Source organism: Mesorhizobium sp. WSM4822, assembly GCF_055811155.1.
Map to the genome: position 1 here is coordinate 1 of NZ_JBVVQM010000006.1, position 57,671 is coordinate 57,671.

Consider the following 57,671-nt stretch of genomic DNA (forward strand, 5'->3'; position numbering starts at 1 on the left):
GGCGCCGGCCGGGCGGGCGGGGGTGGGCCGCCGCAAGCACAAGCTAATATATGACCGGCTCTAATGCCTATGGTGTGATCGCGGAATCGCCTGACGGGCAGTCTAGGCCATCGGGACTAATTGCTGCGCTTTCATTCTGCCAGTAGCTTGTAGGTCTGGTCATTTAGCCCACCTTTGTGCCCAGATTGGTCGGCACGCTCACCGTCACCGGTGCTTGGTAGTTGATCGTGCCGACCTCCCTTTTTGCTACGTGGAATCGATGCCCGTGTGGCAACCGAAGAAACTGGCGAACGCGGCGCATTGAAGCTAGTCCGAGCGCTGGCGAAGGCGATCAATTGAGACCATGGAGCGTTTGACGCGAAAATAGTTGTGCCCGACAGTAACGAAATATTGTACGTTTACGACAATCCAAAATCCGAAACTAGCAAAAACTGTCACAGGTTATCGCAATGGAGCGGTCGATTCCGCGACGATGTAGCCGATATATAGCTTGCTATAGTATATCGATTTTGGGATGTTATTAACATACCTAAGTATTATACTTGACATCCTATGGTATGACGTATGCGCTTCGCTCCCGTTGCGTTCATTGGATGTTCCGTTACTTCAGCCAATCCTTATGTAGCGTTGGGCGGTAAACGAAAGGGGCCCGCCGCTGAGGACACAACTACAGCGGCGGGCCTTGCTTTTGAGACCTGGCCCGGGGTTGGAAGCCAAGCTGCAAACCCAACTTCGATTTCAGAAACAGGTTCCAGCCTTATGAAAAGATTTAACGCTTGCCGGCTTTTGCAGGTAGGCCCGCCGCTGAGGTCACAGCGACGGGCCCTGCACCAGAGCTTGGACTTGAGGGAGGGAGTGTTCTCACACCATGCAAATTCCGAACTTCGCTTGCGGATGCATGTTCCTCACGTCGGTTCGAAAAGGGATTGTCGTGGTCATCGATTTCGGTTGTGACACCCGAGCCCGCCGGCAGCATCATGCAGGCGGCAGGCCCAATGAAGAGCTCGAGACGGGGAGCGGCCGGTCGTTGCAGCCCGGGCGCGTTTCACTCCTCCCGGAATGCTCGCTGGATCTGATCGGCCAAGGGCTTGACGAGATAGGACAGCATCGTGCGGCTGCTGGTCGAGAAGAACACCTCGACCGGCATGCCGGGCGCCAGGGTCAGTCTTTTGAGTCTGGCAAGTTCCGTGCGCGGCAAAACGATATGCACGGTGTAATAACCGGCGCCGGTGCGCTCGTCGGTGCTGAGATCGGCGGAGATCTTGCTGACGGTTCCGTTGAGTTCAGGCGTTGTGCGCTGATTGAAGGCCGAAAGCCGCAGCGTCGCCTCCTGCCCCTGTTTCATCTGATCGATGTCCTGTGGGGCGACACGGGCTTCGACGGTCAGTTGGTCCGCGACCGGCACGATGAGCATGACCGGTTCGCCCGCAGTGATGACACCCCCAATCGTATGTACGGCAAGCTGGAGGACGACGCCGGCCTGCGGGCTGCGAATGTCGATGCGCTTGAGCTGGTCTTCGGCCGATACCTTGCGTTCTACGAGTTCCGAGAGTTTTGCCTGGACCTCACGCAGCTCGGTGGCGACTTCGCTGCGCAGATCCTGATCGATCTGGATGATTTGCAGGCGGATTTCCGATGTGTGGCCTTTCGACTGCGCTATCGCGGCGGTCAGCTGCCCATGTTCAGCCTCCAGCCGCACGGCCTCGCGCTCGAGAGCGGTGATGCGATCGATCGAGACCAGCTTGCGCTGCCATAGTGTGCGCATGCCCGCGAGCTCGGTTCCGATCAGCTTGATTTCCTGGCTCTTGGCGTCCTTTTGCTCGGTCAGGCCGGAGACTTCTTCAGCGAGCTGGGAGATACGTTCCGCCAACTGCGCCTTCTGGCCAGCGCGTGCCTGCCGGCGGAACTCGAAGAGCGACTGCTCTCCGGCCATTGTGCGGCTGACATCCGGATCGTCCCGCCGAGACATCAGCGACGGCGGAAAACCGATGGCGTCCGCACCGTCGCGCTCGGCCTTGAGACGTGCCAGGCGGGCATCGAGTTCATCCGCGCTCTTGGTGACAATGGCCAGATTGGCGCGGGTGACGGTTTCATCGAGATGAATCAAAACCTGTCCCGCTTGCACGGCATCGCCTTCGCGCACGAAGATCTGGCCGACCACGCCGCCGGTTGGATGCTGCACCTTTTTGACGCTGGAATCGACAACCAGCTTTCCCGAGGCGATGACTGCGCCGGAGAGGTCGGTCACCGCTGCAAGGCTGCCCGCTCCACCGACCAGAAGGATGGAGGTCGCAACGCCGCCGAGCAGATAACGTCGAATGGTCCGATCGATCACCGATGACGCCCTCTCCGCCATCAGAGCGCCGCCTCTTCAGGACTGGAGACAACTTTTAACGGAACACTGATGGGGCGGGTCACCTTGGTCATGATCTCATTCTTCGGGCCAAAGGCCTGGATACTGCCGTTCGTCATGACAAGGATCTGGTCAAGGCTTTGCAATGCACTCGGGCGATGCGCCACCACGATGGCCATGCCGCCTCTGTCGCGCACGCCCTGGATCGCCGCCGTCAAGGCGGCTTCGCCGTCGGCATCGAGATTGGAATTCGGCTCGTCGAGTATGACAAGAAACGGATCGCCATAGAGAGCACGCGCCAAGGCGACCCTCTGTCGCTGGCCCGCCGAAAGCGCCGACCCGGCCTCGCCGATACGCGTTTCATAACCTTCAGGCAGGTGAACCACCAGATCATGAACACCGGCGGCGCGCGCGGCGGCCAGTATCTTGTCCGAGGGGGGCTGGGGTTCGAAGCGAGCTATGTTCTCGGCAATGGTGCCATCGAACAACTCGACATCCTGCGGCAGATAACCGACATGCTTGCCGAGTTCTTCCGACGACCACTGGTCGAGCGTCGCACCGTCGAGCCTGACGGTACCGCGCACTGGCAGCCAGACACCGGCGATCGCTCTGACGAGCGAGGATTTTCCCGAAGCGCTCGGACCGATGATGCCGAGGCCGGCGCCCTTCTGCAGCACGAAGCCCGCATCCTGAACGACAAGGCGACGCTCGCCCGGCGGCGCCACACTGATGCCCTCCACCGAGAGGCGAAACGACGGTGGCGGAAGCGAGACACTTGTTGCTGCCTCGGGCAGCAGCCCCAGAAGCTGAGTCAGGCGCGCCCAGGCCTGTCGGGCGCTGACGAAGCTCTTCCAATGCGCGATCGCGAGTTCGATCGGCGCCAGCGCCCGGCTCATCATGATCGAACTGGCGATCATGATGCCGCCCGTCGCCTCCTGATGGATGACGAGCCAGGCGCCGATCGCCAGGATGCCGGATTGAAGCATCATGCGCACGACTTTCGATGTCGTTCCGAGCGTCCCCGCCAAATCGCTCGCCTTGGCATTGGTGCTGAGATAGTCGGCGTTGATGCCTGACCAGCGCTCGGCGATGCGTGGGCCAAAACCCATTGCCTGAAGCACCTCGACATTGCGGCGCGTCGCCTCCGCCAGCGTGTTGCGCGCAGCGGCCTGCGTGTTGGCACGTTTCGCGGGCTGCCTGGTGCGCACCTCCGCAAGCAAGGTCAGGCCAAACAGAATGACGGCGCCGAGCAGCGCGGTCATGCCGATCCAGAAATGGAACAGGAAACAGATTGCGAGGTAAAGCGGCATCCAAGGCAGGTCGAACAGCGCGGTCGGCCCAGCGCTCGACAGGAACGACCGGACCTGATCGAGGTCCCGCAATGATTGCAAGCCATCGCCGGTGAGCTTCGTGCGCAACGGCAGACGCATCAGTGCGATGTAGACCTGCCCGCTGAGCCGCGCATCGAGCGCCATGCCGATACGCACCAGCAGCCGCGATCGGATCAGTTCGAGGACGCCCTGAAAGACGAACAGCGTGCCCGCAAACACGCAAAGGCCGACCAACGTCGGCACGCTGCGGCCGGGAATGACGCGATCGTAGACCTGCAGCATGAAGAACGAGCCGGTCAGCGCCAGGACGTTGACGACCCCGCTCATCAAGGCGATGCCGGCGAATGCCCGGCGAAAGGAAGCGAATATCGCCGTGAGCGTCGTTCGCGGCGGCTCAGATGGATGGATGTGAGACATCTTCCTTCACCTCGGGTCCAACGCGGGCGCAAGCGGCAATGAACGCGTCCAAGACCGGTTGGCGAAGGGTGTCGGTTTCACTCCATCTTCCAGCATGGCACCTAGATGAACCAATCATTCAGCGCGTAGGCATGGACATAGTCGACGTGCATTTCAGAAGGGGTGGCAAGCCCGTCGGCGGGCGCTCCCGCCATGCCGCCGACAGCCTGGTTGACCAGCATATACATTGGCTTGTGCATGTCGGCAGGCGTTGGTGCGCGGGCAACTTCGACATCGTCGAAATACCAGACCAGCTCGCTTGGGGTCCAAAGCACCCCATATTTGTGGAACCCTTCGGTATCCGCTGCATATACGGTCGAGGTCACTTTCGTATGCGACCCCGTCGCATTCGAGTGGCTGGTCAGGGTGAGCTTGTTGGGATCCTGGCCGACCATCTCCACGGCGTCCAGTTCCGGCGGCCAGGAGCCATCCGCCGGAAGAAGCCAGAAGGCCGGCCATGCACCCTGCTTTTCGGGCATGTCGGCTCGAATTTCGAAATAGCCGTAGGTCTGTGCGAAGGAATGGTAGGTCGTCAACAGACCTGACGTGTAATCATAGTTGTTTATGTAGGGCTTGATCGCGTCGGGAGCCCGGGCGGCCGTAATGGTGAGAACACCGTCCTGGACGCTGAACGGGTTGACCGAACTCGTGGGGGCGTAGCTGGTGTCGATATACCACTGAAGCTCGCTGTTGGTGGTGAGCGAACTGCCGTTCGGAGCACCCCACCAGAAGTTCGTGTCCCAGGTCCCGCTAGAACCGCTGTGCAGGTTCAAAGTATTGAACTCGTCCGAGAAGGTGAGCGTCAGATGCGACTTGTCCAGGGCGAGATCGAACTGGTTGGCGCTGAACTGGTCGATGGTCTTGCTGGCGAAGACGAGAAACTCGGTTGGCGACAGGGTGAGTCGGACGTTCGATCCCGACTGCACCATGTTGGCGTGCACCTGGTCGAAGGAGGTGAAGCCGTAGCCTCCGACGCGCACAATATCGTCGGCGCCGAAGTCGAGAATGAGGTCGCTGCCATTGCCCGGTTTGACGACAAAAATGTCAGCGCCGGAGCCACCCTTGAGAACATCGTCGCCTTTCAAGCCGTCGAGCGTCTGCTGGCCGGAACCGCCGACGATGATATTGTTCAGAGCGTTTCCGAAGGCATATTGTTTATCGCCCGTGACCGTCAGATTCTCAAAATTCGCCGGCAGCCTGTAGCTCATCCAGGTCGAGATCGTATCGATGCCCTCGTTGGGCAGCTCCACCGCTTTGTTTTTCGCGGAGTACAGGTAGTAAATATCGTCGCCCTTGCCGCCATACATCGTGACGCTGACGCTGCCGTCGCCATACAGCGAATCGTTATAGATGCTGCCGTAGAGGGCCGGGCCCGAATTCGTTGCCGAGTACCACTTTGCGGAGGACCCACTATAGGGGAGCGGAACACCCTTGGCGTTGGTTACGGTGGCCATTTTACTCACAGCTCCGTTGGTTTGTTCCAAGCCCTAACACGATGGAAGGCAAAAGGAGCCGATACGTTTTGTCTTCCGACTTCGGAGGGTTACCAAAGAGTAAATGCGGGGGGGCCGGACGCGTCCGTCAGGCCGTCGGTGGGAACTTGAGACTGTTTTCGACGGCGCACTCAAACCACAATTAAGGCGTCCGAAAGGGCGGCGAACTTGCGCCAGCAACGTCAGCGTTAGCGGGCCGCCGGCGATGGGGGCCGCTCCGGGTGACGGTTGCACCACCGTCTCGCAGAAGTCTATTTGGGGCGGAATGATGCGGACCACGCGAAGCTGCGCCGGAACCCAGTCGAGCGTCTCGATGACGTAGGCGGTCGCGCCGCAGTCAGTTCCCTTCGGTTTCCTCTCGGGCCACCAAAGGCCGACGAGAATGGACATCGGTATTCACTATGATGCCGCATTCGCGGCCGCTGCCTCGAATGCGGGAAAGACCAACTGGACCGCTCGCCGATCCAAATGCAGAAAGCGGGCGCAGGCGGCCCTAGCTGCCGAAACACTGGCGTCATCCCTCGCAGTTCAGAGCCCAAGGGTCTGGCCTGTTTCCATCTGAAGGAAATCTGCCGACGAATTCCGGAACACCGCGTCTTGGAACGCGTCGACGGCAGAGCCGTGGGTGACATCGACCAGCACGGCCGCTGCGGCTTCAACCTTGTCGGCCGCTTCGTCAACCTTGTTGAAACGCATCAGCATTCGATCGTGGAGCATCGACAACCGCGTGGCGTGATAAAGCACGCTGCGCTTGTGGTAATCCGAGTCCAGCGGCTCAAACAGTATTGTCATGACGGCAACTCCTCGCCATTTCATGTCCATTCGGGGTGATTTGGAGGCCTCCCACGTATAGATATTGGTCTGGCGCTCCCGGGGCCTCCGTCACGCGCTTTTGAGCTGCCCGGATCCTGCAGCACAGGGCGATATTCACCACGCCATTTTTCCTGTCCGTTTCTTCCTTTGCGCGCTTCAACGATTTCTCGGCACGTTTGACGCGCAACCTTGAACTGCCAAGTTCGAGATCAAGAATTTCAGCCATCGTTCCGCTTCCTATGCGGTTGCGGTCCCTCGGCTGATAATTACGGCTGTTCTGTTTGGTTCCGGCCAATCGCGACCCGGCTCCAGATTTTACAGGAGCCAGGCCGATCTGGCCCTGCCGATTTAAATCTCTCCGGCAATGGGCTTGAGCGCATCTTCTGTCGCAGGCTCCAGCGGGACGCCGGCGACGTTCTGGAGCATCAAAGCGGCGCGCCGAAGGACGATCTGAAATCCGCCCCGGTCGAGGTCTTGCCGGAGATTGCCAGTGACATAGTTCTCCTGCGCCAAATGGCCGACCTTGTGGTCGTGTGCGGTGGCGATGGTTCGGTGTCGGCGGCGGCGATGGCTGTAGTGGAAAGCCGCCTGAGCATGGCGGCATGTACGTCCGCGTCATGTCCAGGGGCGCGATCTAGGCAGATACGGCCGAGACGGTATCTCGCTCGCGGAGATCCGATGTCGCGCGCTATGGTACTTCGCTTACCCAAACGGATATGACTCTTGGGATCTGATTCCCCTGCGATAGTCCCGCCAGTCCAGAATGAGGCGGGCCACCATGACTTCTTGGCTCCAATGACTGAGTACCCGCGCCTTGCCTACAGCATGAAAGCCGTTCGCAAGGCAGGCGACCGGCTGGCAAAACCTATTCAGTTCGGACGAGACATCACTGTCGGCCAGTATGTGGACGCACTCGAAATCTTCTCAATCGCCAATAGCTGGCGCGACTCGCACTTTCTGCCGATGCGCAGCGTTCGGTTCTCTGTCCGTCATCACATAAGAGCCCTGCGACTGGAGGGCGACATGGCATCCCGGCCAAAGCGCATGGCATCCATTCGTCGGAAGCTTCGAGAGTCCACCACCAATTTGGACACCATGAACGACATCGGCGGTTGCCGGGCGATCATGGCCGATATCAAAGGTGTTCGCTCGCTTCTCGCATCGATGCGAGACAAGTTCCCCCATGATATCCACTCTAGGGAGTTTAACTATATCGATGAGCCGAAGCCGGACGGGTATCGAAGTCACCATATTGTTTTCAAATACCGATCCCGAGATGCCGACACCGAGGCTTTCGACGGACGACGCATCGAGTTGCAAGTTCGTACCAAGCTTCAGCACTCATGGGCAACTGCGGTTGAGGCTGTCGGGCTATTCCGGGGCCAGGATTTGAAGCACGGAGAGGGCGACCAAGATTGGCTTCGCCTTTTCCAGCTTATGTCGGCGGAATTCGCGCACGTTGAGCAGTGCCCCGTTCATGTAAGTGTTCCGGATCACAATGACCGGGTTCGAGAATTGCGGGATCTCAACAAGCGTATAGATGCGATCGGCATACTAAAAAAAATCAAGAATACTACACGATACCCAGAGAATTTTATAAAGCAAGCGGAAAAAACTCGAAACTATTTGCTTCAATATGGGAAAGATAATAAAGTGACTGTCGATCATTTCAGGGTAATTATATCAGGCGCGCGAAAATTGAAAGAGATCGAGCAAAAAATCGAGCTAAGGGGCAGTGAGGTGAAGGCTGTCTTGGTCGAGGTGGATAAGAAAGAAAAGCTTGCTGAAATGTATCCGAACTACTTCGGAGACGTTTACTTATTTGCTTGTAATCTGAAATCCATCTGCTCGGGAAAAGCGGCTACCGAATACAGTTAGCCTGCACTGGGTCGGCTTAAGCGGCGTCGCTTCCGTATGAAGTAACCCGAGCGTTTGCCGACGATACCGTCAAGGCTGCGACCGGCCCACGCATCGTCGTTCATGCCAGGGGCTGCGCGTGAATTATGGCGGAAGCCATATTCGGAGAGGTAGCGGTGCAGATGCTTTCTGCGCAGGGCTGATAGGTGCCACGCATGCCACGCTTGAATATGCTGATGCGCCGGGTATTTTGGCAGTGTTTACTCAGCCGCCGGGGCAGGTCATTCCGATCTTGGGGTGACATCGAGCGATCGCGGCAGTCTGGCGAGTGCGGAGCGTTTCGTCGATCTTGCGCACGTGAGCGGAACCGATGACCGTGACAAATTCACCGTTTAATCGAGCATGGCCTCGACGGTGGCGACAAAGTCGTCGAGCGAGCGATCCCCGCGAATCTCGATGCGTGGAAGGTCGATGGGATCGCAATTAAGGTCCGCCGGCCCGTGTCTGCTGCCGAAGCCGATCCGATAGCCGGACTCCTTGGCCAGTCTGCCGAGCCGTCGGTCGGTGACAGAGAAGGGTGCCGCGAACGCCGAGGTTGGCCGACCGGTCCAATGTTCGATGAACATACGAGAGCGCAGCAGTTCGGCGGCCAAGTCAGAACTCGACAGACCATCGATCGCGCGATGCGTCGCGAGATGGCTTCCGAAGAACGCACCTTCGGCGGCGAGCCGCCGCACCGTCCCGGCATCCATAAGCTGCGTCGGCGGACCGTTTTCGGAATCCCACTGCGCGCTTTCACCCACCAGATCAGTCACCAGGAACACTTCCGCTGTCAGGTCGTTCGCGCGCAAGGTTGGCCAGGCATGGTCGGCAAAATTCTGGAAGCCGTCATCGAAGGTGATGAGCACTGGGCGGCCAGCGAAAGGCTGACGGTTGGCGATGGACCGTTCCAGTTGCTCGGACGTGGTCGCGTGAAAGCCATTGGCGCGCAGCCATGCCATCTGGCTGGCGAATGCGGCGGGCGTTAGCCGAAAACGGGCGAGGGCGGCCGGACCTTCTTCGGCGACGCTGTGGTACATGAGGACAGGGATACGTGGCCGCCGCTCGCTGCGCGCGACGTCGCGGCGCAAGGCCCGCGCCCCGCCCCAGACGATATTTCGGGCGACCCCGAGTCCGATAGGCGCGCGGATCGGCGCATGATCAATCCTCGGTTCCGTCACCACATCGTCCGGTGACAGGCGGCGGAATCGGTCTATGCGATAGAGCTCGGTCTGGATCGACTGCTCGAGGACGAGACCTTCGGTCGCTGCGAGCGCCTCTGAGATCGCTTGTGCCCCGAATGTGTTCCAGTCGAAGCCCGTCCTTTCAACATTGTCACGCAGCACGAATGCGTGGGCGCTGATGAAACTGCCGCCAGTCGCCAACGCCTCTGCGAATTTTTTGGCAATGCGCCGCAACTCGGCGAGATCATCCAGATAGTAGAGCACTTCCGAACAGAAGATCAGATCCATCTCACCCGGCAGCGTGTCGGCGGAGAAATCCAGTACGCCGAATTCAATATTCGGCTGATCGCTGCATCGCGCGCGGGCCCGTCCGACGGCTATGGCGGAGATGTCGGTTGCGGTCAGATGGCCCACTCGCGGCGCCAGCTGCCGCGTGAAGTGGCCCTCCGCGCAGGCCAGCTCAAGCGCCCGTCCGATGGGACCCGCAGGCAGAATCTCGAGCTGCCGCTCATATTTTTCCTGCTCATAGGACGAACCGTAGTTCCAGGGATCCTCGGTCGCGAAATAGCCATTCCAGAACGACGTGCGATCCTTGTCGTGCCTGTGCCGTGCGCGGCGCGGCGCCGCGGGAGGCTCCGCTGGTTCGGCGCTCGACCGGACCAATTCCCGCGCTTGCGCAGCCAATCGCGCGAGTTTGCTGAAGTGGCTGTCCGGATCAGGCCCGCGTTCGGCTGTGTCTGACAATGCCCCGGCTGGAAGCGTGTTCGGAGTGTTGGCGCCAGCCCCCTTTTGCGGTGCGAAATTCCGGATCAGTTCAATCCAATGATCCCTTGTCACTGTCCCGAGCACGCCGAATTTTACGACGGCCTCGATGTGGCCATCCATCATCAGGTAGGCATAGATTTGGTCGATTCCGTCCGGCAGTTCGGTCGAGGTCGGATTTCGAGCGTCGACGCGGATTCCAAGTGTTCGCGCCAGTCTGCGCGGCGCGCCAAGATCGTCGGCGTCGAGAAGCATTTGCTCAAGCTGATACTGGATGCGGCGAGCCGCCGCGGGATTGGCCCAGACCTTGCCGAGTTCGGTAATCAACTCGGTGATGGCGCCGCCGAACCTTTCCCACCTGGCAGCCAGTTGCGCCGGCACAGACAGGCTTCCCACCGCAAGGCCGTTGACGGCTACCTTGGCGATCTCACTCGCCCACTTGCGTCCGGCCGGAAGCGCGCGCAGGGACTGCGGGTTGATCGAGCCCGAGCCGCCGCCGCAATCCGACGCGGCGTTCCAAAATGCGAACCACGCGAGTGCTTCGGAAGCGGTGCGGCCATCCGCCGAGTTCGCTCCGTTGGCGTGGATAGTCACCGGGTGTTTGACTCTGGAGTCGGCAGAGAAGCCACGGGCGATCACGATTTCCGCGTCGGCCAGCATCTGAGATGAATTGCGGGTGAGCGAGTTGGCGCTAGCCCGGTAAAAGGCGAGCGGCTCGTCGACCATTACCCAATTTCTGCCGAGACGGGCGAGGCGCTGCCACAGATCCCAGTCGTCGCATGTGCGCAGCGACACATCGAAACCGCCTAACTCGACGATTGTCTCCCGGTCGACCAGCAGCGCGTGAGTGGCGATGGCACACCGGCGGGCAAATGTTTCAAAGGGCTGGATCGCAACCTCTGACGAGATGCTCAACGGAATAAGTTCGCCATCGGGCATCACGCACTGAGAGCCGCAATAGGCGGCCACTGAATCGGGCGCGGCCTCCAGTGCGGCTAGCATTTTCGCGAGGAAGCTGGCGTCTACCCAATCGTGTGCATCCAGAAACATGAGCCAGTGGCCGCGCGCCGCCGAAATCCCGCTATTGCGCGCGCCGGCGGGGCCATGCGCGCAAGAACTCAACGTCCGAAATCGGGCATCTTGCTCCACATAACCGGCAATGATCGCGGGGGTGCGGTCCGTGGAGGCGTCGTCGACGATGATCGCCTCCCAATCCACGATTTCCTGATCGAGGAGGCAGTCGAGTGCGCGCGCCAGCGTTACCTCTGCGTTGTGCGCAGGAACCACGATTGAAACCAATGGATTATGCGCCATGCCGTCTTACCCACGCCTGGTTCGAAGGTACAAGAGTCCCAAGACATAGCCGGCGATTTCCCGCCAAAGGAAACGGTCATCGAGGATGCTGCGTCCAAACAGTCTCCCGTGAACTCTTCCGAGCCGTCGCGCCTCCATTTGGCTGCAGGGCGAGCTTGCTCCTGTCCTGCTAGCGACGTTAGAAGCCTGGCGCAGCATTTCATCCGTGCCGCCGAGATCGGGCGCCGGCTGTCGCAGATGCACGTCAAAACCAAGCATGCCGCATACTCATGTCGATCCCTGAAATCGGCACCATGACCACAAGCTGCGGTCCCTGGCACTTGGCTATGGCAAACTGGCGTCCTTTGCAATCGACGACGCAACAATGCGAGCCCACTGAAGTTTTGGTTGAATGACTGCCAGCTATTGGGGCCTATTGCTCTCTCTTATCGACCGAAACACCGCGATTCCGGGCTGCATTCTCGATCGGCGATTCCTTGTGTGAAAAGAAGATTCTCCTTCTACTGTTGAGCTCGCGCCGGAAGCTGATGGTGGCAGTATATAGCGGAGCGAGAGGCAATATGCTGCCCGCTGGAACAGCTATTTTAGCAATTTCTAATAAAAACATGTTACTTAAATCTGTCTAAATAGATATACATAATGCCATTGTATCACTCGGCGTCATAGTAGATTTCGCCCGATAATCAATTAGGTTAAATGGCTATGGTTGCTATCACAGAGAGGGGTGAGAGCAACACCTAGCGGTACTGGTGCTTTTTCTGCCAGTGCAAGAGGTGTAAAAAGAGCACCCAAATTGGCTTGCGCCAAGAAGATTCCGGCTTGCGGGTCGCGGATTTTGCTGGCATCTTCATCTGTTTATGGGTCTCTGCACTGTGGCAGGTGTTCAAATAGAGGGGTATAAGGATGGCCAAGGAATCTTCGAGTACTTCGAGTGCCGTTTCCTCCGCAAACAAGGCGGACGCAAATTTGATTGGTAATGCAGACGGAAGCGGGCTGAACTTCATGGCGGCCCAGGTTCGCGAAAACGGGGGCGCCGGCGACGCCGTAGGTGTCGACAAGATACGCGATCTGCTGTTCGGCAACCAGATGCAGGACTATGACCGCCGTTTTTCCAAGCTTGAAGAACGGGTGTTGCAACGCTTCAAGGATGTCGAATCCGAAGCCAAGCGCAATCTTGAGATGTACGAGTCAAATGCAAAGAAGCAGATCGATTCGCTCGCGGCGCAATTGCGGAACGAAAAAGACTCACGAGCCGATGCCGACAAGGAGATTGACCGGAATCTTCGCGAGCAAAACCAGGCACTTGAAAAGCAGGTGCGTGCGTTGTCGGATCAATTGAGCGCGCTTGAGCGGGACGTTTCGGACCGGATAAATCGAAACGATCATTTGCTGCGTGAGGAAATCAAGCAGAAGAATGAAGGCGTTCAGATGCTGATTGAGAAAATGTTTGCCGATCTCAGCAACGTTAAGACCGACCGAAATCTTTTGGCTGGCCTGTTTGTAGAGGTTGCGAAATGTCTGAATCAGGATCCCGTCGGCAGCAAGGGCAACTCGGATCGTAGCTGGAAAGTGAGTTGATGGGACCTTGACGTCAACCGTCGACCCAATCAGTCTTCCACAAAGAACAGCCTCGAACGATACAGAAATTGATCGCGAGGCTCTGGCTCGTCTTTTGGTCGAAATTGCCCGGAACGTTGATCCGGACTATCGTGCGCGTTTCGACGGAGTCCCAACCGCCGATCCTCGCATGGAAACGCTGCGCCAGTTGCTGGTCAGCCGCGAAATTTCGGAGCTTTCACGAGTTACGCATCTGCTGGACGAACCCGAGCAGCTTGCGGCAGCAGTGGGCGACATTCTTCCCAGTGCGGCCGCGCGAGCGCCTCATGCGCAGCTCGGCGAGGCGCTTGCGCCAGCTGTCGAAAGGGCTGTGCAACGGTCAATCCAGAAGAGCCCGCGCACACTGACGGATATATTATACCCGGTGTTTCTGCCGGCAATTCGCAAGTCGATCGGGGAAAAGATCGACCAGACCTTTCAGTCGCTGAACGAAACTCTAAGACATATATTTACCTGGCATGGGCTAAAGTGGAGATTTGAATCTTGGAGGACAGGAGCAAGCTTTTCGGAAGTTGTTCTTAAGCACTCTCTTGTTTATCGTATAGAGCATGCCTTTCTCATTCATCGCAATTCCGGTCTTTTGATAGCGCATGTAACCGCCGATAATGCAACGAGCGAAGATCCTCAACTCATCTCTTCGATGCTTAGTGCAATTCAGGATTTTGTGAAGGACTCGTTTAACGAGAAAGAGCAGAGCGGCCTGGACACAATTCGTTTTGGCGACCTTCGTCTCTGGTCAGAAGTTGGACCGTTTGCGACCCTGGTTTCGGTGATCCGGGGAAATCCGCCAGAGGGATTGCATGAAATAGTTCGCGATGTATTGCTTCGCATCCATGAGGAATCCTCACAGGCTTTAGAGCAGTTTGACGGCGACGGTTCGCAGTTGGCCAGCGTAGAGGCGCAGTTGCAGACCTGCGTCGAGCTCAAGCAGGAGGAATCAAACGAGGGATTTCCGTGGCTGGTGGCGGTGGTTGCCCTGCTGCTTTTGAGCCTGGCAGGCGGTTGGTACTTTCTTTCCTGGCAATCAGCGCAGCGCTGGCAAGCTTATGTGTCGCGCTGGCAGGCCTACGTGTCGCGGCTGGAGGCCCAGCCGGGCATCATCGTTGCCGAACAACAGGCGCGCGACGGCCAATTCTATATTGCCGGCCTGAGAGACCCGCTTGCCGCCGACCCGCAGACCCTGTTGTCTGGAACTGAGGTCGATCCCGCCCAGGTTCATTCGCAGTGGCAATTCTATCAGAGCCTTGAACCGGAGTTCGTGCTGAAGCGGCTGAAGGCGTCGCTGGCTCCGCCGGATTCAGTACGACTATCAATCGACAATGAGCGCATCGTTGCCGAGGGTGAGGCCCCCGACACCTGGATAGATCGGGCGCGTGCAGCGGCCCAGCAGCTTTCGGCAGGCGGACCGGAATTCGACATCTCAAAGGTTCGTGACGTAAGCCCCGAAGTACTCGAGGCGAAGCGCTGGCAGGCCTACGTGTCGCGACTGGAGGCCCAGCCGGGCATCATCGTTGCAGAACAAAAGATTCGCGACGGCCAATTCTATATTGCCGGCCTGAGAGACCCGCTTGCCGACGACCCTCAGTCGCTGTTGTCTGGAACGCAGGTCGATCCCGCCCGGGTTCATTCACAATGGCAATTCTATCAGAGCCTTGAGCCGGAGTTCGTGTTGAAACGGCTGACGGCGTCGCTGTATCCGCCAGATACAGTACGACTTTCGATCGTCAATAATCGCATTATTGCCGAGGGCGAGGCTCCCGACACCTGGATAGATCGGGCGCGCGCAGCGGCTCGGCAGCTTTCGGCAGGCGGACCGGAATTCGACATTTCCGAGGTTCGTGATGTGAGCCCCGAAGCACGCGCGGCGGAGCACTGGCAGTATTATGTGTCGCGACTTGAGGCCCAACCGGGAATTGTCGTCGCCCAACAATCGGCCAGGGGTGGACATTTCTATATTTCCGGCCTGCGAGACCCGCTTGCCGCCGACCCGCAAGCTCTGCTGTCCGGAACGGAGGTCGATCCTGCCCGCGTTCATTCACAGTGGCAATTCTACCAGAGCCTTGATCCGAAGTTTGTGGTGAAGCGGCTGACGGCGTCGCTGACGCCGCCGAAATCGGTCCGACTTTCGATCATCCAGGGTCGCATCGTTGTCGTGGGCGAGGCTCCTGCCGCCTGGATCAACCGGGCGCAGGCCGCCGCTGAACAACTTTCGGCGGACGGAGTGGTTCTGGATGTCTCGCAGCTGCGTGAACTGGACCTTGCAGAGCTCAATCATTTGAGAGAGGCCATCCAGACGACCGATATTTTCTTCTCTTCCGGCAAAGTTGTGCCGGGACCAGAGCAGACGCCGGTTCTCGACAGATTGGCGGATCAAATAAAGGAATTCGCCCAAAGTGCCCGCAAGTCAGGCGTAACTGCGCGGTTCATGTTGACCGGCCATTCGGACACCACGGGCCGTGAGACGGCCAACGCGTCGATCAGCGCCGCCCGTGCCGAGACAGTTCGTGCGCTTCTCAAAAAGCGCGGCGTCGCTCCGGAACTGCTGCTGGTTCGGGGTGCGGGTACCTTTGAACCGGCGGTGCCTGAAAATAGTCAGGCTGGTAGCTCCACCAATCGCCGGGTTTCGGTTACGGTAAACCTGGACTAGGGCGGAGCCCAAGATGTTGCAAAAAAAGATCTGTATGCTGGGCGGGTTCTCTGTCGGAAAGACGAGCCTGGTCCGCAGGTTTGTGAAAAGCATCTTTTCAGAAACCTACTTGACCACGGTGGGAGTGAAGATCGACAAAAAGAGTGTCGCACTCCCGGACAAAACAGTGGATCTGATTTTATGGGATTTGGCCGGCGAAGATGATATCGGCTCATTCCGCGTCAGCCATGTGCGAGGTGCGACAGGCCTCGTGCTTGTCGTCGATGGAACCCGCGCCGCTACCCTTACCGCCGCGCTCACGCTGCGCGAGCGGGTCGAGGCTGAATTCGGTGCTATGCCGTTCGTATTGCTTTTCAACAAATCAGATCTGGCCGATCGGTGGGTAATACCGGATAGAGAAATCGACGAACTGAGGCAACGTGGATGGCAGGTCTATCTGACAAGTGCGCTCTCGGGTGAGCATGTCGATGATGCGTTTCTTAAACTCGCTTCGATGGTCACCAAATAGACCATGCAAAGATTGCCAAGAGAGATCGGAAACTGGATTTACGATTTCTTCTACAACGAGCGTGCTATTGCGTATGTGAAAATTGACGCCCAGCTGCGGACAGCGGCGAAGGGCGGTAACGTTGAACATTACGGGCTCTCATCCCTTCGCATCGGTAAGCCTGTTGCCGATCAGCTTGAATTCATGGAAGGTTTGCTGCCTTGCCCGGAGCTTCCATTTCATATGCCTATGGTCGAACTGCCCAGCGGGCGTGTCGCGGACCTTCATCTTTTTGCTGATGATGACTGCGTGTGGCTGCTCTTTCTTGATGCCACTGCCGAACGCGACAACAAGCAGCGGCTTCAACAGAAGGCTTATGAAATGACTCTTCTGCAAGAGAGGGAGCGCCAACTCAACGAGAAGTTACATTCGGCCAATGAGGCGTTGAGGAAGAGTCAGGAGGGATTGTCGCGTGAATACCAGCGCGCCGAATCCCTGCTCCTCAACATTCTTCCGGCGTCGATCGCGGAGCGGTTGAAAGCGCACAAGAAAATTGCAGACAACCACGCAGAGGTGAGTGTGCTTTTTGCCGATATCGTCGGTTTTACGGAAAGAGCGCGCAGCGTCGGAGCGGTGACGACGCTCGCTATCTTGAATTACTTCTTCAAGGCGGCGGATCGGCTCGCGGAACGGCACGGCTGCGAAAAGATCAAGACAATCGGCGATTGTGTGATGGTGGTCGCGGGCCTGCCCACCGCGCGATCCGATCATGCACAAGCCTTGGCGCACTACGCAGTTGAACTGCGCAAGGCGGTCAAACGCGAAAGCTTCGCAGGAGAACCGATAAGACTGAGAATTGGAATTCACTCGGGACCGATCGTCGCTGGCGTCATAGGCAAAAGACGGTTCGCCTATGACTTGTGGGGTGAGACCGTTAATCTCGCCTCGCGTATTCAAACGTCCGCGGAGCCCAGTGAAATCCGTATTTCCGATGCAACGCGCCAACTGCTGGGACCAAAATTTGCTTGCGATCCACTTGAGGAAACGGAATTGCGTGGTGCAGGTCGTGTACGAATGTGGCGGCTCCCAGCCTGATTGTCGCTTGCCGACGCTGGAGCGCACTGCATCTCAAGCCGCAAATTATTAACGTGAAGATTTGATCAAACGGGACCTCATTGGGCGACTTGCGACACAGCTGACATCAGTTCCTTCGGGTTGGGCGCCCCAAACATGTATCGCCCCCCCTCCGGAACCTCCGTGAAACTCCAGCGGACAATTCCCTGCCTGTCCAGCAGGAATTGACCGACCAATTGTCCGTGTCCTGTTGCGATCATCTGTTCGTCGGCTTCGGTCACTTCGTAAGGGTCCTTCCTATCGAGGATTTCGCTCGCTGCAAAAGGATCCATGGGACCGGGCAACTCGCCTGGTATGTCGACCCGCATATCCTTCGCTGCTGCCATCGAGACCTTGTACGGCCAGTTCGTCTCGTTTTGGGTGAATTCGAGATTGGGTAGTCCAAAAGCACGATGTGAAGCGCGTTCAGGGTCGGAGGCCGCAAGCAGGTTCGGCATCGGGTGGTAGCGGAAATAGAGACGCGCTCGTTCGATCGGCGTGTTGACCACCGTCAGGCTCTCCACGCCCCTTTCGCGCAGCTCCGGATCAAGCCGCGCCTGGGCGGCGATGTGGCGCCGGCAGAAGGCACAATGCAGACCTCGAAACAGGCCGACCAGCACTGGTTTTTGCCCGCGAAAGTCATCGAGCGCGATCTTGCCTTCCTGGGTAATGGCGTCAAGCACCAGGTTCGGCGCACGGTCGCCCGGTTGAAGCGGTACCAAGTCACTAGGCGCGGACATTTCCAACCCCTAACCCCGGCTAGTCGAGAAAAGGCAGCACCACAAGCGCTTCCGGGTCGAGCCCGTGCTGGGCGCATATACCCTGCGCCAGGGAAAAGTAGCGTTCGGCCTCGGCCAGATTGTCGAGGTCCAGATTAAGCGTTGCGAGACCATCATAGCACGGAAAGAGCAGTTGGGGCTCGCCCATTTCGCGGGCGACGTCCAGTGCTTCGTGGAACAGGCCAACCGCCAGTTCAGGACGGCCGTTGCACTGGTGGATCTGCCCAAGCACGATCAACGGCACCGGCAGGTGCTCGCGCTGGTCGAGCGCCCGGTCGATCTCGATAGCCTTCTCGGCGGCAGGCACGCCCTCCGTTGGACAGCGATCCGTGAAAGTACAACAAGCGACCGCCAGATTGGCGAGGAGGCGGGCCTGGAAACCCAGATCACCAATATGGCGCGCCACGTCCAGACCGCGCCGACAGACCTCCATTGCCTTTGCCGGATCGATAGTCGTGTAAAGCACGCCGAGATTGGTGTAGCCGCGGCAGGCCGCACCCAGCAGACCGGCGGCTTCGGCCAATTCAATGCTGCGCTCGACCTGGCCAACGGCTTCACGGTTTCGTCCGAGGCGAGCCAGCGCAACAGCCTTGGTATTAAGTGCCTCGGCGGTCACAAGAGTGGCATCGCGTCCTACGTCGGAAACATGCTCCGTCGTCAAAGTGCGTACGCAATCCAGCGCCGCGTCCGCCCATTTTGCCGCGAGGGAGTGATCTCCGCTCCGGAACGCCTGTCGGCCACGTTCTTGCCAGAGATGCGCCTGCTCGATCGGGGCATCCGCTCCATCGAGGAGCGCTGCCGCTTCAGCATAGCGGGATTCTGCGTTGTCCCGCTTGCCGACGTCCCAGAGCAGCCGACCGACCTTACGCAAAACGCGCGCCGAAGCGACACGATCTGCCGACTGGCGGTATGCCAGCAACACCGCCTCGTAGTGGTGGTGCGCGACCTGGCGGCGGCCTGCCGGGCCGCTCAGATCGGCAATGCGCTCTGCAATTGCCAGTTTGAGCGGTGTTTGCCCGATCGCACCCAATGCGGTCAGTGCTCGCTCATAGAAACGAAGGGCGTCATCGTTGGCGTATATCATGCGAGCGCGATCACCCGCCGCCTGCAGGTAATGCGCGCCCCTCTCCCGCTCGGCGCTCTGTGCGAAATGATGACCGAGCACGGCCAAATCCTCGAGCCGTTCCGGCTTGTCGCCGCACAGTTGCTCCAAGGCAGCACCGACCCGTCCGTGGATGTCGGTCCGGCGTTGCAGGAGCAGATTCTGGTAGATCACGTCCTGCAGCAATGTTTGCGTAAAGCGGTAGCTTTGCGACGAGCCCGAGCCAGATCCGGCAACTTCCTCGATGATTTCCGCATCGCAAAGCAGTTCGCAGCCGGCTTCTAGCCGGCCGGGGTCGGATGTAACGGTTTTCAGAAGGGTGGCATCGAAGCGCGGGCCAATTACCGCGGCTTCCTGGGCCAACCGGCGCACCTCTTGGGGCAACCGGTCGACCCGAGCAAGCAACATTGCCTGGATCGTGGCGGGAATGCCGGTTGCGACTTCGCCTGCCACAGTCCGCCATCGCTGGCCCTCGCGCATCAATACACCGCGATCGATAAGGCCGCGAACGATCTCCTCTAAAAAAAGCGGGTTGCCGCCCGAGCGATCGAGGATCTGGCCGAGAAGCCCTCCTGCGGAGTTTACCCAGCCCTCGCCAAAAAGCGCCGCCAGCAGACTGCGTCCGTCATCATTGTTGAGCGGCGAAAGCCTGAGCGCCGTGTGACTGACCCGATTTGAATCGAGCTGGTCATTGTCCGGCGCTGGACGATGGGTGACCAGCAACATCAACCGTGTGCGTTCCAACCTGTCCATCACGAAACGCAGTGCCTCAAGTGATGCGGCGTCGGCCCAGTGCAGGTCTTCCACGACAATCAACAGCGGCGACAACGCAAGCCGCCGCTCGATGATTGTGCGGACTGCGTAAAGAATTTGCCGCCGCAGCTGCTCGGGTTCGACATGCTGCAAGGTGGCATCGGGGTCGCCAAGGCCGAGCACATGGTAAAGCAAAGGCATCAGTCGCTTCGCCTCTTCGCCCTGCAGGCCGAGATCGGTAAGCAAGGCTGCGAGCTTCCCCCTTATTTCATCCCCATTTTCGTTCTGCATCATCCCCGCAGCGCTGCGCACAACTGCGTCCAAGGCGCCAAATGATTGTTCGCCCAGCGGTGAGCACGCGGCCTGCCGCACGGCGACGTTGCGAAAACGATCCTCGTCGCCGACGCGGGCGACGAACTCCTTCACCAGCCGCGATTTCCCGATACCGGCTTCTCCGACGAGGCGGACAAGTTGGGCCGAGCCGTCGCACGCCTGGTCAAGGCTCGCCAACATTCTATGAAGCTCCGCACCGCGACCAATCATCGGCGCGCTGAGGCCGAGCGCCTCGAGCCCACGTGCTGCACGCGGGGCCGCAAGCGGTGCATCCAGTCGATGGACGAGCACGCTGCCGGCCTTGCCGCGAAGCACGACATCGCCCAGCGACTCGTAAGAAAAGGCATGCCGGGTCAGCCTGTGAGTGAGTTCGCCTACCAGCACCTCACCCGGTGCGGCCAGCGATTGCAGGCGCTGCGCCGTATTCACGGTGTCGCCGGTCACCGAATAGGATTTGGCGGTGCCGATGCCCAATCCGCCAGTAACCACCGGACCGGTGTTTATGCCGATGTGGAGTAACAGAGGCGAGCCGGAGTGGGGAGTGCCTTCACCGAGCCGCGCCGTCCGGGCGATCATGTCGAGAGCGGCGCAAAGCGCACGTTCCGGGTCGTCTTCATGCGCCACCGGCGCACCGAACAAAGCGAGCAGCGCATCGCCGATGAATTTGTCGACGAAACCGCCAAAGTTCCGCACGGCCGCCGTCAATTCCTTGAACAGCGCGTTCTGCAGAGCTTGCATCACCTCGGGGTCGAGTTGTTCGCTGAGTGTCGTGAAGCCGCAAAGGTCGGCGAACAGGACCGTTACCGTCCGGCGATCGGCGTCAGAGACGGGATGCAGCCCATAGCTTTCGATGTTCGTAGGCAGCGACAGGATTCGAGAAGGCGGCACGATGGTCCCGCTTGGTTTCGGAACAGACCGTTCGGCGGCTTTTGCGGACGCACCAAGGCTTGCCCCACATTTCGGACAGAACTCGAAATCAGGTGCGCAGGGGTAGCCGCAGCTGGCGCATGGCACAGGCTGGCGCCTGCCACACTTCGGACAGAAGGCGTAACCGCCCTCAATCTCGAAACCGCAGCCCGAGCAGTCCATGGAAACCTCACCCGAGCATGATGCCGAAAAGTGTGAAGCGGTTTTCGGACCACATCCTGCTCTGTCTCTTTGACCTAGAGATGGATTCAGATTTCAGGTCGATTCGGCCTGCAATCATCCGGCTCTTGGGGCCATGACTCGTGATCTCGCCACGCCCTTCACGGCCAGGGTATTCACAATGATGAACCGATAGCCGTCAACCGGCAAGCGGCAGCAAATGGGCATCCGTGGGTCCGGTGGCGGAGCGTTGCCGATTCGGACGGCTGCTTGGCCGTCGTTGCGAAGTTCTCTCTTCGCCCCTCCGTCTTCCTGCTATCATGGAGATGAGGAGACGGACCTTGAGCGAGAATCGCAGACTAGTCGCAATCCTGGCTCCAGATGTGGTTGGATACAGCCGGTCGCCGGCGCGGACGAAGATTCGCCTCGCGTCTGGAGGGCGTCGCGGCGCCCGGCGCCATTGCCTGTCCGAGGACGCCTATCGCCAGGTCAAGGCGAGTCTCGACCTCTCGGTCAGCGATCTCGGCACGCGTGGGCGGCATGGCAGGAACTGCTCGCGTCAATCCTGACTATTCGCTGGAATACCGTCGCAAAGTCTTGCCTTACAAGAACCATGCCGATTTCGAACTCATGATCGACGGGCTCCGCAAGGCCGGAATAGTGCAATGACAAATGAGGGCATGCGGTCGGATCAGACGCCAAAGGCTCGGCCGATCTTGCGCCATCGGGCGTTTTCACGAACCAGTTTCAGGTCGTCGGTCGTCTCGGCAAAGGTGTGCGAACGGTAGTGCCCGAGCAGGTCAGGAAACAGCCTCCCTGCCGGCAGGCCGGCAACCTGTTCGCGGACCGACATTTTTTCATCGATGACCCGGGTGCCCCAGGCATTTTCCCGAACCTGCAACTCGGCAGCCAGACCGCGCTCTTCCGGCGCGGTTTCATCCAGCGCAGCCAGCAGGATCGAGTGGAAAAGCGCTACATAACCGATCTGCCTCAGCCCGCCCACCACCCGCACGCGAGGCAATATGGCAAGAACGAGGAACGTCAAGAACAAGTTCGGCAGCAGCACGCCGTCCAGCAGCGCCTGCTTGAGATGCGCCCGCTCGAACGGGATGGAAAGACCATTCGGCCTTTCAGGCTCGATCAGGTGCCCGTTCTCAAAAACAAGCTTGCGCACGCGCTCCTCGCGAATGCCCCAGAAATAGGCCGTGGCATTGGGCAGGAATCTGCCAAATGGGCCCGATTCGGTCTCTTGCAGGGTACGTTCGAGACGCTGACGCCTTGCGGGCTCAAGGAGCAGCTTGGAAAGAAGGCTGCCGTCATGGTCCAGATGCCGCGCCACGACGGAAGCCGCGAGCCGGTCATCGATGAACACCGGCCGAGCCATGCCAGAACGATCCCAATCGGCGACCAGATCCTCGTTGAGGTCTGTCAGTGCATCGGCGGCGGTTCCAAACACCTTGTCCTGGCTGGCGAGCAGTGTGCCCAGCCAGCGGCTGGCATCCGTTTCGTCGCCCACCGCTTCGAGCGCCCGCTTGTTGAGGGTGACCGGGCCGGCCGCGCAGGCGCTTTTGCGGCATAGTTTGTGGCGCCCCATGCCAAACAAGTTGACCTTGTCGTCGCCGACATCGAGCCATCCCGGCCCCTCCCGGCCAATTGTCTCCATGGTCATCGTCGTTCCCATGAAGCCGACGAACGCCGACAGCCCGTTTTCGACCGCGCCGAGCCAGGCAAACAGGAGGGCATCGAAGGTGATCCTGTCCATCAGCAGCAGGCAGTGTAGGCCGGACTGGATCACCGGTCTGTGGTCGAATTCTTCAAGGGCCTTGCCGACCTCTTCAGGCTGCATGATCAAATCAAGGCGCTGATGCAGTACATCAAGCAGGATCGAACGGGCAGCGATCGCCGGACCCGAAGCAGGCCTTGCCACCGGCCGCCACAGATGGCGGGCGTATTCGGAAACCGGTGCATTCCAGTTCTGCTCGATGTCACGCACGACTTCCGGGCAGAGCAGTGACAGCACTGCCAGAACATCCACCGGAGCCTTAAGGGTCGGATCAAAGTCCCTGGTCATCAGAACCGCAGCCGGGCCATGCTCAGAAGGTCGTGATACCGTCCTTCGGTAAAGCCGGCCTTCACATGCCGGCCTTCGACCTCGAAGCCGTGGCTTGTGTAGAGGCGGATGGCCGGTTCATTGTCGGCATAGACGGTCAATTCGACTCGCTTCAGGGCGCGCCAGTTGTCGGCCACGTCAAGCAGCGCGCCAAGTATGGCAGAGCCGATACCCTTGCCGACAAAGCCATCGTCAAGGCCGATATTGATCTCGCCGATGTGCGAACGGCGCGGCGAACCCTGCACGACCAGGCTGCCATGGCCGACGACCTTGCCGTACAGCTCGGCAACGATCCAGGTGGTTTCCTGGCCGGACTTGGTGATACGCCGTTCTACCTGCTCCACCATCTCGAATGGCATCCTGAGCGTGCCCCAGCGGAAGCCCGGCATGTTGAAGATGGCGCAAAGCGCCTCCGCATCGCTTGGCCGAATGGCCCGGAGTTGCGGCTGGATTTCCTTTGGGAATGGCGAGGTCGTGCTGGTCATGGCTTTCCCGGCAAAGGCAATAGGCCCGGCACGATGCACCGGACATCATCTGAAAATCCAGCCATCTCATCATCCTATGATGCCGATTGCGCGCTGAAGTACCGGGAGACGGCGTAGAGTTTGAAGATGCCGCTGATTCCGATCCAGCCGAAAAGGGCGAGCCAGCACAATGTTCCCGTCGCCGTCCAGTCGATCCGGTGCATTACGGCCTCGGTGATGACAAGGCCAAGGATGGCAAACAAGCCGACCAGAAACTGCGCCAGACCGAGCACCAGCAGCTCTTCGCGCGGCGCGCTTTTCCAGACGAGATATGTGCCGCCCGCTCCGGCGAGGAAGATGGCGCTGTAAACCTGAGCGTGGAAGGCGTCGATCGGCCACGGCCAAAAGCCGCCGAATGTCAGGGGAAACAGCAACAGACCGACGCCATAAAGCCCAAGGATCGCCATTTCCATCGACATATAGCCGCGCCATGCAGAGTTTAAGGTCACGCCCTTTGCGGAAGGACGGCCCCCGGCCCGTAACAGGAACAGCCCGGATACCGCGACCGAAGCAAGATAGACCAAGAACCAGAGCCAGGGCGCTTTCCGCTCGAAGTTGAAATAGCCGAGATTGATGAACGAAGCCGCCGAAACGATGACGGTGAAGATGAAGGCCATGACAAGCACTAGCCTGCCTGGCGACCAGCGATTCCAGACCAGCAGCGCCGCCATCACGGCCATTTCGGCGGTGTAGAAGCCGCCGAGGAAGCGGGCGTTGAACGGCGTGACGGCCCAAGGCCAGCGCGGCCTGACCAGCGCAGGCGCGAAAAAAAGGCCGGCGCCGACAATCAGGACGATGATGACCCCCGCCGAGAAAAGCCGCAAGGCCGCGGGAAATGGCGGGTTGTCGGGTGTCGGCGCGGGAGAAAGTCCCAAAGATGAATACCCCATGGACCCACCATAGTACCGCTTGCGATCGGTGAAAATCCCGACGGAATTGACACGTCGGCGGGCTTTTCATTCGAATGGCCGTACGATCCGTTTCGAAGTAAGATAGAGCGCTCGGAACGAAGACCGGTTCCGGTCAACCACCTCGGGGGTGCATTTTCCGGAGCCTGTACGATGACCGAAATTCAGGATCTGTTCTCGCTTTTGCAGCAATCGACCGATGTCGATCTCCAGGCAATCGACGCGATCCGGCGGACCATCGCGGAAGGCAAGGATCATGAACTTTGCCGCATCAATGTGCCGGCTTTCGCCAGCAAGCATGGCCTCGACGAGGAACGCGCCATAAGCGCCTTCCTCCATGCGGCGCGGGTGGGCATCTTCGACATTTCATGGAATGTTCTGTGCCCCGGCTGTGGCGGCGTGCTCGACACCAACGCTACGCTGAAAACCCTGCAGAAGGACGAATACACCTGCGCGCTATGCTCCGAAGGCTATTCGCCGACCCTCGATGAGATGGTCGAGGTGACATTCACCGTCAGCCCTCGCGTGCGCAGGATTGCCGCCCACAATCCACACGAACTGCCGTTGGTGGAATATTTTCGCCAGATTTACTGGGGATCCGGCGTCGATCTGCCGGAAGAGGATTTGGCGAAAAACATAGAAGCGTTCTCGCTGGAGGATATCGAGCTGGCGCCGGGCGAAAAGGCCGTTCTGCCCATACAGCTTCCGTCCGAATTCATCATCGTCTTCGAGCCGGTCACCCATTCAGCGCAGTTCATCGACGCGAAGGGCGAACCAACAAAAGAGCGGCGAAGCCTGTCGTTGGCTTTCGACCGCGACCATGTCCAGAACCAGACACTGGAAATGCAACCTGGTCCGCTGCGTATTTCGCTGGAAAACAGGACCGACACCCGCGTGCTGCCGGCAGTCTTCATCGCCGGCGAGGCATTGCATAATTTCCTGGGCAAACGCCGGCCTTTTCTGACCGCCAAGCGCCTGCTCACCAACCAGACGTTCCGCGACCTCTATCGTACGGATACGCTCGACATCAACCAGCGCCTGAAGATCACCAGCCTCACCTTCCTGTTCACCGACCTGCGCGGATCGACCGCGCTTTACGAGCGGGTGGGCGACCTTTCAGCCTTCGATCTCGTGCGCGTGCATTTCCAGGTTCTGCACGAGATCGTCGCGGCGGAGGCAGGCGCGGTGGTGAAGACCATCGGTGATGCGGTGATGGCGACATTCGCGACGCCTGATCGCGCGATGGCTGCGGCCCTCAGGATGCGTGATGCCATGCGTGCGCTCAATGACAGAAGCGGGCGCGAGGATCTGCTGCTCAAGATAGGTGTCCATGCCGGCCCCTGCATCGCCGTGTCCATGAATGAGCGACAGGACTATTTCGGCCAGACGGTCAACATTGCCTCACGGGTCCAGAACCTGGCCAACGCACAGGCTATCTTCGCCACCCGCGCGGTGGTCGACGACAATCTCACCGCCGATCTGTTGCGCAGGAACGCTCTGACGCCCGTGCCTCACGAAGTCTCGCTGCGCGGCATCGAGCGGGAGATAGCGGTGTATACAATCCCCTGAGCAATTGGGCCGCCCAGAGCAATCCCAGGGAAAGTGTAAACGGTTTTTCGGGAAAAGCGCGTAGCACTTTCCCTTGGAATTGCGGTGGAGCAGCGTTTGCGTGAAAAGATGAGGCGCTCTCGGCCGCTCACACGCGCTTGCAGAGGAAATAACGATCGGCGGGTTCTGAAGTCGGCGCCGGGAGCCGTTGCAGCAGCGGGTGATCGAGCGGCGTGCCACTGACCGCGAAGCCGCCGACTCGAAGCAGGCTCGCAATCAGATCGGGTAGCCAGGTAGCAGTCACTGCATCCCGATCGTCATAGCCGGTGCCGATGTCGGCATGAACAAGGGCGGCTTCGATGCCAATGAACTTGCGGGCCGTCTCGCGTATTTCGCCGAGCACGAGGTTTTCGGCTTCGGGAATTGAGCTGGCATGTGCGCCGACTTCGCGGTCGAACACCACGATCCGGCGCCCGGGCAGGCGCTCGCGCAGATGGTGGAACGTCCGACCGTTGCCGAGGCCGAGCTCGAATACAAGCCCCTCCATCTTCGCCACCTCGACGCAGACTTGGTCGAGAATGTCGCGCTGTGCGGTCATCCTGCTGATGAAATTCTCGAGGCGACTCATATGCTTTTGTGTTTCCTGAACCAGCTCAAGAGATCGTCAATGCCGCCGACAAGAACTGTTCACGGGTGAATCCCGAAGGCGTAGTGCCAAACTCGATCACGTGTCGGCACATATAGAGGCGGACGATGAACACTGCAACAACCGTACAAGCGACCGGCAAGGATCATACCGGGTGGAAAAGGCGGCACGGCGCGCGGCAAAATAACGACATCACTTGTAGGGATCTGCGGCGTCGCGCAAGCCGTCGCCGAGGAAGTTGAACGCCATGATGACGAGAATGACGGGGAGCATCGGCAAGAGAAGCCATGGATAGAACGCGATCACGCTGACGCTGCGCGCTTCCGTGAGCAGGATGCCCCAACTGGTTATCGGTGCCCTCAGGCCGAGTCCGAGGAAGCTCAGCGCCGTTTCGCCCAGGATCATGCCGGGAATGGAGAGCGTCGCCGTCGCGATCAGATGCGACATGAAGCCGGGGATGAGATGCCTCCCAATGATGCGGCTGCTTCCGGCGCCCATCAACTGCGCGGCCAGAACGTAATCCTCCTCGCGCAAGGCCAGAAGCTTTGAGCGCACGGCCCGCGCCAGTCCGGTCCAGTCGAGCACCCCGAGGATGACGGTGATGCCGAAGTAGATCAGGATCGGACTCCAGGTTATCGGCATGATCGCCGCCAAAGCCAACCATAGCGGAATGCTGGGAATCGATTGCAGAACTTCGATTATTCGTTGAACGATCAGGTCGAAGATACCGCCGTGATAACCGGCCAGTCCGCCGATGACGATGCCGAGCAGGAAGCTGAAACTGATGCCGACGAGGCCGATTGTCAGTGAAATGCGTGCGCCATAGATCATGCGCGAGAGCACGTCGCGCCCCAGCCTGTCGGTGCCGGCCAGAAAGAGCTGGCCGTTTTCGGCAGCGCAGACAAAATGCCTGTCACCTTCGATCAGGCCCCAGAACCGGTAACTGTCGCCCTTGCAGAAGAAACGGAGCCGCTGAACATCGCCCTGGTCGTCGATGTAGTTCCGCTTGAGCGTGTCCATGTCCAGCGTCATCTGGCGGCCATAGACGAACGGCCCGACGAACTCGCCGTTGTGGAACAGGTGCACCTGCTGCGGCGGCGAATAGATATAGTCCATGTTGCGCGTGTGCAGATTGTACGGCGCCAGAAACTCGCAGATCAATATCCCGAAATAAAGCACTATCAGGAATATGCCGGATACAAGGGCAAGCCGGTGCATGCGGAATTTCCACCACATCAACCGCAACTGCGACGCCTGAAAGACCTTCGACTGCTCCGCCGTCATCGCCTCGACCGACTGCAGGTCAAAGGGCGCGCTGGAAACGTAGTGTTCTAGTGGAGCACCCGGAGCGGGGAGCGGCGAATCCGTCTTCATTTGGTGCTGCCGCCCTGCAAACGAATTCGTGGATCAAGCACCGCCAGCGCCAGGTCGGAAATCAGGACACCGATGACTGTCAGGAAGGCTAGGAACATCAGGAACGACCCCGCCAGATACATGTCCTGGCTTTGCAAGGCCTTGATCAGCATCGGCCCGGTCGTTTCCAAAGACAGCACGATCGCCGTGATTTCGGCGCCGGAGATGATGGCCGGCAGGATAGAGCCGATGTCGGAAATGAAGAAATTGAGCGCCATGCGCAGCGGATATTTGACCAGCGCCTTGAACGGATGAAGGCCTTTGGCGCGCGCGGTCACCACATATTGCTTGTGCAGCTCATCGAGCAGATTGGCGCGCAGCCGCCGGATCATGCTTGCCGTGCCGCCGGTGCCGATGATCAAGACCGGGATCCAGAGATGGGCGAGTATCGACTTCGCCTTGGCCCAGCTCATCGGCTCGCTGAGATATTGCGGGTCCATGAGATGGCCGAGGGACGTGCCGAACCAGATGTTGGCGAAATACATCAGGATCAGCGCCAGCATGAAGTTCGGAATGGCAAGGCCCAGGAGGCCGAAAAAGGTCAGGCCGTAATCGCCCCAACTGTATTGATGCGTCGCGGAGTACATGCCGATCGGAAAGGCGATGAGCCAGGTGAAGATGATCGTGACGAAGGAAACCAGCACGGTCAGCCACATTCGGTCCCCGACGACGTCGCGAACCGGCAGCTCATATTCGAAGGAATAGCCGAAATCGCCGTGCAGCATCCCGCCGACCCAGTAGAAGTAGCGAATGATCGGCGGCTTGTCGAAACCATATTCCTTGCGCATCATCTCGATGCGATCGGAATCCACCCCTTCGCCCTGCGCCCGAAGCTCGGCGACATAGCTGTCGAAATAGTCGCCGGGGGGAAGTTCGATGATCGTGAACACCAGCGCTGATATCACCAGCAGCGTTGGAACCATCACAGTAATGCGCCAGACAATATATCGAAGCACGCTCAGGACTCTCCAAGCCAGAATGTATCCGGCATGTAGACACCGAAATAGGCGGTCGGATCGTAGCCGAAGAGCGCCTTGTCAGGCAGATTGCGCAGCCGTGAGGACACCAGAATCGGCTGATGCGTTCCGTTCACGGTCCCGATCGAAAACACCTGATCGGTGTAGATCGACAGCATCGAATTCCAGATTTCGGCGCGCTCTGTCGCTTCGGTCGATGCGTTCCAGCGCTTGAGCAAAGCCATCAACTCGATCACTTCAGGAAGATCGGGCGCCTCGCCCATCTTGCCGTGAGACAAGTAGTGAGCACCCCAGAGCGGCCATTGCAGTTGATCGTCGATGGTGGGGGCCAGCTGGCTCGGGTTCATGTCGGCGGTCGGCACGCCATTGTCGATGCCCGACCACATCGACATCATGATCTGGCCGCCAAGCGCGCGGCTGCGGAAGATGTCGCGCTGCGAAGTCCGGATGAACAGGGCGATGCCGATCTTTCGCCAGTGATCGGTGATGAGTTCGAGCGCGTCGGTTTCCAGTGTGCTTTCGCCGGCGGTTTCCACGATTATCTGGGCAGAGCGTCCATCGGGAAGTATCCGCAAGCCGTCATCGTCACGTGCCAGAAGCCCGACCTCGTCGAGCAGTGCATTGGCCTGCTCGGGATCATGGGCAACCCAAGCTTTAGCGAATTCCGGCCGGTAGAGCGGGCTCTCGGACAATACGGTATCGGCGCTTTCCTGCGCCAATCCGTAGAACACGGCCATATTGATCTCGCGCCTGTCCACGGCGAGCGAAAGTGCGCGGCGCACGCGCACGTCACGCAGAAGGCCACGCCACACCTGGTCGGCGCAATTCAGATTCGGCAGCAGCGCCAGCCGAGAACCCTGTGTACGTTTCCACAGGTGCATCTTCACCGGATAGCGCTTCTCCGCGTCTTTCAGGAAGGAGTAGTCGCTGAAGTCAATTCCCATGCATTGCAGGTCGCTCTCGCCCGCACCGGCCTTGGCGGAGATGATCGCCGATGAGCTGACATTCATGATGATCCGGTCAACATAGGGCAGTTGCCGGCCGTTCTCGTCTATTCGATGAAAGAACGGGTTGCGCTCGAAGATGAATTGCTCGGCCGGCGGCTTGGTCCGGTTCTGCCAGGGGTCGAGCGTCGGCAGTTCCGGGTTCTCCGGGCGATACTGCCGCGACATGCGAATATGCAGGAGCGTCCATTTCTGGGTCCGGTTCTCCTTCATCAGGCCGGCGAGCCGGAATGAATCCTGATATTTCTTGTGGAACTGCTTGAGATAGGCGGCCGGCAGGACAAGCGATAGCGGCGAAGCGGCAGCGAGCTTGGGCAGGAAGTCTGGATTGGGCGCATCCCAGCTGTAGCGGACCGTCAACGGATCGATGATCTCGAAGCGTGGCGGCTTGCCGTCCGCCAGCAGGGCGGGGGCGAGCCCGCCTTGCGAAAGCTCGTCGTTCAGCCAGACATCTTCCCAACAATAGCGAAAATCCTCCGTCGTCAGCAGGCTGCCGTCAGACCATTTGTGCCCTTCCCGTATCTTGAAGGTGAAGACGCGATCATCCGCTACGTCGAAACGTTCGAGAATGTCGGGTTGCATGTTGAGCTTTTCGTCATAGCCGACCAGGCGAGAATACCCGTAGATCGTCATCATCCGGATATCTTTCTGGCTGCCGATGATTGTCCGCAGCGTGCCGCCATACTGCCCGGGCAGCCGGCCCATTGCAGCGAGATTCAGCGCGCGCGGACTCTTGGGCAGGCGCTCAGCGAGTGCCGGCAGCGCCTTGACCGTCAGTTGTTGCCGAAGAAATTCCGGCTCCAGATCGCCGGCGCGCGACGTCCCTGGCAGAAAGGCCGAAGCCATGAGACCAAGGACGGTGCGCCGGCTGATCAATGGCGTAACTCACTGATATCGGCCGAATGTCTCGCCAGCACGAGGTGGCCACCGCCAAGATCGAGTGGTGACAGCCTATCTTCGTCGCCCTCGTCGCGGAATTGCGGTCCCCATGCGCTGGTGTCGGAAGCTCCGCTGAGCTTCAGCGTCTTGAAATCCATCGGCCTGTCGAGATCGGGGAAAGGTACCGCGGCGACCAGGGAGCGCGTGTAGGGGTGGATTGGTTTCCTGAGCAGAATTTCGCGCGGCGCAAGCTCGACGATACGCCCGCCGCACATCACCGCGATGCGGTCTGCCATGTAGTCCACCACCGCCAGATTGTGGGATATGAACAGGTAGGTCAGGCCCAGTTCTTTTTGCAGGTCCTTCAGAAGATTCAGGATCTGCGCCTGGACAGAGACATCGAGCGCCGAAACCGGCTCGTCGCAGATCAGGAGTTCGGGCCCTAGCGCCAACGCACGCGCGATGCCGATGCGCTGACGTTGCCCGCCGGAGAAACTGTGCGGATAGCGCTTTATGAAGCGCGGATCGAGCCCGATTGCCTGCATCAGGCTCTTGACCGTGGCGAGTCGGGACGCCGCATTGCCACGTTGATGGATCTCCAGCGGCTCGCTCAAGATGTTCTCCACCGTCATGCGAGGTGAAAGCGACGAAACCGGGTCCTGGAAGACCATCTGGATTTTCGCGCGCAATATGCGCAGGGCATCTCCCTCTGCGCCCAGGACGTCGGTCGGTCCATCGCGGCCGTTGAAGATCACAGAACCGCCGCTGGGGGTGATGGCCCGCATGAGGATCTTGCTGACGGTTGTTTTGCCACAGCCGCTTTCGCCGACCAGACCCAGACACTCACCCCGCCTGATGTCGAAGCTCACGCCGTCCACGGCGCGAACAGAGGTTTGATGACCCCCGCTGAACCATCCGGACTTGCGGGTGGTGAAGGTCTTTGTCAGATCCCTCACCGAAAGCAGAATGTCCTCCGGCCCCTTCGATGCCGGCGCAGTCTGCTTGCCGAGCAGGTTCCCAACGTTCACCGGCACCTCGCGGAGCGCCTTTAGCCTTTCACCAGGCTTCAGGTCGAAATGCGGAACGGCTGCCATCAGGCCCTTCAGGTAAGGGTGGCCCGGCCGGCGGAATATCGCCTCGACAGGCCCCATTTCCATGATCTCGCCATGGTACATGACCACCACCTCGTCGGCGACATTGGCGACCACGCCAAGGTCGTGCGTGATCAGCAGCATCGCCATGTTCAGCTTGGTCTGAAGCCCGCGCAGCAAATGCAGGATTTGCGCCTGGATGGTGACGTCCAACGCCGTCGTCGGCTCGTCGGCGATCAACAAAGCAGGCCGGCAGATGAGCGCCATGGCGATCATGGCGCGTTGCCGCAATCCTCCCGAAAGTTCAAAGGGATACATGTCATAGGCGCGTTTGGGATTGGGGAAGCCGACAAGGCCGAGCATTTCCTCGGTCCGCGCCTTGCGCTCCGCCCGAGCCATAGGCGTATGAATCTGCAAGGATTCGCTGACCTGGTTGCCGATCGTGTGCAGCGGCGACAGCGATGTCATTGGCTCCTGAAAGATTTTGCCGATGCGGCTGCCTCTCAACGCCCGGATTTCGGTTCCGTCACGCTGCATCTGCAGGATATCCTGCGTCGTTCCGGGCTTTTCAGGATCGGAAAACAGGATACGGCCGCGAACATGGGCCGTATTCGGCAAAATGCCCATCACTGCCTGGCTGAGAACCGATTTTCCGGAACCGGACTCTCCCACAAGCGCGGTAACCTTGCCGGGCAGGACGCGGAGATTTGCGCGCCTGACGGCATGCAACGGTCCCCCGATTATGGCAAAAGAGATGCCAAGATCCTCGATCCGCAGCAGATCAATGCCCGAATTCATCCTCACACCAGCCCCACTCTGGCAGTCTGCCGGGCGGCAGACCCAAAAAACGAGACTAGCGTATTGCCAGCCTAGAGCAACTTGGATTCGAATCGAATTCCGCGACGGAACCGGCGACCGGGCTGCACACCAAGGCTTTCGGACCGGATCGTGTCGGTTACTGAAGCTTTCTCCGGTCGCTTGCCGACAACCGCGCGGCATCGCGATGAAGCAGCATGACCTGCTCGGCGTCCGATATCCGGTCGTGAATCGGCGCAGCGTCTTCATCGAGAGCGAGAGCACCCGACAAATCGGGTGAAAGCACCGTCAGCTTCTGCTTGCTACCCGCCAGTTCCTCCGTGCCGAGTGTCAGCCAACTGTTGTCGCCGCAATAGCTGGCGAAGTCCTTGCTGGCGAGAACGCTGTGCGGATATTTCTTGGTCAGGGTCTGGAGACGCTGGACCTCGTTTACAGCCGAGCCGAAGACAGAGAATGTCAGCCGGTCGGTAAGTCCGACGTTGCCGAACATCACATTGCCGACATGCAGGCCGATACCAAACTTAATGTCGCCCAATCCCTGCTCCTTTCTACGCAGATTGAGCTCCATCATGCGCGCGCTGGCCTTGTGCGCTGCCGCAAGAGCAGCCTGGCAGGCGATCTCGGACTGCGAGCGATGCCTTTCGCAGGGGTAGACGGCGATGAAGCCATCACCCAGAAAACTCATGATCTGCCCGCCTTTGCGATTGAAAGGCGCAGCGATGGCATCGAAAAACTGGTTCAGCGTATCGATGTAGATTTCGCGACCGGAGGTTTCGGCAAGCCTTGTCGACCCGCGCATATCGCCCATGACGAGTGCGGCCCGGATTGTGTCACCTTCGCCGCGCTTGATCTGGCCATCCAGCACACGCCTGCCGGCGTCGCCGCCAAGATAGGTGGTCATCATGTTGTCGGCGAGCTTGGTGAGCACCGCCATCTTAGTGGCGATAGCGAGATAGTTCTGGATCCGCAATAGCGCCGAAATCATGCCGTCGCTGAAGCCTGAAGCACTGTCGGTCGACCAAGACCCCATCATGCCCTGACTGGTATCGCCGTTGAAGGGATGCACGAAAGCCATGTAGTCGGTGACGCCCATACGCCCGAGGTCATCGAAAACTGGAAACTCCGACCGCACCGACGGGTCGAGCCGGCGCCGCAGGTGGTCGAGCTTGTTGCTGAGCAGATGGTAGTATGGGCTGGTCAGGAATCTGTCGGAATGAACGCCGTTCTCACTGCGGAAGCCTTCCACTTCCAGACCCTGGCCGCGAAGCCAGGTAAAGCCAAGCGCGTCATAAAGCGGATGAAGCATCGAAAAGCTCAAATGCACCCGCTTCAGCGGCAGGCCGGCAGCAGCCAGCCGTTCACAAAAGCCCTTTACCAATGTTTCCAGGTCGTTGCCCGCCAGCGCCGATTGGCTCAGCCAGTCGGCAACTTTATCCATGAGAATGGTGGAAATTTCTGCTTGCGCTGTGCTCATGCCATCTCAAACCCGTCGAAGACGAGCCATCTCCTTTGATCCGCCACACAATCGAAGTCAGTGAAGCCGGCTTCGGCGACGAAAGCCGGCGAAGAATTTCCTAAATAACTCCTTGCAGGAAGGAAGCAGGCGTAAAACAGCATCTATCACCTGGAACCCTATGTGGCGAGGCTTCCGGCGGAGTGCAATCTCGATCCTGACATCGGGCAAAGAATTCGCCGTCTCAGACACCGTCGGGCCTTCACCACTGTCTCTTGGGCACCCCGAGATGGCCAAAAAAATTGCGTGTGTCGACGATCAGAGGAGCGTGATCAGCGATCGCCTTATAGTCGATCGCGTCGTGGCCGGTTGCCACGACGACAGCATCGAATCCTTCGGGGCTTCCGGTGTTTCGTCAGCGGTGTCGGAACGCAGATTATGATGGCATCGCAGACGGCTAGTTCGACAAATCCGCAGTGGCGCGGAACCGCCCGGTCGGCAAGGGCTGTCGACGTCACTGCCTCAAGGAGGATTGGCCGTTGTTCAGGCTCTCGACCTTCCGGGTTTCGATGTCGAAGCCGGAGAACCGGGGACCCGGCGCGTGCGATCGCAACCGACAGCGGCAACCCGACATAGCCAGCCCGATCACGCTGACATGCGCGGCGCGCCTCGAAATCCGGTTAAGAAGACGGTCATATCGTGAGGCGTCCAAAAAATCTGCTTTCCCGTCAATTCGGGCAGGTTACCCGCTCCCATGGCGAGGCTCACCGGTGCCAAGAACCATGAGTGAGGGCATATTGCGGAACTCGAATTCCGCAAGCAGTCAGCAGACCTGCGCCTTCGCCTTCAGGCTTGCGGCAGCCATCGCGTAGCCGCCGGCGGCGCCATCGATGAAGTGAACGTGATCGCGCTGCAGCGGCGAGATGACGAGGCAGGTCATCAAGGCAGACTTCTGGCGGTGCAGGCCATAATTGCAGATGCCCGCTTCTTCCGCCTGCTTCAGCCGGTCTTGGATCCGATGCAGCACATCCGCGTCAACGTCGATGGTCATCTTCAAGCCGTCGTCGAACTTTCGGAAATCCGAATTGCTGGCCACCTCGCGTTTGTAGACCTTCGGATCGAAACGGCCAATCGTCCAGCCAAATCGATCGGTTGCTGCCGTAAGCGTCATCAGGAACACGATCCACAGCTTCGACCGCCACCGCCATCCTGCCGGGGCCATCGCCCGCGCCTCGACATCCAGGCCGGCGGGCAGCAGACTGTAGCCCGGGCCGTCCACCGGCACCGGGTGGCCATCGCGCTCCTGCCTGCCGGCGAGGGCGATGATGTCGGAAGCCAGAAACTGAAACCCGCGCAAGTCGCGCGACGCCCCCGGTGTGGCTATGATCGAGACGATTTCGCCATGCCGGGCCTCGATCGGGTTCCAACGGCAGGAGAGGCCGGTCAGATCCGGCCGCGCGCCGGCCGGCGCAGGATCGATGCGGTAGCGCCCCGCTTTCATCTCAGCTTCCGCCCAACTGCCGCCACCGCCGGCGAACATGGCATAGAAGGCCGCTTCGGAAGCCCGGAACCTCGCCACGCGAACGTCGAGGCCATGCGCCCTTATGTCCCCTATCGGCACGATCGCGGCGCGCAAGGTAAGGCCCAGTTCGTCCGCCACCCACCTTTGGACGGCCGCCAGCGCGTTGCGGGCGATCTCCAGCGCCGAGCCGGGAAACGCCACGAGCGCACCGTCGCCGCCGAAGACAAAGGGGAGGTCTTGCCGACCCAGCGCATTGAGCAGCGCCGAAATGACGCTTGCGCCGGCCATATTGACGGTTTTATAGCGCCCCGCCTCGATCGCCTTGGTCGAGCCGACAATGTCGGCAGTGGCCAGCGCCCAGCCATCGGGGAGGGGCCGATAGTTATCGATGTCGGCAACGCTTTCGAACTTTGCGAAGACCGGCAAAGAAGCGACAAACGGGTCGGACGCGACAGCTGTTTCCATGGCCATTAGATAGCATATTCCACGGCTTGAAGGTGAAGTCGATTACGCTTGGAAATTGACTTGCGCAGGCTTTCCGGTGATAGGGTCGCGCGATGCGAATTGCCTTCTACGCGCCGCTGAAGTCACCCAATCATCCCGTTGTTTCCGGCGACCGCCAGATGGCACGGATGCTTGTCAAAGCGCTGGAGCACGGAGGGCATAGCGTCGAACTGGCATCTGAGTTGCGCTTCTATCTACGCCAGCCGGAGTCGAAAAGTTTCGAGGCACTAAAGATCGAGGCCGCAGAGGAAGCCGTGCGGCTGACCAAGCTTTGGGATCGTGACGGCAAGCCCGATCTCTGGTTCACCTACCATCCTTATTACAAGGCGCCCGACTTGATCGGGCCGGAGCTGGCGTCGGCCTTTGCTGTCCCCTATGTGACAGCGGAAGCCTCCTATTCCAGGCGACGCGATGCCGGCTTGTGGGCCGATAGCCAAGCATTGGTGGCGCGAGCCATCGAACAGGCGGCGATGAACATCTGCTTCACCCAAAGGGATCGTCAGGGACTGGCGGATGCTATTCCCAAGGCCGCTTTCGGTATGCTTTCGCCCTTCATCGACACATCGGCATTCCGGGAAATCCCGGCACGGGGTTGTCCGACGCGCCTCATTACCGTCGCCATGATGCGCCCGGGCGACAAACTGGGCAGCTATCGCATGCTGGCGCAAGCGCTCGGCTTGATAGGTCATCTGCCCTGGACCATGTCGGTCGTCGGAGACGGCCCAGCCCGCGACGAGGTCGAAGCGCAATTCGCCGGCCTGCCCGCCGATCGTATCGAGTGGATTGGCTCGATCGAGCCAGCCGCCGTGCCGGATGTCCTTTACACCGGGGGAATCTATGTCTGGCCGGGTTATGGCGAGGCCTACGGCGTTGCCTATCTTGAAGCACAGGCCGCCGGTCTTCCGGTGGTGGCCCAGGACATCGCCGGCGTGCCGGAGGTCGTGCGGGATGGCCAGACCGGGTTTCTAACCCCGCCGGGCGATGTCGCGGCGTTCGCTTCCGCCATTGAAAGGCTTCTGGCCCGTGACGACGAAAGAACCATCATGGCCGCGGAAGCCAGGCGTTTCGTTCTCGAAGAACGTTCCCTCGGTGGCGCAGCTGCGCGTCTGGCCGGACTTATTGCGAAGGTCCCGGTCTCATGACGTCCGATCCGATCTGGCAGCCCTTGGTGGAAGAGCTGGCGCGCCTGCAACGGGCGGGCCGCAAGGCGGAGTTCTGGCTGCGCGACGACGACGCCGTGGATCCGACGCCTGCGCTTAATCGGCTGCTCGACCTCACCGGTGAATTCGCGGTTCCGGTCACTCTGGCCGTCATTCCGGCCCTGACCGACGCGAAGCTTGTCGCCCGGCTTGACGAGGCCCCGCATGCCACGGTCGCGATCCATGGCTGGGCGCACCGAAATCATGCGCCCGAGGACCAGAAAAAGCAGGAACTCGGCGCGCATCGGCCACGCGAGGCGGTGCTCGATGATCTGGCTCGCGGACTGTCGCGAGTAACCGGCCTGCACGGCGCACGTGCCGTTCCGATGCTGGTGCCGCCATGGAACAGGATCGACGCCGGCGTGGTATCCGACCTTGGATCGATAGGTTTTGCGGCCTTGTCAGTCTATGGGCCGCCGAAGCCGGCTTCATTGGCGGTCATCAACAGCAATGTGGACATCATGGATTGGCATGGCACGCGCGGCTGCCTCGATCATGGTCTATTGGTCCAGGCTATCATCGCACACTTGCAGCATGCATCCGACGGCGAGCCGATCGGCCTGCTCACCCACCATCTTGTACATGATGAATCGGCCTGGCTTTTCCTCGAACGATTGTTGACAGTCACCGCACAGGCTGAACCCTGTGCATGGCTTCCGATCAGGACATTGGTCGGGCGCCGCGGGGGTAAAGGAAAATAGCTCAGCGCTTTCTGTGCGATGAGACCGGGAATTTGAGCATCTGGCCATCCCGCGCGGCAAAAGCGCCGGCAAACCTGTCCTTGGCCAGCTTCTCCATCTCGTCCAGTTGCTCGTCGGTGCGTGTCGGATCGTGGTGAAACAGCGCAAGCGCCCGTGCACCAGCAGCCTCACAGAGCTTGACGCCCTGTTGCCATGTCGAGTGCCCGTTACCGCGGCGGCGTTCCATTTCCTTCTCGGTGTAGGTGCAATCGTAAATGACGAGGTCGGCATCTTCGATCAGGTCGAGCACCGACTGATCGAGTTTGTCCGGCTCGTGCTCGGTGTCGGTGATCACCGCCACGACGCGGCCGCCCCATTCGATCCGGTAGCCTATGCAGCCTCCCGGATGGGTGAGACTGCCGGTCCGAACCACCACCCCTTCGCGCGGCCGAAGCACGTCTCCGGATACAAAATCGCGGCAGTCGAGATTTGCCTTGCAGACGTTCATTTTCACCGGAAACCACGGCGGCCGTATGAACTCATCGATAATCTGCCGGGTCGTCATGCGTCCTGCAAGATGCCCGGACCAAAGCGTAAGCTTGACGCTCGGGTCGAAGATAGGCGCAAAAGCCGGCAGCCCGATGATGTGATCGTAATGGCAATGGGTGAAAAGCAGGTCGAAATCGGTCACATCCGACGCCTGAAGCGCCCTACCGGCAGGCCGCAGGCCAGAACCTGCGTCGAACAGAAGCGTATGCTTGCCGCATCGCATCTCAATGCAGATTGTGTTGCCGCCATAGCGAGCGAATTCTGGCCCGGATACAGCAATGCTGCCGCGCACGCCCCAAAATCTGACCAGGAAAAAATCGTCGTCCATGCTACCTTTCGCTCATCATAGCTCTAGGCGCTTCGTGCGTCGATCAGATCCGCGGTCGTATGGCTTAGCCGATCGGCAAGAACCCGCAATATCTCGATGGTCATTTCCGGGAACTCCTTCATAAGCCTCAGGAAATGATCCTTGCGGATTCTCAAGGCCTCCAGATCACTTGCCGCGCTGACGGTGGCAGTGCGGGAGCTGTTGCACAATATGGCGATCTCGCCGACGATCGAATTTGGCAGCAGTTCGGCAACCTTTATCGGCCCGCTGTCGGAATCGACCAGAATATCCGCCCTGCCTGAAAGGATGACATAGGCAGCGTCTGCCTCGTCGCCCTGCCGGAAAAGAATCTGGCCGGCGCTGTAATTCACGCGATCGGATGTGAACGCGAGCAGCTTGAGCTTTGCCGGCTCAATGCCGGAGAACAAGGGAACGCGTTGCAGCATTCCAACTTCATCCTTGAGCAGCATTGTCGCAAACCTTCCTAAATTCGCGTCTGCCAGACTATGACAGAAGTTCCTTGAAGATACCGTTCTCTGCCAAAAGTGTCTCGTGTGTACCGTCTTCCACCAATTGCCCCGAGTCAAAGACGATAACGCGATCGAACATCATCGCCATTGCCGGACTCGTCACGACCCACACAATTGCCGGCGAATGGCCGTCGCGTCTGGCTTCCTCGAGCACGTTTCGCAGCACCTTGTCCTGAACGCGCTGGTCGAGCGCCGACAGCGGCCGGTTGAGAATGAGAAAATCGGGACGCTTGAGCAGAGCCCGGGCAACATCGAGCTTCTGTCGCTGTCCGCTGGTCAGCCGCCTTCCACCGGCGCCGACGTTGAAGTCCAGGCCGACATCCAGAAGCTCGGCATAAAGCCCCAGCTCGTCAAGAATGTCATAGACGATGGAGCGTATGCGGTCCGGCGCGTCGGGATGGTTGTTTCCCACACGGCCGAATAAGACATTGTCCATGACGGTGGCCGCGGCAATGTATTTGGCAGGATCATACCGTTCGATCGCGTTGTGCAGCTCGGGCGGCAGGTTCTCATAGAACCGGTTGCGTGCGGCGACGATCTTGCTCATCAACTCGTCGGTCAGCAGGCCGAAGCGGTGCCGGGGCTCGATATAGGCAAAGCTCAAGGTGATGATCATGGCGCGGTCGGCCTCCGAAACCGCCTCGTAGGGGCGGTTCTTGAGCCGCTGCAGCAAGGTCTCGTAGGCGGGGATCTCCTCGGCGCTCATGAAGGCGAGCTGCTGGAAGAACTGGTGATCTGGCGGCAGGTCGGCAAACAGCTCGATCGCCTGTTCGGCGATCTCCATGCCCATCTCGTAGAGCGTGCTGTCGAGGCCGGCCTGCTTCAGCACGGAAGCAAAGTAGGGATTGGCCGCCAGAGCCTTGTCGGCCAGTTCGGGGCCGGCGGCGGCGCCGAAAAGCAGGTTCTGGCCGATCGTCGCTTCCGTGTTGTAGGCGCCCGGCTCGAAAGGAACCACCAGTTCGCGCAGCCCTTCCTGTTCGAGCCGGGTTCGCAGCGCTGCACGCAGTTCGACGATCCGCCCGGCGAGCTTCGTGTGACGCGTGAGGTCGGCCGAAGAGCGCAAGCCAAGATCCAGAATGTCGCGCGACAGAAGAACCGCGTCGAGCACCCGGCGCACCGCTTCAAAGAGGTCGTGCGGGCCGGTAGCGCCGGCGGAAGCATAGTCGATCCAGTCGCTGTGGACGTCGAAATCCGGATTGCCCGACCGGCGCGCCTCGTCCATGTTCCAGCGCTGCTGGTCTGCCGCGGCGCCGTCATAAGTCACCGATGTCAGCGGTGCATGCTTCAACCCGTAGAGCAAGTTATCGCGCAGGCTTGCTTGGAACAGGAAAACATCCGACGAGGCGTAGGACATGCGCCGGCCGGTCACGGCTTCGGGGAGTTCAAGCAGGTCATCGGCGCCCGAAGCGACCTTTCCACTCTCTGGCCAGTTCAGACGCGCGAAGGCTTCTGCTAGCGCCTCTGCTCCGCCTGTCGGGGTGCTGACCAGCGCCACCGTCTCAGCCGACTTGACCTGCATGGAGACACGGTTGAGGAGCATTGCACCGCCATCGTCTGCCATGGACAGACCGACCGCCGACAGCGGGTTTGTCATCGGACCGGGATCGTCGATCGCCAGTGCCGCGATTCCCGGCGCAATGATATCCTCGACGGTGAACTGTTCAACGACCTGCTGATATTTGACCTGGACATCCTGCCGATCCTGATCCCAGTCGATCAGTTCCTTCATCGGTCCGGGCAGGTCCTTGTAGGCTCCGATCACCGCCACGAGCTGACCGACATCCAGCCGGCCCCCTATGACCAGATACCCGCCGATCATGTAGAACAGAAAGGGCGTGAGCTGTGCGAGAAAATTGTTGAGGAACTTTACCATGAATTTCCATTGGTAAAGATCGAAGCGGATCTTGAAGATGAGCCCTAGCCTAGCAGCTATGTCGGCGCGCTCGTAGTTCGACGTGTCGTGGACGTGAACCGCGCCGATACCGTCGACGATTTCGCCAACCCGGCCGGAAAGCGCGCGCGCCGTCAACTGCCGTTGGCGCCCAAGCACGAGGAGCCGCCGCCGCATCCGCGGGATGAGTACGATCTGGATGATCACGATCACCATCGCTATCATTCCGAGCCAGACGTTCTGGACCATGATGAACAGCATGGCCGTCAGCGCCTGGCCGCCGAGCAGCACCGGCTGCAGGAAGGCATCGCCGATAAAGCCGCCCAGCGGCTCCACCTCATCCTTCACCATTGTCGCCACTTCGGCGGATTTCACCCGCTTGAAGTAAATCGGCGGAAACCGCAGCACACGATCGATCAGATCGAAGCGAATACGCCGCAGCATGCGTTCGCCGAGGCGGCCCTTGTAGGTGTTGATGTAGAGTTTGAACAGGCCGTTGATGACGACCAGCAAGAGGAACACAAGGCTCAGGGCAAGCAGCGTCTCCTTGCGGTCCAGCTGAAAACCGGAGAAGAACTGGACCTCGCCAATGAACGGCAGGTTATAGTGCAATTTCATGAAGGGCAGGGTCGCGCCGGGTTGCTCGAACCCCTTCCCCTGGATCGGGCCGTTGACGATCAGCTTCGGCAGGTCGAAGGACATGAAATATGGGATCATCGAAAGCAGGACGATCATCAATATCCAGATCTGCTGCTTCCGGGTGTGCGTCCAGATATAGCGGGCTAGGCTGGGTTCCATATGCGGCTGTCAGTTTGGAGGAAGCAGGCGGTGAAAGCACCTGCTGGCAAACGATGTATCGGCAATGTCTTCGCGGATGGACGCCGCTGGTCCGGACAGACGCAACCGGCCCCCTTCGTGACCGTGCAACGGCGAAACGGCTGGTGGCATAGTCTCATCCGCAAGTCGAACAGCCTTGGGTGAGGCAATATTGCGTTGTGTAGCCCGAAATCCCAACATAGAAGACGAATATGATGGATGTCACGCAAGCACGCAATGCCGGCATTGACGGGCACGAACAAGCCTTGGACCTCGCCCGGGGAATTGCCGCCTATGTCGACCACCCTCTTGTCGCCGGGCTGGCGCGGGTCATCGCCAAGTATCCGACGGCCGATATCGCCAACGCCTTCAACCACAAGCAGGTCGCCTGCAAGATGTGGGCGCTCGACAAGCTGTTCGAAAACGACGGCGGCCGGTTCGGGCGCATATGGGTTCTGGGCGGATGGTACGGCGTATTGCCGGCAATGCTTTTCAACGACGCCCGTTTCGACATTGCGGCGATCGACAGCATCGACATCGATCCTGAAGTCGGGCCGGTCGCCCGGACCCTCAACCGGGAAGCCGGCGACCGCTTCCGGGCGCTGACGGAAGATATGTACGCACTCGACTATGCGGCCGGTCGGCCCGACCTGGTGGTCAATACGAGCTGCGAACACATAGCCGACCTGGGTGCCTGGCTTGCCCTGCTTCCGCGGGGCACGAAGGTGCTACTGCAATCGAACGATTACTTCAGCGAGCCGACGCACATCAACTGCGTGGCTTCGCTTGCAGCCTTCGAAGCAATGGTGGCGCTACGGGAGATCAGGTTCTCCGGCGAACTGCCGACAAAAAAATATACCCGCTTCATGCTGATTGGAACTGTTTGAAGCGCGTTGCGCGAATCCAACCGAGATATGACCTGCGCTAGGATTTCGAGGACCAGGTTCGATGCCGCTCGCGCAGGATTTGCGCCGAGCGACGGGCGCCTTCCAGATCTAGACGATGCGCGGCTGGCGTCGGTCCCGCAAGCGCCTGTTCGATCGCTTGCGCCAGACACTCAGGCGTCAGGTCCTTTTCCATCCGCACGGTTGCAAGACCGAGCTCTTCGAGCATCAGGGCTCGAACCGTCTGTTCCGTTTCCCCGCCGGCTGCAAAGGGAACGAGCAGCGAGCGACAGCGCGCGCGCAGGACATCGCAGACAGTGTTGTAACCCGCCTGCGAGACCGACAGGCGGGCGCCGGTCAGCAAGCTGGCGAAATCCTCGCGAAACCGAAAGATGGACAGGCCCGGCGTGGCATCGCGTGTAATCGCGTCAAACTCGTCCTTCGGCAGGTTTGGGCCGGTGATCAGACACCATTTCCAGGCGTTGTCGGCATTCCGCGCCGATGCGATGGTGGACCGGACAAGGCTCTTTCCGGCGGCCCCGCCGCCAACCGACACCACAACGTCGAAACGCTCGGAGGCCGCGGGCGCTGGTGGCGCGGCAACGAGCCCCGTGTACGCAACCTCGGCCCTGATCGCTCCCGCCAGTGGAAATGTCTTGTCTAGGGTTGCGAAAGCCGGATCGCCATGGACCATGACAAGGTCAAAATGCCTGTTAACGAGATCGACCGTTTCCTCGTTTCGGCCCGGCTTGACGCGCTCCTGAAGGATATCACGGACGGACGTCACCAGCAGCGGTCTGGGCGACGCCGCGTCGATGGCCTCGATCAGCGGCAAGAGTTCGAAACGCATCTGCCGGCGCCCAAATGGAAACGCCTCGACAATGACGATATCAGGCCTGCAATCCCGGAATGCCTGCAGCAGCATCTCTGAACGCCGTTTCTTGAAATCATCGTCAATGGGCTTGCCCTGCAGGTCGACAAGACCGGAAAATCCTTCATCACCGGAGGTAACAGATGGCAGGGTTACAGATATTGCCCCCAATCCCGGAAACCCCGCGACCGGCGCTCCGCCAGTGACGATGGTTACGTCAAACCCGTCATCGACCAGAGCCGCCGCGACGCGGCTGGAGCGCGCGAGATGGCCGATGCCGAGCAGGTGCTGGACATAGAAGAAAGCGCGCAGCCGCTTCATTCGGCGGCCCGCCACTCCCGTTCGAACAGCTCCTTGAGCTGTCCAATGCTTGCCATGTGATCGAAATTGCCGCGCACGCGCGCCTCTGCGGTGTCGCCGAGGCGGGCACGCAGCACGGGATCACGGATCAGTCGCTCCAGCGCCTGTGCCAGGGCAATTGGGTTTTCCGTCGGAACCAGTAGCCCGGTTTCATCCGGCAATAAAAGCTCCGGCACGCCGGAAATATCGGTCGACACGCAGGCAAGCCGTTGGCTGGCCGCCTCCACCAGAACATTCGGCAGACCATCGCGGTCACCATTTGCGGTGATCCTGCAGGCCAGGGCGAAGATATCGGCGCGGCGGTAGTGCTCAAGCACCTCTTCCTGCGCGAGCGCGCCTTTCCAAGAGATGCGACCATCCAGTCCGAGCTTTTGCGCCAACGCCTTGAGCCGCTCCAATTCCTCGCCGCCGCCAATATGCTCGAAACGCCACGCTAAATCACCGGGCAAGAGGGCAAGGGCCTCCAGCAAGGTGTCGTAACCTTTCTTTGCAACGGCGCGCCCGACACTCAGAACGATAACCGGTTCGTCCGGCGCCGAGCCGTCATGCTGTTTTCGTGCCTCGCCGAAAATGCCGAAGCGATCAAGGTCGAGCCCATGATAGCTCAAATGCACTGACGAGTTGCCGTCGGCGAGTTTTTTCAGACGGTCGAAGCCCGTTTTCGTGCAAGTTACCGTCCAGCGCGCCGAGGAAAGCTTGCTGGCCAGATCCCAATCCGCCGAAGTCCAGATGTCCTTGGCATGGGCCGAGCAGCTCCAGGGCAGACCAAGAAGCTGGCTGGCATAGCGCGTCACCGATGCCGGCGTGTGCGCGAAATGCGCATGCAGCCATACCGCGTCTTCGGGCCATTCGGCCGCTAGCACGAGCGCTTGCCCGAAACGGCGCGCGCGATTGCGCGTAAAGTCGCGCGGCATATCGACGGCCAGCGATCCCAGTGCACGCCAGAAGCCCGGCCGCAGCAAACAAGCAGAAAGCGAGCGAACCACGCGCAGCGGCTCTTCATGCAGATATTCCGGCAGATAATGGACGGGCGCTTTGATCTCGTCATGCACGGGGTGGCGTTTTGCGTCGGTCGGCCGCCTGAGCGCAACGAGTATCAGATCGAACCCCGCACGCTCCAGTCCGAGCAGTTCCTGCGCGATGAAGGTTTCCGACAGCCGCGGATAACCCTTCAGAACCACGACGATCTTGCGATGTTGCAACTCAGTTCATGCCTTCAATAACCGAAAGGTGAGGGCCAGCCTGCCGGTCGAGCAGTTCCGCGACGATTTCGGAAATATGAGGGAGCCCTTCCAGGGTCAGATGTGGATTACTCTGGGATGGACGAGGCCGATTCGGCAGCGCCACCAGTGCATCGGCAAACCGCTGGGAGTCCTTGGCTTCCTCCGGCAAAAGCATTTCGATGAGGCCCAGTTCGGCCGCGCGCCGCGCGCGGATCAGTTGTTCCTGGCGGGGTTCGATGCGCGGCACGATGAGCGCCGGCTTGTCGAAAGAAAGTATCTCGCAATAGGTATTGTAACCGCCCATCGCCACTACCGCCTTGGCGCCGGCAATCAGGTCTTCCATGCGGTTGTCGAACTCGATAATCTTGATGTAGGGGATCGTGGCCCCCTTCTTCAGCAACTTGTTGCGCTTGCGAGCCGGCATGTAAGGCCCAAGCACGATCAGCGCCTTGTGCTGCAATTTCGGATCCTGCTGATAAGCGTCGATGACGTCGTGAATCAATTCGGCCCCGTCGCCGCCGCCACCGGTGGTAACCAGGATATAGTCGCCCTCTGGCCGGTGGCCGGGCAACTGGTTCCGCTGCAGGCTCCGTTGCAGGAAACCGACGAATCTCATTTTTGCCCTGACAGCCGGCGGCACATCCAAACCGGTCAATGGGTCGTAGAAATCCGGCGGGCCATAGGCCCAGACCTTGTCGTAGAACAGGCCTATCTTGCGCATCACATCCCTGCGCGCCCACTCTGCTTCGAGCAGATGCGGTGCATCCATCACCTCGCGCAGGCCAAGCACCAGCGTGGTGCCCCGCGTCTTGAGGTAGGACAGCGTGTCCTCAATCTCACCGCGCAGGCCGAGCGGTTCCTTGTCGACGATGAAGATATCCGGCCGGAAGGTCTCGGCTGTGTGGCGGATGATCGACTGACGCATCCTTAGCGTCTCATGCAGATCGATGTCCTTTTCCAACGAGGTGTATTCGCCGTTGCGCAACTTGATGACGCTGGGGATCTTCACGAAGTCGACACGGGCGCGGTAGTCGAAGGCGCCGGCGATAGTCGCACCCGAAATGATAAGCACCTGAAGCCCACGGAAATCCTCGACTAGCGAATGCGCAATAGTCCGGCAGCGCTGCAAGTGGCCGAGCCCGAACGTGTCGTGGCTGTACATGAGAATTCGAGCGTTTTCTGCGTGCTGGGTCATTCTTGAACGTCTCTTAAAATTCTCGCCTTGAGACCGTGAGCGCCCCCCGGCTTCGAAACCATCCCGGGTGTGAAACACATGGCCGCAATTTCAATTTATATCGCTTCTATGGAATGCCGTTCAGATATGCTTTCTGATCGCCAGTCCGGAACTAGGTGGGTTGGCGAATATCGCCGCGAGGAGTGAGCAGAGACTTCCTGTTGTATTGTGGGATGGATCGAGGAGGAAAACGATGTCAAAAAAATCGGCAGAAGTCATCCCTCTTGATTCCAATCCGGACTGCTAAAAACGATTTCCCCTATCTTGCCCATATAGCCAATTGCTTGATCGGTATACGAAAGGACAAGGTCGCTGGGCGTCGCACGGCGCATTGTTGTAGAGCTCATTCGTGCGCCATTGCACTCGCCTTAGACCAAAGGTGCTGCCCATTATTCTCTTGACGGGCGGTCTGATTGTGATTCACCGACCAGAAATTGAGCCATCTGTCGCCAAGCTAGCCGGAATTTTAGCAATAATCGAGTGGATGCCAGCGCGGTCGCGCCACACCGCCCGCAGCAGGGTGTGTGCGACACCGGTTGCTTGTCGATCGTTATGACCCATGCCAATGCCTTATTGGAGCGGTGACGGTACTTTTTTGAACGGCTTGGGCAGGCGGTCGAACGTCTTGAGGTACAAAAATCGCCCAATTGGTCCCCGATAGTTGGTGAACCCTCGAAAAGTTCTTTGCGGCGATTTCTCTCTAGAACCAAGGTGTAATTTTTTTGACGGCTCTGGTGTCGGTCTCTTATGGGGCAATAGAAACATTCTAGTGTAATTTCAATTAGTTATAGGCTGTTTGAACAATCGAGTGGGAGTAGGGGTTAGCGTAGTCTGGAGTGCTCCGGCGTAGTTTCTCGCAAAAAACGACGCGCTTAAGTCTTTGTTTTCGTGCATGTCGTTGTCCCAAACCGGAACTTTTGGGCGACATGCATTAGCCTACCGTCAGCGCATGTCCGCATTTGCGAGATTGGCCGCCGGTGTGTCTTGAGATCGCCTCATTGGCTGACCGCAATCAGAATTCTAGGCGATGCCGTCCAAAAGTTCCTCCGCCCTGGAAACAGCGGCCGCCTGATGTGGCTGCAAGGGTTGGCCGGCGTAGCTTTCGAAGACCGGCAGGAACGGGTCGTCGATATGCGTCCTGATGCCGGACAACTGCTCCATCACCGCCAGGCCGCAATAGGGAACGTAGGAGGCGGAATAGCCGCCTTCGTGCGACATCATCAGGCGCCCGCCGCAGAGGTCGTCCGCTGCCTGCATCAGCATCCGCGTCATGTCGCGGTAGCTGCCGCTATGCAGCATCATGCGCCCCAGCGGATCGGCCGCCGAGGCGTCGAAGCCCGACGGCACGACGATGAGATCAGGCTTGTAGCGATTGAGCGCCGGTAGCACAACGCGTTCGAAGACGGACATGTAAACGCCGTGGCCGCAGCCGGCCGGCAGCGGTACATTGATGTTGTAGCCTTCGCCCTTGCCCTCGCCGCGTTCCTTGTGAAGACCGCTGTCATGTGGATAAAGCCCGTCCTGATGGATCGAAATGGTCAGTACCGACGGGTCCGAATAGAAGGCGGACTGGGTGCCGTTGCCGTGATGAACATCCCAGTCGACGCAGGCGACCCGCTCGAAGCCATGTTTGGCCCGGTTCTTCAGGATAGCGACCGGAACGTTGCCGAACAGGCAAAAGCCCATGCCTTGCCTGCGCTCGGCATGATGGCCGGGCGGTCGTACCAGCGCATAGCCATTGTCGACATCGCCGCTCAACACCGCATCCATCACCGCTGCCGTGCCGCCGGCGGCCAGACAGGCGATCTCGTAGCTGCCATGGCCGAAGGGGGTGAGATAGCTCGCATCGCCGCCGCGCCCATCACTAAGCAGCTTGATACGGCTGATGTAGTCGCGGTCGTGAAACAGGGCGAGGTCATCCTCGCTCACCGCGATGGAGGCGATCTTGGACAGTTTCTCGGTCAGGCCCGAAACCTCCATCAGATTGCGGAATCGGCGTTTCGTGTCGGCATTCTCCGCATGCTCGCCCGGCTCGATGGTCAGGCTCGGCTGAAAGAACTGCGCGGCATTGCCGGTCTCGTGCCAGAGATAGAGTTCGTGGAAATTCCAGCCTGTCGTCATGTTTTGTCTCCTAGCCCGCCAGGATCATTGACGCGGCGCGTTCGGCGATCATGATCGTCGGCGCGTTCGTGTTGCCCGACACCATTTTCGGAAAGACCGAGGCGTCGGCGATGTAAAGCCCGTCCAGCCCATGAACCTTCATCGACGTCGGATCGACGACGGCCATCGCATCTGAACCCATGCGGCAGGTGCTGGTCGGGTGATAGAGCGTCGTGCAGTGGCCGCGTATATAGTCGGCGATCTCGGCGTCGCTCTCGCATTCGGCGCTCGGCGTGATTTCGCCGGCGAGCATTTCGGCAAGCGGCGACTGCGCCGCGATGCGCCGGCTGATGCGGATGCCTTCGACCAGCGTGGCGGTGTCCGAGCCATCCTCGTCGCTGATGAAGTAACGTGGGTCGATCGCCGGATATTCGATCGGATTGGCCGAGCGCAGGCGAATCTCGCCGCGGCTGTCTGGCCGCTGCAGCGTGGTGTGCAGCGTGATGCCGGGTCTGGACGAAAGGAACCGAACATAGTCTCGATGCGGGCTGATGGCGCCGTAAAGCTGCAGGTCCGGCTCGATATCGGGCCGGCTCTTGACGAAGCCGCCCGCCGCCACCCAGGGTGAGGAACGCGGGCCGCTGCGCGATGTCTGCCATTCGGCGAAGTCGCGCTGCAGCGTCTCGTCGGTCCAGGCGCCGACGCCGATCTTGTCCTTGGTATAGAAGGTGATCGGAATGTTGATGTGGTCCTGCAGATCCTTGCCCACGCCCGGCAGGTCGTGCACGGGAGCAACGCCGACCTGGGCGAGTTCGTCGGCCGGCCCGATGCCCGAAAGCAGCATCAGCTGGCAACTGCCAATCGAGCCCGAGGACAGCACCACCTCGCTGTCGGCGAAAGCGGTCTCAGGTTCGCCATTGACGAGATAGCGGATGCCCTTGACCCGGCCCTTCTCGACGATCAGGCCCGTCGCCAGCACACCGGTTTTCACGGTCAGGTTGGGTCGTTCCCGCGCCGGGCGCAGATAGGCCTTGCCGGTGCCCCAGCGTTCGCCATTCTTGATGGTGAACTGGAACAGGCCGACGCCTTCCTGCTCGACGCCGTTGAAATCGCGGTTCTGCTTGTAGCCTGCGGCCTTGCAGGCCTCGATCCAGGCAAGCTCGTTGGGATCGACATGTCCGACATTGCCGATATGCAGCGGCCCGTCGGCGCCGTGCAGCGGGTCGTTGCCGAGTTCGGCATTGCTTTCACTGGCCTTGAACACCGGCAGCACGTCAGCCCACGCCCAGCCGGGGCAGCCCATCGCCGCCCAGCCATCATAGTCGGACGGCAGGCCGCGAATATAGATCATGGCGTTCAGCGCGCCGGAGCCGCCGATCATCTTGCCGCGCGGCCAGAACACCCGCCTGCCGCGGCAGCCGGCCTGCGGCTCGGTGTAGTAGCCCCAATCGACTTCCGTGTTGAACATGGTCGGCCAGTCCGACGGCACGTCCGAGGCGAGCGGCGCCTCGCGCCCGGCCTCCAGCAGCAGCACCTTGCGGGCAGGATCGGCGCTGAGCCGGTTTGCCAGCACGCAGCCGGCCGAGCCGGCGCCCACTATGATCGTATCGAACATCGTCAGTCTCTCACTTTCCGGCCGGGGTCGGGCTTTGCACAATGCTGCTTGCTGCTGGCTTGCTGTCGGGGCTGGCGCGACGGCGCCCGAGCCAGTCGATGACATCGCCAAAACGGCCGACCAGCCCCTTGGGCATCAGCACCACCGACAGGGCGATGATCAGGCCGAGCCCGAGCGTGCGGAACTCGCCGCTCTCTCGCATCAATTCGTCAGCCAGCACCAGCACCACCGTCCCGACCAGCGGTCCCCAGAACGTGCCGACGCCGCCGACCACGACGATGGCGATGATGAACATAAGTTGCGACATCGACAGCACACCGGGGCCGATCGCCTGGAAATGCGCGGCATAGAAACCGCCGGCCAGCCCGGTGAAGAAGGCGGAGATGCCGAACACCAGAAGCTGCGCCTGGAAGCGGTTGACGCCGCGGGCCACCGCATAGCCCGGATTGTCCTTCAGCGCCCGGAAGGCAAGGCCGATCGGGCTTTTGACGATCGCGTAGGTGAAGACCATGGTGAGCGCGAACAGCACCGCGATGATGGCGTAATTGCCGACCAGCCACTGCGCCCGGAGCAAGGCCCTGGTGCCGAGGTCGCCGAAGCGGGCAAAGCCGACGGCGCCGCCGGTGAACTGGCGGCAGACGGAGCCGACCATGACGAAACATTCGGTATCGGTGACGATCAGCAGATACATCGTCTGGGCGATCGCCAGCGTCAGCAGCGCCACATAGACGCCGGTCAGGCGAAGGCAGGCGAGGCCGACGACCAGCGAGAACAGCACGGCGCCCAGCGCGCCAGGCACAAGTGCTGCCCAGACGTTCCAGCCGAAATAGAAGCAGAGCATCGCCGTCGCATAGCCGCCGAAGGCAAAGATCGCCATTTGCGCCAGCGAGAAGATGCCCGAGAAGCCGAACAGGAGGTTCCACTGCGAGGCGATCGTCGCATAGAACAGCGCCAGCACGATCTGGCCAAGGATGTAGCGGCTGTCGACCAGGAACGGCAGCGCGATCGCAGCCGCGATCAGCATCAAGCTGATGGCAAGATCAGTCCTGGCCGAGCGGGACATGGAGGAACGGGACATGGGACGTGTCTCTGTCATGATGCCCTCACATGCGCCGGATTTCGGCGTGGCCGAAAAGGCCGGACGGCCGCCAGATCAGCACGCCAATGACGACGAACAGCAGCGATGGAAAGCCCCACCTGGCGCCCAAGGCGTACTGGACGAAGGATTCGAGCAACGCCAGCCCAAGTGCTGCTGCGATGGCGCCCGGCAGATTGCCGAGACCGGCGACCACGCACATGATGAAGGCCTTCAGCATCGGGTCGTTGCCGAGTGGCGGCGACAATTGCGTCATCGACGAGACCATGACGCCGCAGATGCCGGCGAGCGCGCCCGACAGCATCAGCACCTGCAGGTAGACGCGGTTGACGGCGACGCCCATGAGTTGCGCCGCGTCGCGGTTCTGCGCCGTCGCCCGGATCGCACGGCCCATCCGCGTGCGGCCGAGCGCCGCCGAGACGACCACCATCATCACGACCACCACCGCGATGATCAGAAGGTTCTGCCAGGGCAGCGTCAGCGGCCCCAGGCGTAAGGCACCGGCGATCGAGACCGGCTGCTTCAGCGGCTGCCCGCCATAGGTCAGGAGGATGGCATTCTCGAGGGCGATGCCGATGCCGACCGTGGCGATCATGACGTTGGCTTCGAATGTCGATTTGTCGTTCTGCAGGAGATTGCGAACGATCGCGAAATAGAGGATGGCGCCGGCCAAAGCACCCGCGACGATGGCACCGGCGAAACCGATCGCGACCGGCAGGCCGAGCGAGGTGATCACCGTGAAGGCGACGTAGCCGCCAAGCGTCAGCATCGCCGCATGGGCCATGTTGAGCATGCCCATCGAACCCCAGACCAGCGACAGCCCGACCGTCGCCAGCGCATAGAGCGCGCCCGAGGTGAAGCCGGCGACGAGAATGGCCATGAGAACGTCGGTCATGGCGTCAGCCTCCGAGATAGGTTGCGAGGAGTTCGTCGCGCGCCATCAGTTCGGCGGGCTTGCCTGACCAGACGATGGCGCCGTCGTCGAGCAGATGCAGGCGGTCGGCGAGGTCCTCGACCCGGGCCGGGTTCTCCTCCACCAGCAGGATCGTGCGCCCAGCCTTGCTCAGTTGCGAAATGACGTCGTAGACCTGATCGATGATCAGTGGCGCGAGGCCAAGCGACGGCTCGTCGATCAAAAGGATGCGCCCGCCCATCATCAGGCCGCGGCCTATGCCGACCATGCGCCGTTCGCCGCCCGACAGGCTCGAGGCGATCTGGTTGCGACGGTCGGCAAGCTTCGGCAGAAGCGCGTAGACCTCGTCCAGCCGACGCGCGATCTCGGCCTTGTCCGGCGCGAGATAGCCGCCCATCAAAAGGTTTTCGAGCACGCTCATCTGCGCGAACAGCATATCGCCCTGCGGCACGTGGGCGACGCCCAGCATCGCCGTCTCATGCGGCTTGCCGGACAGGCGCCGGCCGTCGATGCTGATCTGACCGCCGCGCAGCGGCACCAGGCCGGAAATGGTCTTGAGCAATGTCGACTTGCCATGGCCGTTCGGGCCGACGACGGTGACGAATTCACCGGCATGAACGGTCAGCGAAATGCCCTTGAGCACGTCGAGTCCGTCATAGCCGCAGACGATGCCGTCGAGTTGCAGGACAGGTGGTTTTGCGGCTGCGCCCGTCATGGCGTTCCCCCCACCGCCGGATTCGTCGCGGCAGCTTGCTCATCGAAGAATTTCTTCAACCGTTTCTGCGTGCCCTGGCCGAGATAGGTTTCGACAACGGTCTGGTCCTCGGCGACCTTGTCCGGCCGGCCTTCGAATATCACCTTGCCATGGTGCATGATGATCACGCGGCTGGAGAGCGCCAGGAGAAAGCGCATGACGTGCTCGATCAGGACGATGGTCAGTCCCTGGTCGCGCAGTTTCAGCACCATCGCCATGATCTGGTCGATCTCGGCGACGTTGAGCCCGCCCACCGGCTCGTCGAGGAAGAGCATTTTCGGCCGGGTGGCGATGGCGCCGGCAATCATCAGCAGCTTGCGGTCGAGCACCGGCAGCCGCGCCACGGTCTCGTCGGCCTTGGCCGCAAGCCCGACGAAGTCCAGCGCTTCGATCGTTGCCTGCCGGACATCCTCGCCGAGGCGGAAGCCGGCCAGCCTTCGCCGCTGCCGGCCGAAATAGGCGGCGATCTCGATGTTTTCGCGAACGGTCAAGCTGTCGAAGGCGGCATTGAGCTGGAAGGTGCGGGCGATGCCGAGTTGGCAGATGCGGTCGGCCGGAAGCGCCGAAATGTCGGTGTCGCCGAAATGCACCCGGCCGCCACTGGCCGGCGTGATCCCGGTCACCACGTCGAAGAAAGTTGTCTTGCCGGCGCCGTTTGGCCCACCAATGCCAACGATCTCGCCCGCATTGACCACCATCGACACGCCGTCGACGGCGGCCAGCGAGCCGAACCGTTTGACCACACTGTCACAAACCAGCATCGGACCGGCGGCCTCAGTCATATTTCTCACCCAATGGAGCCGGTCGGGCAAAGGGCCCGGCCGGTGTCGTTGGTTTCATTTCCGCGTCCGGTCACTTGATCCATGGCGGCAGGATGAAGCTGTCCGTGGCATAGAGCACCGGCGCGATCAGCTTTGGATCGGTTTTGTAATCCTGATGCTGCAGGAACTGGTGCGGCATGCCAAGCGACGGATCGGCCACCTGCGTAGGATAGCAGAAGGCCGATTGGCCGGCCGGATCGGCCCGGTAGGTGCCGTTGACCCCGCGATAGACCAGGCGCTTCATCGCATTGGCCACCTTGGTGGTCTGCGCCTTGTCCATCGGTTCGCCTGGACCACCGGCGATTGCCGCGGCAAGCGCCCACATCCACAGGCCGTCATAGGTCTGCGATCCCGTGATGTAGGCCGAGTTCGGACCGAATTTGGCCCGGTAGCTCTCGCGGAACGGCTTGGAGAAATCGTCCGGCAGGCAGCCGATCACCGTCGAATAGACGACGCCGTTGACCGCCTCGCCGCCGATCTCGCGGAAAGCCGGCAGCGATGGTCCGTACTGCATGTAGATCAGGCTGTTGATCGGCTCGGCGAGGAACTGGACCATGAACTGCGCCAGGTCCTGCGGCAGGAAGTGCGTGACCAGGATCGCCGCCGGCGGGTCCTGGCGGAGTTTCGCCAGCGTCGGTCCCCATTGGTTGGTCGGGAACGGAACGGTCTCGAACAGACTAACCTCGAAGCCGTATTCGGCGGCCTTGTCGCGGATCGCGTTGGCGATGACGATCGAATATTCGTTGGCAGACGGGATGATGGCGATCTTCTTGTTGGGCGCCTTCCATTTGCCGTCCGCGGCAAGCGTCTTGAGGAAGTTCAGGCAGCCCGGTCCATACCAGAACTCCGGCGGATCGCCCTGGAAGGAGCTGTAATAGCGGGCAGGGTCGGTCTTGAACTTCTCATTGTGCGAAATCAGCGTGTTGTAGTGCATCATGATGACGTCGTTGTCGGCGGCGACGTCCATCTCGATCATGTTGGTGCCGAGATTGTAGCCATTGATGATGACCGGCGCCTCGAAGCGGTCGATCAGGCGCTGCATCGACTGGCTGACGAGGTCGGCGCCCATTTCCTTGGTGTCTTCGATGTGGATCTCGACAGGCCGGCCGAGAATGCCGCCCGCCGCATTGATCTCCTCGGCGGCAAGTTCGAGACCGTTCTTGAACTCGATGCCGTCGGCGGCGGCGATGCCGGACATCGGCAGGGCCGAGCCGACCGGAATGGGCTTGGTGTCCTGGGCGATCGCCGCAGTGTTCATATCGGCAAGAAGCGCGGCACCGGCCGCACCCGCGCCGACCACGCCCTGCAGCATTGCACGTCTGTTCATCATGGCAAAGTTCCCCTTTTTGGCGTTGGTTAGAGTCTTTTCTTCATGCGAAATCTTTCACACCAGATCTTTCTGGCGAAACGCGTGGGTCATGGGCACGAAAGCGGCTTCCAGGTCGGCTGCCGCCGAAAGCACGCGGGCATCGTCGCCGCGCGCGCCGATGATCTGGAAGCCGACGGGCAGGCCCGCCTCGGTCATGCCGCAAGGGATGACGCAGGCGGGTTGCTGGCTGAGATTGATCGGGTAGCTGAACGCCGCCCATTCGATCCATCGCGAGAGGCCGCTGCCCAGAGGCACTTCAAGGCCAACGTCGAAGGCTGGAATCGACGTCCCCGGCGAAACGATGAAATCATAGTCGTCTAGCAGCCGGTCCATGGCGGCGCCGAATTCGGCGCGCTCCAACTGTGCGGCGACGAGCGTATGGACGTCGAACGCCGCCCCAGCCTGCGCGACCTCCAGGAAGCCCGGATCGATGCCCGCCCGTTCGCTCGGCGGAACCAGCGCCAGCCGCGCCGCGGCGCCGGTGAACCAGTGATGCTGGAACAGGTCGAGGAGATCGCCACCGGGAAGATCAATCGGCTCGACCGTCGCGCCGAAGGCGTCGAAACACGTCAAGGCGTGGGAGACGACGGCGGCGATCCCGGAATCCAGCGCTCCTGAAGGCGGCTTCGACCAGTAGCCGATCCGAGCGCCCCGCAAAACTTCTTCGATCCGGCCAAGCGGCGCCAGCGTTCCCACGCCTTGCTGCCAGTCGCTGATATCGCGGCCGGACATGGCGCCGGCCATGACGGAAAGATCGAGTGCTGTCCGCGCCATCGGTCCGATATGGGCGACGGTTCCGAACGCGCTGGACGGATAGGCGGGCACGCGGCCGAAGGTCGGCTTCAATCCGGCGATGCCGGTGAACGAGGCCGGAATGCGGATCGAGCCGCCGCCATCGGTACCGAGATGGAAGACGCCGGCGCCGGTGGCGGCGGCCACCGCCGCTCCGCCGGAGGAACCGCCGGGGGTCTTTTGCGCATTCCAGGGATTGCGCGTGATGCCGCAGAGGCCGCTGTCGGTAATCGCCTTCCAGCCGAATTCGGGCGTCGTCGTCTGTCCGATGAAGACGGCGCCGGCTCTGCGCAGCAGGGCAACGGCGGGGGCATCCTTGTCATAGGCGGCGGAAGTCGTCGTCCTGCTGCCGTAACGCACGCTCCAGCCCTCGACCCAGACGATGTCCTTCAGCGTCGTCGGTATGCCGTCGGCTGCCGACAGCGGCTCGCCTGCCCGCCATCGTTTCTCGGAAGCACCTGCGGCCTCGATCGCACCCTTGCGGTCGATCATGGTGAAGGCGTTGAAAAGCGGATTGATCGCTTCGGCGCGATCCAGCGCCGCCAGCGTCACCTCGACGGGCGACAGCGATCCAGCGCGGTAGGCGGCGCTAAGCTCCGCAGCAGCCAGGCGGCACAGATCATCGGCGTCGGCAATGGGAGACAGCCCATTCGGCATGCAGTTCGAACCCCTCACTTCATGGCCGCTCTTCCGGCAGCCTTGTCAGCCCGGGCAATCTGGCGGGTTTTTTCA

General features: G+C 60.4%; 43 protein-coding genes and 2 pseudogenes. 11 read left to right on the top strand and 34 right to left on the bottom strand.

Annotated features, from left to right (window positions below):
- Positions 1–1,045: 1,045 nt before the first annotated feature.
- The 6 genes from AC0L3E_RS15320 to AC0L3E_RS15345 form a co-directional block, all read right to left on the bottom strand.
- Positions 1,046–2,356: an HlyD family type I secretion periplasmic adaptor subunit gene (locus tag AC0L3E_RS15320; RefSeq protein WP_473605100.1), complete on the bottom strand. Its 1,311-nt coding sequence runs from the start codon at positions 2,354–2,356 to the stop codon at positions 1,046–1,048.
- Positions 2,356–4,101 carry a type I secretion system permease/ATPase gene (locus AC0L3E_RS15325; protein ID WP_128363473.1) on the bottom strand — a complete coding sequence of 582 codons (1,746 nt, stop codon included), beginning with the start codon at positions 4,099–4,101 and terminating at the stop codon, positions 2,356–2,358. Before AC0L3E_RS15325 ends, AC0L3E_RS15320 begins: the two co-directional genes overlap by 1 nt.
- Before the next feature lie 101 nt (positions 4,102–4,202).
- Positions 4,203–5,594 (bottom strand): endo-1,3-1,4-beta-glycanase EglC, encoded by a 1,392-nt coding sequence (eglC, locus tag AC0L3E_RS15330; protein ID WP_473605101.1) that lies wholly within the window; start codon positions 5,592–5,594, stop codon positions 4,203–4,205.
- Positions 5,595–6,161: 567 nt separating this feature from the next.
- Positions 6,162–6,425, bottom strand: a complete 264-nt coding sequence (locus AC0L3E_RS15335; RefSeq protein WP_127396655.1) for a hypothetical protein — start codon at positions 6,423–6,425, stop codon at positions 6,162–6,164.
- A complete protein-coding gene (locus AC0L3E_RS15340) occupies positions 6,409–6,672 on the bottom strand; it encodes a hypothetical protein (protein WP_236383204.1) in 264 nt (87 codons plus the stop codon). The genes AC0L3E_RS15335 and AC0L3E_RS15340 overlap by 17 nt, the downstream gene beginning before the upstream one ends.
- Before the next feature lie 122 nt (positions 6,673–6,794).
- The gene (locus AC0L3E_RS15345) at positions 6,795–6,959 is read right to left on the bottom strand and encodes a hypothetical protein (protein WP_473605102.1); all 165 of its coding nucleotides are present in this window, start codon (positions 6,957–6,959) and stop codon (positions 6,795–6,797) included.
- A gap of 282 nt (positions 6,960–7,241) precedes the next feature.
- On the opposite strand from AC0L3E_RS15345, the gene AC0L3E_RS15350 reads away from it, so the two are divergent.
- The gene (locus AC0L3E_RS15350; RefSeq protein ID WP_473605103.1) at positions 7,242–8,324 is read left to right on the top strand and encodes a RelA/SpoT domain-containing protein; all 1,083 of its coding nucleotides are present in this window, start codon (positions 7,242–7,244) and stop codon (positions 8,322–8,324) included.
- Here AC0L3E_RS15350 and AC0L3E_RS15355 read toward each other — a convergent pair.
- Together AC0L3E_RS15355 and AC0L3E_RS15360 are read right to left on the bottom strand one after the other, a co-directional pair.
- Positions 8,321–8,538: pseudogene (locus AC0L3E_RS15355) on the bottom strand (IS1595 family transposase); the annotation flags it as partial. The gene AC0L3E_RS15350 and the pseudogene AC0L3E_RS15355 overlap by 4 nt on opposite strands.
- 157 nt (positions 8,539–8,695) lie before the next feature.
- Positions 8,696–11,602 (bottom strand): trifunctional glycosyltransferase/class I SAM-dependent methyltransferase/polysaccharide deacetylase, encoded by a 2,907-nt coding sequence (locus AC0L3E_RS15360; RefSeq protein WP_473605104.1) that lies wholly within the window; start codon positions 11,600–11,602, stop codon positions 8,696–8,698.
- 903 nt (positions 11,603–12,505) lie between these two features.
- Here AC0L3E_RS15360 and AC0L3E_RS15365 point away from each other — a divergent pair.
- From AC0L3E_RS15365 to AC0L3E_RS15380, 4 genes are read left to right on the top strand one after another with little or no spacing between them, the layout of a single operon-like run.
- The gene (locus tag AC0L3E_RS15365) at positions 12,506–13,180 is read left to right on the top strand and encodes a coiled-coil domain-containing protein (protein ID WP_031212622.1); all 675 of its coding nucleotides are present in this window, start codon (positions 12,506–12,508) and stop codon (positions 13,178–13,180) included.
- A 7-nt stretch (positions 13,181–13,187) separates the two neighbouring features.
- Entirely contained in the window at positions 13,188–15,866 is a 2,679-nt protein-coding gene (locus AC0L3E_RS15370) for an OmpA family protein (protein WP_473605105.1), read from the top strand.
- Between the two features lie 13 nt (positions 15,867–15,879).
- Positions 15,880–16,374, top strand: a complete 495-nt coding sequence (locus AC0L3E_RS15375; protein ID WP_023809564.1) for a Rab family GTPase — start codon at positions 15,880–15,882, stop codon at positions 16,372–16,374.
- 3 nt (positions 16,375–16,377) lie between these two features.
- Positions 16,378–17,448, top strand: coding sequence for an adenylate/guanylate cyclase domain-containing protein (locus AC0L3E_RS15380; RefSeq protein ID WP_128308240.1), 1,071 nt, complete (start codon positions 16,378–16,380; stop codon positions 17,446–17,448).
- A 77-nt stretch (positions 17,449–17,525) separates the two neighbouring features.
- On the opposite strand, the gene AC0L3E_RS15385 is transcribed toward AC0L3E_RS15380, so the two are convergent.
- Positions 17,526–18,206 (bottom strand): redoxin domain-containing protein, encoded by a 681-nt coding sequence (locus AC0L3E_RS15385; RefSeq protein WP_127380484.1) that lies wholly within the window; start codon positions 18,204–18,206, stop codon positions 17,526–17,528.
- 19 nt (positions 18,207–18,225) lie between these two features.
- The gene (locus AC0L3E_RS15390) at positions 18,226–21,522 is read right to left on the bottom strand and encodes an adenylate/guanylate cyclase domain-containing protein (protein ID WP_128308239.1); all 3,297 of its coding nucleotides are present in this window, start codon (positions 21,520–21,522) and stop codon (positions 18,226–18,228) included.
- 433 nt (positions 21,523–21,955) lie between these two features.
- Between AC0L3E_RS15390 and AC0L3E_RS15395 the strand changes: the two are divergent.
- Positions 21,956–22,188: pseudogene (locus AC0L3E_RS15395) on the top strand (adenylate/guanylate cyclase domain-containing protein); the annotation flags it as partial.
- A gap of 22 nt (positions 22,189–22,210) precedes the next feature.
- On the opposite strand, the gene AC0L3E_RS15400 reads toward AC0L3E_RS15395, so the two are convergent.
- The 3 genes from AC0L3E_RS15400 to AC0L3E_RS15410 form a co-directional block, all read right to left on the bottom strand.
- Entirely contained in the window at positions 22,211–23,590 is a 1,380-nt protein-coding gene (locus AC0L3E_RS15400; RefSeq protein ID WP_128308238.1) for a hypothetical protein, read from the bottom strand.
- A complete protein-coding gene (locus tag AC0L3E_RS15405; RefSeq protein ID WP_128308237.1) occupies positions 23,590–24,114 on the bottom strand; it encodes a GNAT family N-acetyltransferase in 525 nt (174 codons plus the stop codon). The genes AC0L3E_RS15400 and AC0L3E_RS15405 overlap by 1 nt, the downstream gene beginning before the upstream one ends.
- Before the next feature lie 74 nt (positions 24,115–24,188).
- On the bottom strand, positions 24,189–24,824 hold the full coding sequence (locus tag AC0L3E_RS15410; RefSeq protein ID WP_292134467.1) for a hypothetical protein: 636 nt from the start codon (positions 24,822–24,824) through the stop codon (positions 24,189–24,191).
- Positions 24,825–24,867: 43 nt separating this feature from the next.
- Here AC0L3E_RS15410 and AC0L3E_RS15415 point away from each other — a divergent pair, with 43 nt between their 5' ends.
- The gene (locus AC0L3E_RS15415) at positions 24,868–25,056 is read left to right on the top strand and encodes a hypothetical protein (protein WP_473605106.1); all 189 of its coding nucleotides are present in this window, start codon (positions 24,868–24,870) and stop codon (positions 25,054–25,056) included.
- Between the two features lie 158 nt (positions 25,057–25,214).
- Positions 25,215–26,630 carry an adenylate/guanylate cyclase domain-containing protein gene (locus tag AC0L3E_RS15420; protein ID WP_128308236.1) on the top strand — a complete coding sequence of 472 codons (1,416 nt, stop codon included), beginning with the start codon at positions 25,215–25,217 and terminating at the stop codon, positions 26,628–26,630.
- A 127-nt stretch (positions 26,631–26,757) separates the two neighbouring features.
- On the opposite strand, the gene AC0L3E_RS15425 is transcribed toward AC0L3E_RS15420, so the two are convergent.
- The 7 genes from AC0L3E_RS15425 to AC0L3E_RS15455 all read right to left on the bottom strand — a co-directional run bounded on the left by AC0L3E_RS15425 (position 26,758) and on the right by AC0L3E_RS15455 (position 36,875).
- Positions 26,758–27,237 (bottom strand): class I SAM-dependent methyltransferase, encoded by a 480-nt coding sequence (locus tag AC0L3E_RS15425; RefSeq protein ID WP_127380495.1) that lies wholly within the window; start codon positions 27,235–27,237, stop codon positions 26,758–26,760.
- Positions 27,238–27,447: 210 nt separating this feature from the next.
- Positions 27,448–28,629 carry an ABC transporter permease gene (locus tag AC0L3E_RS15430; protein ID WP_127319624.1) on the bottom strand — a complete coding sequence of 394 codons (1,182 nt, stop codon included), beginning with the start codon at positions 28,627–28,629 and terminating at the stop codon, positions 27,448–27,450.
- Positions 28,626–29,624, bottom strand: coding sequence for an ABC transporter permease (locus tag AC0L3E_RS15435; RefSeq protein WP_127326880.1), 999 nt, complete (start codon positions 29,622–29,624; stop codon positions 28,626–28,628). Before AC0L3E_RS15435 ends, AC0L3E_RS15430 begins: the two co-directional genes overlap by 4 nt.
- Positions 29,625–29,626: 2 nt before the next feature.
- A complete protein-coding gene (locus AC0L3E_RS15440; protein WP_128307761.1) occupies positions 29,627–31,525 on the bottom strand; it encodes an ABC transporter substrate-binding protein in 1,899 nt (632 codons plus the stop codon).
- The gene (locus AC0L3E_RS15445; protein WP_127320273.1) at positions 31,522–33,417 is read right to left on the bottom strand and encodes an ABC transporter ATP-binding protein; all 1,896 of its coding nucleotides are present in this window, start codon (positions 33,415–33,417) and stop codon (positions 31,522–31,524) included. The genes AC0L3E_RS15440 and AC0L3E_RS15445 overlap by 4 nt, the downstream gene beginning before the upstream one ends.
- Positions 33,418–33,574: 157 nt before the next feature.
- Positions 33,575–34,909 carry an adenylate/guanylate cyclase domain-containing protein gene (locus AC0L3E_RS15450; protein ID WP_127320275.1) on the bottom strand — a complete coding sequence of 445 codons (1,335 nt, stop codon included), beginning with the start codon at positions 34,907–34,909 and terminating at the stop codon, positions 33,575–33,577.
- 802 nt (positions 34,910–35,711) lie between these two features.
- The gene (locus AC0L3E_RS15455) at positions 35,712–36,875 is read right to left on the bottom strand and encodes a DUF3095 domain-containing protein (RefSeq protein ID WP_245463554.1); all 1,164 of its coding nucleotides are present in this window, start codon (positions 36,873–36,875) and stop codon (positions 35,712–35,714) included.
- A gap of 92 nt (positions 36,876–36,967) precedes the next feature.
- On the opposite strand from AC0L3E_RS15455, the gene AC0L3E_RS15460 reads away from it, so the two are divergent.
- Together AC0L3E_RS15460 and AC0L3E_RS15465 are read left to right on the top strand one after the other, a co-directional pair.
- Positions 36,968–38,056 (top strand): glycosyltransferase family 4 protein, encoded by a 1,089-nt coding sequence (locus AC0L3E_RS15460; protein ID WP_127380478.1) that lies wholly within the window; start codon positions 36,968–36,970, stop codon positions 38,054–38,056.
- Complete coding sequence (locus AC0L3E_RS15465) at positions 38,053–38,814, top strand: polysaccharide deacetylase family protein (RefSeq protein WP_473605107.1); 762 nt, start codon at positions 38,053–38,055, stop codon at positions 38,812–38,814. Before AC0L3E_RS15460 ends, AC0L3E_RS15465 begins: the two co-directional genes overlap by 4 nt.
- Before the next feature lies 1 nt (position 38,815).
- Here the strand turns inward: AC0L3E_RS15465 and AC0L3E_RS15470 are convergent, their stop codons facing one another.
- From AC0L3E_RS15470 to AC0L3E_RS15480, 3 genes are read right to left on the bottom strand one after another with little or no spacing between them, the layout of a single operon-like run.
- A complete protein-coding gene (locus AC0L3E_RS15470) occupies positions 38,816–39,670 on the bottom strand; it encodes an MBL fold metallo-hydrolase (RefSeq protein ID WP_127320283.1) in 855 nt (284 codons plus the stop codon).
- 23 nt (positions 39,671–39,693) lie between these two features.
- On the bottom strand, positions 39,694–40,140 hold the full coding sequence (locus AC0L3E_RS15475) for a cyclic nucleotide-binding domain-containing protein (protein ID WP_127292062.1): 447 nt from the start codon (positions 40,138–40,140) through the stop codon (positions 39,694–39,696).
- Positions 40,141–40,174: 34 nt separating this feature from the next.
- Complete coding sequence (locus AC0L3E_RS15480) at positions 40,175–42,889, bottom strand: ABC transporter transmembrane domain-containing protein (RefSeq protein WP_473605108.1); 2,715 nt, start codon at positions 42,887–42,889, stop codon at positions 40,175–40,177.
- 230 nt (positions 42,890–43,119) lie between these two features.
- On the opposite strand from AC0L3E_RS15480, the gene AC0L3E_RS15485 reads away from it, so the two are divergent.
- Positions 43,120–43,794, top strand: a complete 675-nt coding sequence (locus AC0L3E_RS15485) for a class I SAM-dependent methyltransferase (protein ID WP_164873903.1) — start codon at positions 43,120–43,122, stop codon at positions 43,792–43,794.
- Between the two features lie 37 nt (positions 43,795–43,831).
- Here the strand turns inward: AC0L3E_RS15485 and AC0L3E_RS15490 are convergent, their stop codons facing one another.
- The 11 genes from AC0L3E_RS15490 to AC0L3E_RS15540 all read right to left on the bottom strand — a co-directional run bounded on the left by AC0L3E_RS15490 (position 43,832) and on the right by AC0L3E_RS15540 (position 57,596).
- Positions 43,832–44,983 carry a glycosyltransferase family protein gene (locus tag AC0L3E_RS15490; protein WP_127326886.1) on the bottom strand — a complete coding sequence of 384 codons (1,152 nt, stop codon included), beginning with the start codon at positions 44,981–44,983 and terminating at the stop codon, positions 43,832–43,834.
- Positions 44,980–46,224: a glycosyltransferase gene (locus tag AC0L3E_RS15495; RefSeq protein WP_128307758.1), complete on the bottom strand. Its 1,245-nt coding sequence runs from the start codon at positions 46,222–46,224 to the stop codon at positions 44,980–44,982. The genes AC0L3E_RS15490 and AC0L3E_RS15495 overlap by 4 nt, the downstream gene beginning before the upstream one ends.
- A gap of 1 nt (position 46,225) precedes the next feature.
- A complete protein-coding gene (locus AC0L3E_RS15500) occupies positions 46,226–47,440 on the bottom strand; it encodes a glycosyltransferase family protein (protein WP_127396319.1) in 1,215 nt (404 codons plus the stop codon).
- Positions 47,441–48,499: 1,059 nt separating this feature from the next.
- A complete protein-coding gene (locus AC0L3E_RS15505) occupies positions 48,500–49,600 on the bottom strand; it encodes a class II histone deacetylase (RefSeq protein WP_128307757.1) in 1,101 nt (366 codons plus the stop codon).
- Between the two features lie 10 nt (positions 49,601–49,610).
- A complete protein-coding gene (locus AC0L3E_RS15510) occupies positions 49,611–51,194 on the bottom strand; it encodes a GMC family oxidoreductase (RefSeq protein ID WP_473605109.1) in 1,584 nt (527 codons plus the stop codon).
- Positions 51,195–51,204: 10 nt separating this feature from the next.
- Complete coding sequence (locus AC0L3E_RS15515) at positions 51,205–52,272, bottom strand: branched-chain amino acid ABC transporter permease (protein ID WP_236383177.1); 1,068 nt, start codon at positions 52,270–52,272, stop codon at positions 51,205–51,207.
- 25 nt (positions 52,273–52,297) lie between these two features.
- The gene (locus AC0L3E_RS15520) at positions 52,298–53,185 is read right to left on the bottom strand and encodes a branched-chain amino acid ABC transporter permease (RefSeq protein WP_128308601.1); all 888 of its coding nucleotides are present in this window, start codon (positions 53,183–53,185) and stop codon (positions 52,298–52,300) included.
- A 4-nt stretch (positions 53,186–53,189) separates the two neighbouring features.
- Complete coding sequence (locus tag AC0L3E_RS15525) at positions 53,190–53,918, bottom strand: ABC transporter ATP-binding protein (RefSeq protein WP_127326892.1); 729 nt, start codon at positions 53,916–53,918, stop codon at positions 53,190–53,192.
- The gene (locus AC0L3E_RS15530) at positions 53,915–54,739 is read right to left on the bottom strand and encodes an ABC transporter ATP-binding protein (RefSeq protein WP_127317773.1); all 825 of its coding nucleotides are present in this window, start codon (positions 54,737–54,739) and stop codon (positions 53,915–53,917) included. Before AC0L3E_RS15530 ends, AC0L3E_RS15525 begins: the two co-directional genes overlap by 4 nt.
- A gap of 70 nt (positions 54,740–54,809) precedes the next feature.
- Positions 54,810–56,108 (bottom strand): ABC transporter substrate-binding protein, encoded by a 1,299-nt coding sequence (locus AC0L3E_RS15535; protein ID WP_128287408.1) that lies wholly within the window; start codon positions 56,106–56,108, stop codon positions 54,810–54,812.
- A gap of 54 nt (positions 56,109–56,162) precedes the next feature.
- The gene (locus AC0L3E_RS15540; RefSeq protein WP_473605110.1) at positions 56,163–57,596 is read right to left on the bottom strand and encodes an amidase; all 1,434 of its coding nucleotides are present in this window, start codon (positions 57,594–57,596) and stop codon (positions 56,163–56,165) included.
- Positions 57,597–57,671: the final 75 nt, after the last annotated feature.

Bases quoted from the DNA above. Each gene is read 5' to 3' on its own strand.
- AC0L3E_RS15320 (WP_473605100.1), bottom strand. From the start codon at position 2,356: ATGGCGGAGAGGGCGTCATCGGTGATCGATCGGACCATTCGACGTTAT.
- AC0L3E_RS15325 (WP_128363473.1), bottom strand. From the start codon at position 4,101: ATGTCTCACATCCATCCATCTGAGCCGCCGCGAACGACGCTCACGGCG.
- eglC (WP_473605101.1), bottom strand. From the start codon at position 5,594: ATGGCCACCGTAACCAACGCCAAGGGTGTTCCGCTCCCCTATAGTGGG.
- AC0L3E_RS15335 (WP_127396655.1), bottom strand. From the start codon at position 6,425: ATGACAATACTGTTTGAGCCGCTGGACTCGGATTACCACAAGCGCAGC.
- AC0L3E_RS15340 (WP_236383204.1), bottom strand. From the start codon at position 6,672: ATGGCTGAAATTCTTGATCTCGAACTTGGCAGTTCAAGGTTGCGCGTC.
- AC0L3E_RS15350 (WP_473605103.1), top strand. From the start codon at position 7,242: ATGACTGAGTACCCGCGCCTTGCCTACAGCATGAAAGCCGTTCGCAAG.
- AC0L3E_RS15360 (WP_473605104.1), bottom strand. From the start codon at position 11,602: ATGGCGCATAATCCATTGGTTTCAATCGTGGTTCCTGCGCACAACGCA.
- AC0L3E_RS15365 (WP_031212622.1), top strand. From the start codon at position 12,506: ATGGCCAAGGAATCTTCGAGTACTTCGAGTGCCGTTTCCTCCGCAAAC.
- AC0L3E_RS15375 (WP_023809564.1), top strand. From the start codon at position 15,880: ATGTTGCAAAAAAAGATCTGTATGCTGGGCGGGTTCTCTGTCGGAAAG.
- AC0L3E_RS15380 (WP_128308240.1), top strand. From the start codon at position 16,378: ATGCAAAGATTGCCAAGAGAGATCGGAAACTGGATTTACGATTTCTTC.
- AC0L3E_RS15385 (WP_127380484.1), bottom strand. From the start codon at position 18,206: ATGTCCGCGCCTAGTGACTTGGTACCGCTTCAACCGGGCGACCGTGCG.
- AC0L3E_RS15390 (WP_128308239.1), bottom strand. From the start codon at position 21,522: ATGGACTGCTCGGGCTGCGGTTTCGAGATTGAGGGCGGTTACGCCTTC.
- AC0L3E_RS15400 (WP_128308238.1), bottom strand. From the start codon at position 23,590: ATGACCAGGGACTTTGATCCGACCCTTAAGGCTCCGGTGGATGTTCTG.
- AC0L3E_RS15405 (WP_128308237.1), bottom strand. From the start codon at position 24,114: ATGACCAGCACGACCTCGCCATTCCCAAAGGAAATCCAGCCGCAACTC.
- AC0L3E_RS15410 (WP_292134467.1), bottom strand. From the start codon at position 24,824: ATGGCGGCGCTGCTGGTCTGGAATCGCTGGTCGCCAGGCAGGCTAGTG.
- AC0L3E_RS15420 (WP_128308236.1), top strand. From the start codon at position 25,215: ATGACCGAAATTCAGGATCTGTTCTCGCTTTTGCAGCAATCGACCGAT.
- AC0L3E_RS15425 (WP_127380495.1), bottom strand. From the start codon at position 27,237: ATGAGTCGCCTCGAGAATTTCATCAGCAGGATGACCGCACAGCGCGAC.
- AC0L3E_RS15430 (WP_127319624.1), bottom strand. From the start codon at position 28,629: ATGAAGACGGATTCGCCGCTCCCCGCTCCGGGTGCTCCACTAGAACAC.
- AC0L3E_RS15445 (WP_127320273.1), bottom strand. From the start codon at position 33,417: ATGAATTCGGGCATTGATCTGCTGCGGATCGAGGATCTTGGCATCTCT.
- AC0L3E_RS15450 (WP_127320275.1), bottom strand. From the start codon at position 34,909: ATGAGCACAGCGCAAGCAGAAATTTCCACCATTCTCATGGATAAAGTT.
- AC0L3E_RS15455 (WP_245463554.1), bottom strand. From the start codon at position 36,875: ATGGAAACAGCTGTCGCGTCCGACCCGTTTGTCGCTTCTTTGCCGGTC.
- AC0L3E_RS15460 (WP_127380478.1), top strand. From the start codon at position 36,968: ATGCGAATTGCCTTCTACGCGCCGCTGAAGTCACCCAATCATCCCGTT.
- AC0L3E_RS15465 (WP_473605107.1), top strand. From the start codon at position 38,053: ATGACGTCCGATCCGATCTGGCAGCCCTTGGTGGAAGAGCTGGCGCGC.
- AC0L3E_RS15470 (WP_127320283.1), bottom strand. From the start codon at position 39,670: ATGGACGACGATTTTTTCCTGGTCAGATTTTGGGGCGTGCGCGGCAGC.
- AC0L3E_RS15475 (WP_127292062.1), bottom strand. From the start codon at position 40,140: ATGCTGCTCAAGGATGAAGTTGGAATGCTGCAACGCGTTCCCTTGTTC.
- AC0L3E_RS15480 (WP_473605108.1), bottom strand. From the start codon at position 42,889: ATGGAACCCAGCCTAGCCCGCTATATCTGGACGCACACCCGGAAGCAG.
- AC0L3E_RS15485 (WP_164873903.1), top strand. From the start codon at position 43,120: ATGATGGATGTCACGCAAGCACGCAATGCCGGCATTGACGGGCACGAA.
- AC0L3E_RS15490 (WP_127326886.1), bottom strand. From the start codon at position 44,983: ATGAAGCGGCTGCGCGCTTTCTTCTATGTCCAGCACCTGCTCGGCATC.
- AC0L3E_RS15500 (WP_127396319.1), bottom strand. From the start codon at position 47,440: ATGACCCAGCACGCAGAAAACGCTCGAATTCTCATGTACAGCCACGAC.
- AC0L3E_RS15505 (WP_128307757.1), bottom strand. From the start codon at position 49,600: ATGACGACAGGCTGGAATTTCCACGAACTCTATCTCTGGCACGAGACC.
- AC0L3E_RS15510 (WP_473605109.1), bottom strand. From the start codon at position 51,194: ATGTTCGATACGATCATAGTGGGCGCCGGCTCGGCCGGCTGCGTGCTG.
- AC0L3E_RS15515 (WP_236383177.1), bottom strand. From the start codon at position 52,272: ATGTCCCGTTCCTCCATGTCCCGCTCGGCCAGGACTGATCTTGCCATC.
- AC0L3E_RS15520 (WP_128308601.1), bottom strand. From the start codon at position 53,185: ATGACCGACGTTCTCATGGCCATTCTCGTCGCCGGCTTCACCTCGGGC.
- AC0L3E_RS15525 (WP_127326892.1), bottom strand. From the start codon at position 53,918: ATGACGGGCGCAGCCGCAAAACCACCTGTCCTGCAACTCGACGGCATC.
- AC0L3E_RS15530 (WP_127317773.1), bottom strand. From the start codon at position 54,739: ATGACTGAGGCCGCCGGTCCGATGCTGGTTTGTGACAGTGTGGTCAAA.
- AC0L3E_RS15535 (WP_128287408.1), bottom strand. From the start codon at position 56,108: ATGATGAACAGACGTGCAATGCTGCAGGGCGTGGTCGGCGCGGGTGCG.
- AC0L3E_RS15540 (WP_473605110.1), bottom strand. From the start codon at position 57,596: ATGCCGAATGGGCTGTCTCCCATTGCCGACGCCGATGATCTGTGCCGC.